Here is a 42,184-nt window from a genome sequence, read left to right as displayed (position 1 = left end):
CTTGCAAGATCTTTTTATAAAAAAATTTAAAAAAATCGATCAATCGATACTTTTTTAATCTAGTCGTTTATTTTCAGTTCTTTTTTTGCATAATCTATCAACGCGATTAACTCCGTTTTTCCTTTATTTGACAGAACTTTATTATCTGCAAGAATTTGTTCGGCACGCGCAACGATAAATTTAAGATAATCTTGATTGTTTGTCGCTTCATATTGTTGTTTAGCAAAATACATATCGGCAAAATCTTTGTTAATTTGCGAAATCAGTAATTTTTGCCCGAATAATACGATTAACGCAGCAACCAACGCAATCACCGTACCATAACCATCCGTCGGATAATATAAAATCCCACCAACAATAAAAAGTGCGGTCACTAAAATCGAACTATTTTTAATATAACCGTCTGCCGGCGGTGCTTTAATCAAGTCTTTAAGTTTCATATTGTTCCTTTAAAAAAATCGGGCGACAAAAATGTCGCCCGAAATCATACCATTAAACCTTAAGCAAGCACACCAAAGTGATAGCCAAGGATACCTACACCGAATAACGCAAAGATAATGTACATTGCATTGACTTTTTTACGCAATAAATACATACAGAAGAACGTTAAACCTAACGCAGCAAGACCCGGCAACAAATCGTTTAACACGCTTTGGACGGTTGTGACGACTTCATCGCCCGCTTGATTAGTATAACGGGATAACTCCAACGGAATATTGATGCTTGTCCATTTCGACACCAGCGAGCCCATTACAAAGAGACCCAGGATTGATGCGCCTTGAGTCAGTTTTTGCAAGCGACCGCCACCCATATCTTGAACGATTTCCGTACCTTTTGCATAACCGTATTTGAAACCATACCAACGGGTTAATGCGCGGAAAATATTGATACCGATAAAGAATAACAATGGACCTAATAAGCTGCCGCTGATAGCAAGACCTGCACCTAATGCAGCAAGAACAGGACGTAATGTACCCCAGAAAATCGGGTCGCCCACACCGGCCAACGGTCCCATAAGACCGACTTTCACACCACTGATTGCCGCATCATCAATATCGGTCGCCCCGTTCGCACGTTCTTGTTCCATTGCTGCGGTTACACCGATAATGGATGAAGCCACCCAAGGTTGGGTATTAAAGAATTCAAGATGACGTTTTAACGCCGCCGCTTGATCTTCTTTCTTGCTATATAACCGTTTAATCGCCGGAATCATTGACACGCAAAAACCCATTGCTTGCATACGTTCAAAGTTGAATGAACCCAAAAGAAACGTTGAACGCCAGTAAGTGCTACGAATATCCGCCGCAGTTAATTGTTTTTTCTCAGACATAATAAAATTCCTTCTTAATCTTATAGACCTTCAAGTTCATCATCAGCAAGTTCTTTTTTGCTTGCCACGGGCAACGTCGCTTGGTTAAAACGCGGATTTAATTGGATATAAATTAACGCTAAACACGCACCTAAGAAACCTAAACCGACCAAGTTGTAATCTGAGAATGACGCAATCACAAAGCCGAGGAAGAAGAACGGCATTAACGCACCGGCACGCATCATATTAATCACCATCGCATAACCGACGACCACGATAAAGCCACCGGCAATTTGCAAGCCGCGGGTAACCACTTCAGGAATAGCGTTCAATGCTTCGGTAACTGTATCCGTACCCGCAACTAAAGCAACGAAGAATGTTGGAATCGCCACGCGCAACGCTTGCAAGCTAAGACCTGCAAAGTGACAAAATTCGATACCGCGGAAATTCGCATTCTTGGCAAAATCATCCGCCTTGTGTTGCAAGAAAATCGTCAATGTACGCACAAAGATTGTTAATACTTGACCAGCTGCAGCAACCGGAATTGCAATCGCAATCGCAGTACCTTTATCTTGACCGCCTTTGATAACTAAAATGGCTGCGATAACAGAGGCTAATGCCGCATCCGGCGCCATTGCTGCGCCCACGTTCATCCAGCCTAGCGCCAGCATTTCCAACATACCGCCGACAATAATCCCCGTTGTTAAATCACCCAACACCAAACCGATTAGCGTACAAGCCACTAACGGACGGTGGGTTTGACGTTCATCAAGTACGCTACCCATACCGCAAATTGCGGCAACAAGGGTAACTAAAATAATTTCCATCGAAGTCATAATGTTGTCCTTTATAAAAAATTAAAATTGAATATCGTTAAGTTTTTTCAGTGTCAGTTCAACTTTCGGATTGCTTGCCACTTTCTGCATAGATAAGTCCACGCCTAATTCAAGCAGTTTTTTGAAGGCTTCCACATCTGCTTTACCAACGGTAACCGCATCAGACAATAATTTATTGCCGTCTTTATAGGTCATACCGCCCACATTGATTTTATCAATTTTGACGCCACCTTCGATTAAACGCAACGCATCGGCTGGCTTAGTAACTAACCATAAAATATTTTTACCGGCATATTTCGGATTGTGATAAACCTTAATCGCTTTATCTACGGTAATCACATAACCTTTTAAACCTTCCGGCACGATTTGCAATAACAACTCACGACGTAAATCATCATTAGCCACTTCATCGCTAATAGCAAAAATCGCTTCACATTTCACCGCTTTCGCCCAAGAGGTTGCCACTTGACCGTGAATTAAACGGTCATCAATACGCAATAATGAAATATTCATATTGCCACTAAGTGCGGTCGGTTTTGCCGCAGTTTTTTCTTCGACAACCGCTTTCGGTGCCGCCGGTTTCACTGCTTCTTTCGGTTGACGGAAAGATTTTACCGCCGCCACACCGACTTCTTTTGCCGTTTCAACTAACTCAGGCAAGCTTGCATCATCTTTTGCATCTAATACTTCGAGCAACATCGGCAAACTGACACCGGTCACAATATCGGTATTTTCACCTCGCTCCGTTGCAACGCGACTTGCCGCGTTATACGGGCTTCCGCCGAACAAATCGACTAAAAATAAAACCGGCTCGTTTTCAGGTAACGTCGCAATAATCGCCTTGTACTTCTCGACTAAATGCTCGCCGCCCTCACCGGGTAAAAAAGTAACAACGTGGGTATTCTCATCTTCGCCATATACCATTGCGGCGGAATTGACGAGTTCTTCCGAGAATTTACCGTGCGTTGCAACGATAAGATGAGTCATAGCACCTCCAAATAAAGTTAATAAAAAAGAAAAATCGATTCAGCAGCCTTTCCTAAATAAAAGCAACCGTTTGCCTAAAAATTAGGTTAATTCTAATCCTAAGTTTTACTTAATCAAACAAAATTTATGAAATATGGGATCAAGATCACAATAAAAATAACTAAATTTTCCACTTAATGTCTCATCGTTCACGCAAAATGATAGATAAACCCACACTTTTTTAACGATTTTTAAGCAAAAAAATTAAATTTTTACGATGAGATTCACAAAAAGATAAGCATATTGCTAATAATTTTTTATTAGAAAATAATCGCGTGCTATAAATTTATTCGGCTTTTATTTGTAACCTAAAGGACCGCATAATGAAAATTACAGAAAAAAATACAAAGGAAATTAGACACACATTAAACGAACTTATCGGCAACGTCACCGCAAGAAATTTATTCACCGGTTACGGATTATTTCATCAAGACATAATGTTCGGACTTTACCAAAGCGGCATTTTCTATCTTAAAGCGGAAAACGAATTGGCAACCCATTTAGAAAACCAAGGCGCCGTTTCTTATTTAACCTCTTCACGCAGCCCGCCGCTAAATATCGGACATTATTACCGACTTCCTCAAGCCGTGATACAAGACAAAGCAGTGTTCAAAAGACTAGTGATTCTTTCCATTCAACAAATTCGCGCCAAAAAGTTGGCCGAAGCGTTAGCCAAGAAAAATCGCATAAAAGAACTGCCAAATCTTTCAATAAAACACGAAAGACTGTTGGCTAAAATCAACATTCAAGACATTGCAACCTTCAAAACCGTCGGCGCAGCAAACTGCTTCGTCAGATTAAAAAAAGAAGGTGTTTCCGTCAACTTATTGCTATTTTGGAACTTAACCGCCGCATTATTGAATAAAAACGTCAATTTGCTGACGGAAAAAGAACGAACAAACGCATTAAACAGACTCAACACCGCCTTAGTCAATGCCGGATTCAGAAAAATCAAACTACCGGATCAAGCTTAACTAAGGTTACAAAAAAAACCACCTAGCCTCTTGTTAACCAAGGGGTTGGGTGGTTATTTGTATAAAATATTTATGATGATTAAAACCAAAAAAATTTTGCTATTCAACAACCTAAACCTCAACAAAGAACTGCTCCTTGGCTACCCAAGTCATCTGTTACAACTTCGTGAAGTTGCTCAGGATAATATCTTAAAATCAAGATGACGCTAATTCTCAAATATGATTTAATAAATTCAATCATTGTCTTTATTCGGAGGTAACTATGACAAGCTACAAAGCGGTGTTTAGCGATATTGACGGTACGTTATTAAATAGCCGGCATCAAATCACTCAGGATACCGTGCGCGCTATTCGGCGTATTATTCAAAAAGGTATTCCGTTTATTCCCGTTTCTGCTCGCCCGCCTTATGCCATAACACCTTACACCGATCAACTGAAAACCGATCAAGCGATTATTTGTTATAGCGGCGCGTTGATTTTGGATAAAAATTTGACCGCACTTTATAGCGTAACCTTAGAAAATCAAGATCTACACGCGCTTGAACAGCGGCTACAAGACTCGCCGCATCTTTCCATCAGCTATTATTCCGGATTGGATTGGTTTACCGATAATCCCGATAATCCTTGGATAAAACAAGAAGGCGAGATCACCGGACTTTCGGCGAAAATTAAGCCGCAAGAGTTAACCGATGTGCATAAAATTTTAATAATGAGTGACGCCAAATATATCGCGCCGTTGGAAAAACAGCTGCAACAGCAATTTCCGCACCTTTCGATTCACCGTTCGAAAGGCGAATATTTGGAAATAATGAATAACGCCGCCACCAAATCCGCCGCCATTCGTTTTATGGAAAAACATTTATCGCTTTGCGCCGATGAAGTGATTGCATTCGGTGACAATTTTAACGATTTGGATATGTTGCAATACGCCGGTTTAAGCGTGGCAATGGGAAATGCGCCGGACGAAATAAAAAATGCGGCGAAAGAAGTGACCGCCGATCACAATCACGACGGCATCGCATTGGTGTTAAATCGGGTATTTAAGTAAGAGAATCGATTTATGTTGAATGATCATTTGAAACTTTCCGTATATAAATTCACGCGTAAAGATAAAGAAACGGACGAGCGCGCCATTGAAACCGCCAAAAAGAAATTAACCTCCGGTATTCTAAATCAAATAACCTCGAAAGAATCTGAAATTATCGTCGAAAAAACCGAGCATAATTTTCGTGGCATTTGGAAAATCAATGCAAAACGCTGTGTGGAATATAGTCAGTCTGACGGGCGTTACTCACGCCCGTAATTTTTAAGCGAGTAAATTTTCCAATTCTTCCTGTAAACTCAGCCATTGCATTTCCGCGTCGTCTAAACTTCTTTTACATTCCGTTTGTTTGCTTAAAAGTGCGGTCAATTTTTCTCTATTTTCTGCGCGATATAATTCGGTATCGGCGAGTTGATGTTCGATTTCGCTAAGGCGGGCGGAAAATTTATTCATCATTTCTTCAAATTGCGCGATTTTTTTCCGCAACGGGGCGGTTTTTTGACGCAATTCGGCTTCCGCGCGTTTTTGTTCTTTTCGATTGGCGGCGGTGTTTTCTTTTTCAATGCCGTTATCTTTCGAATCGGCGGAGGATTGATTATTAACTTCCGCCAGCCATTTTTGATAATCGTCCAAATCGCCTTTAAATGCTTCCACTTGTTTATCGTGAACCAAATAAAATTCTTCCACGGTATTGCGTAGCAAATGTCTGTCGTGCGAAACCACCACCAAGGATCCTTGATAATCCACCAAGGCTTCGGTTAAAGCTTGACGCATATCCAAATCCAAATGGTTGGTCGGTTCGTCCAATAACAATAAATTCGGGCGATTCCAAACGATTAACGCCAACACCAAGCGCGCTTTTTCGCCGCCGGAAAAAGATTGCACCGCTTGATTAACTTTGTCGCCGTGAAAGGCAAAGCTGCCTAAATAATCGCGCAGTTGTTGCTCCGTTTGTTGCGGCGCGATTTTTTGTAAATGCCACAAGGCGCTTTCCTCGGCGCGTAAGGTGTCTAATTGATGTTGCGCGAAATAACCGAGTTGTACGCCTTTGGCTAACTGAACGTTGCCGGAAAGTGCGGTCAATTCGCCGGCTAATAATTTGATTAAGGTGGATTTACCCGCGCCGTTTTTACCTAATAAACCGATACGCGAACCGGGCACCAAATTAAGTTTAATTTTTTGCAAAATTTCCACCGCACTTTCGCCGCTACCGTAGCCGGCGCTGGCTTTTTCGATGGAAACCAGCGGATTCGGTAAAGAAAGCGGTTCGCGAAAGTGAAAGGTGAACGGGTTATCCGCATAGGCGGGCGCGATCAATTCCATTCTTTCCAAGGCTTTAATTCGGCTTTGCGCTTGTTTGGCTTTGCTCGCTTTGGCTTTAAAGCGGTCGATATATTTTTGTAAATGTGAGATTTTTTGTTGCTGTTGGCGATAAAGTGCGGTCTGTTGCGCCAATTTTTCCGCACGTTGAATCTCAAAAGAAGAATAATCGCCGGTATATTCGTTCAGTTTTTGATTTTCGATGTGCAAAATTTTATTCACGATCGGATCAAGAAAATCCCTGTCGTGCGAAATCAAAATCAGTGTGCCGGAATATTGCGCGAGCCAACGTTCCAGCCAAATCACGGCATCCAAATCCAAGTGGTTGGTCGGTTCGTCCAACAATAACAAATCGGAACGACACAATAAGGCTTGTGCCAAATTCAACCTCATTCGCCAGCCACCGGAAAAAGATTTCACCGGCTGTTGCAATTCTTGTTGAGTAAATCCCAATCCGTGTAGTAAGGCGGAGGCGCGAGCTTGGATTGTCCACGCATCGATCGTATCAAGCCGCGCGTGAATTTCCGCGATCAAATTCCCGTTATTTTCATCGTTCGCTTGGGTTAATTGTTGTTGCAAACGGCAATATTCGCGATCACCTTCAATTACATAATCCAGCGCCGCAATGTCTAATGCGGGCGTTTCTTGATTCACCCAAGACACCGCCCAATTCGACGGAAAAGAGACTTCGCCGCCTTCGGCGCTCATTTCTTTCTTTAATAAAGCAAACAGCGAAGATTTCCCACAGCCATTTTTGCCGACTAAGCCGACTTTTTGACCGGGATTAACGGAGGCAGCGGCATTTTCCAATAAAAGAGATTGTCCGCGTTTTAGTGTTAAATTTGTGAAAAAAATCATTATTTATGTTAATGTTGTTATAAGATATTAATTGTTAATTTTTTCTATTTTCCACTTTTTTATCGGGGTTGCCAATGTTTGATTCACTGATTGTTCAATTTGTCGTGTTATGGGCGGTAATCGATCCTATCGGTTCCGTTCCGGTTTATTTAACCAAAACCGTCGGATTATCTATCGAGGATAGACGCAAAATCGCGTTAAAAGCGACGCTCATCGCTACCGGCATTTTGATGTTTTTCTTGATTTTAGGTCAGGGTTTATTAGAAGCGATGCAAATTCCGCTTACGGCGTTCCAAATTGCCGGTGGGTTGGTTTTGTTACTTTTTGCCTTGACAATGATTTTCGGCGAAGGAAAACCGGAACAGGAAATGAAAATGTCCGCCAGTTTAAGCGAATTGGCGGTATATCCGCTTGCGGTGCCGTCCATCGCCTCACCCGGCGCGATGATGGCGATTGTGTTATTAACCGATAACCACCGTTTCAGCTTTTTTGATCAGGTGTTAACAACCTTTATTATGCTCGCCGTGTTATTTATTACGTACTTGCTATTTTTAGCGGCAAACCGAATTCAACGTATCATCGGCAATACCGGTGCGGCGGTGATCAGTCGGGTAATGGGACTGATTTTGGCGGCGGTAGCAATTAACAATATGCTGGTCGGTATCCGCGATTTCTTTACTCAAGTCGTTTAATCTTTTCTTCTTTCCTAAAGTGCGGTTAAAAATCACGCGATAAATAACCGCACTTTCTTTATACAAACAACTCTGTGATCCAGTTCAAATATTTTTAACTTAAAAAAAGTTATGATGACCGATGTTATTTTTCATTTACAGAGGTATAAAATGACGAATGCAGAACTGATGCAGGAAGGTATCAACCTGATGTTTGCGGGAATGGGTTTCGTATTGGTTTTTTTATGGTTGCTCATTGTCGCAATCGGACTGATGTCGAAACTCATCAATCGCTTTTTTCCCGAACCCTTAGCGGTTCAAGCGCCCGCCCAATCGATTCAAACGGCGGCAACGGATGACCTAGCGCGTTTACGCCCGGTTATTATTGCCGCAATCGCCCACCACCGTCGCCAACAAGGACTTAAATAATTTATTCGGAGAAGAAATACAATGGCTACACAAACTAAAAAAATTGCAATTACCGATGTGGTTTTACGCGACGCGCATCAATCTCTTTTCGCAACGCGTTTACGTCTTGATGATATGTTGCCGATCGCGGCGGAATTGGATAAGGTCGGATATTGGTCGTTGGAAGCTTGGGGCGGCGCAACCTTTGATTCCTGCATTCGTTTTTTAGGCGAAGATCCTTGGGTGCGTTTACGCGAATTGAAAAAAGCGATTCCGAATACGCCGTTGCAAATGTTATTGCGCGGACAAAATTTATTAGGCTATCGCCATTATGCGGACGATGTGGTGGATCGCTTCGTCGAGCGCGCCGTAACCAATGGAATGAGTGTGTTCCGCGTGTTTGATGCGATGAACGATCCGCGCAATATGCAACAAGCGCTTAAAGCCGTGCGCAAAAACGGCGGTCACGCACAAGGTACGCTGAGCTATACCACAAGTCCGGTACATACCTTAGAAACTTGGTTGGATTTAACCGAACAATTATTAGAAATCGGCGTGGACTCGTTGGTGATTAAAGATATGTCCGGTATTTTAACTCCGGGCGAAGCCTATAATTTAGTCAGCGAAATCAAAAAACGTTACGACGTTCAACTTCATTTACATTGCCACGCTACTACAGGTATGGCAGAAATGGCGTTGTTAAAAGCAGTGGAAGCCGGTATCGACGGAATTGATACTGCAATATCCTCAATGAGCGGCACTTATGGTCATCCGGCAACCGAAGCCTTAGTGGCAACCTTGCAAGGCACACAATACGACACCGGTTTGGATATTCCGCAAATCGAACGCATTGCGGCATATTTCCGCGACGTGCGTAAAAAATACCACAAATTCGAAGGTCAATTAAAAGGCGTGGACAGCCGAATTTTAGTGGCGCAAGTGCCGGGCGGAATGTTAACCAACTTGGAAAGCCAGTTAAAACAACAAAACGCGTCCGATAAATTGGATTTGGTGTTACAAGAAATTCCTCGCGTTCGCCAAGATTTAGGCTATATTCCGCTAGTCACGCCGACCTCGCAAATAGTGGGAACGCAAGCGGTAATTAACGTATTAATGGGAGAACGCTACAAAACCATCGCCAAAGAAACCGCCGGTATTTTGAAAGGCGAATACGGTCGCACGCCGGCGCCGGTGAATGCGCAATTACAAGCAAAAGTGTTGGAAGGCGCACAACCGATCACCGACCGTCCAGCGGATCATATTGCGGCGGAAATGGATAAACTCACCCAAGAAGTGAAACAACTTGCACAAGAAAAAGGCATTAAATTGGCGGAAAATGAAGTTGACGATGTGCTTATCGTCGCGCTGTTCCCGCAAATCGGTTTGAAATTCTTGGAAAACCGCGGCAATCCGGATGCCTTCGAACCTGCTCCGACAGCAGAAAGTGCGGTACAAAAAACGGCGGAAAAACCGACCGCACCTGTTGCACAAAATAAAGGCGGTAGCGCGGTTTATACCGTGGAATTAGAAGGCAAAGCCTTTGTGGTGAAAGTCAGCGAAGGCGGCGAAATCAGCAATATTGCGCCGGCGGCAGCGCCTGCACCGACACCTACCGCCGCACCGGCACCAAGCGCACCGACAGGCGGCGTACCGGTAACGGCGCCAATGGCGGGAAATATTTGGAAAGTGGTTGCGACGGAAGGTCAACAAGTGGCGGAAGGAGACGTATTGTTGATTTTAGAAGCAATGAAAATGGAAACGGAAATTCGTGCATCACAAGCAGGCACGGTTCGCGCTATTAGCGTAAAAGCCGGTGACGCTGTGGGTGTCGGCGATACGCTAATGACTTTAGCATAGAGGTAACGATGGAAAGTATATTAGCCTTAATTCGCGGTATGGGCATAATGAATATGGAAATCGGTCAAGCGATAATGCTTGCCGTCAGTCTGTTGTTATTATGGCTGGCTATCGCACGAAAATTCGAACCGCTGTTACTGTTACCGATAGGTTTCGGCGGATTATTATCGAACATTCCCGAAGCGGGCTTGGCGATGACCGCTTTGGATAACTTATTGCATAGCGGTTCCGCCCAACAGCTTGCCGTGATTGCGGCGAAATTAAATACGGTTGCCGATCCTGCGGCGATTAAGACCGCACTTAACAGCGCGTTACCTTCCGTGGTGAACGAACTGGAAACCTTAGCGGGCGATATGGGTTATACCGCGGGCGTATTGGCGTTGTTTTATAAGGTCGCTATCGGTTATGGCGTCGCGCCTTTAATTATCTTTATGGGTGTCGGCGCGATGACGGATTTCGGCCCGCTGCTCGCTAATCCACGCACATTATTACTTGGTGCGGCGGCGCAATTCGGTATTTTCGCCACCGTCCTCGGTGCATTGGGCTTGAACTGGTTGGGCGTGATCGATTTCACCTTACCGCAAGCGGCGGCGATTGGTATTATCGGCGGTGCGGACGGTCCGACAGCGATTTACCTAGCCAGTAAATTAGCGCCGGAATTATTAGGCGCCATCGCAGTGGCAGCATATTCTTATATGGCATTGGTTCCGTTGATTCAACCGCCGATTATGAAAGCGCTCACTACGCAACAAGAACGTAAAATCCGAATGGTGCAAATGCGTAATGTCAGCAACCGTGAGAAAATTTTGTTCCCAATAGTGTTGTTAGTGTTAGTGGCGTTGTTATTGCCAGATGCTGCACCGTTGCTCGGTATGTTCTGTTTCGGTAATTTAATGCGCGTCAGCGGTGTGGTGGAACGTTTAAACGACACCGCACAAAATGCCTTAATCAATATCGTGACCATTTTCCTCGGATTATCCGTCGGTGCGAAATTAGTGGCGGATAAATTCCTACAACCACAAACATTAGGTATTTTGGTCTTGGGAATGATCGCTTTCGGTATCGGTACGGCAAGTGGTGTATTAATGGCGAAATTAATGAATCGCTTTACGAAAAATCCAATTAATCCGCTAATCGGTGCGGCTGGGGTTTCCGCCGTACCAATGGCGGCACGGGTGGCGAACAAAGTCGGTTTGGAAGCCGATCATCAAAACTTCCTATTAATGCACGCAATGGGCCCGAACGTTGCCGGTGTTATCGGCTCGGCGATTGCGGCAGGGGTAATGTTGAAATATATTTCAGCAATGATGTAATCACCATCGTTCAATAAAAACCAAACCTTGCCGAAATAAATTAACTCGGCAAGGTTTTTTTATGGGAGCAAATTATGCAACACGTTCAATTAACACCGACACTTCGTTTCAGCCGAATCATTCAAGGATTTTGGCGCTTAAAAAATTGGCAAAAAACGCCGCAAGAATTACTCACTTTCGTCAAACAAGGATTGGAATACGGTATCGATACCTTAGATCACGCCGCGTGTTACGACGGATTTAAATCGGAAGCCGAATTCGGTCGCGCTTTGGCATTGGATAAATCGCTGCGCGAACAACTGACCTTAATCACAAAGTGCGGTATTTTATATCCGAATTCCGAATTGCCCGACATTCAAAGTCATTATTATGATAACAGTTATCAACATATTATTTGGTCGGCGGAACGATCCTTACAAAAACTCCAATGCGAATATTTGGACGTGTTATTGATTCACCGTTTGTCGCCTTGTGCCGATCCGGAACAAATTGCATTAGCATTCGAACACTTACATCAAGCGGGAAAAGTGCGTCACTTCGGTGTATCCAATTACACGGCGGCAAAATTTTCAATGTTGCAATCCTATGTAAATCAACCTTTAATCACAAATCAAATCGAAATTTCACCGTTACATTTAACGCCTTTTGACAACGGCACTTTGGATTTTTTATTAGAAAAACGTATTAAACCGATGGCGTGGTCACCGCTGGCAGGTGGGAAACTGTTTGCTGAAAACGGGCATCGCGTTGCCGAAATTTTACGAAAAATCGGCGAGAAAAAAGGCGAAACACGTTTAGATACCTTAGCTTATGCTTGGCTGCTTTCTCATCCGGCAAAAATAATGCCGATTGTGGGTTCCGGTCAAATCGAACGGGTAAAAAGTGCGGTCGATGCGCTAACTATTTCTTTTAGCGAAGAAGAATGGATTGCGGTTTATGTCGCTTCTCAAGGGCACGATATTCCTTAATATAATTAGAAAATCTCGCGAAAAAACACCGCACTTTTTGCGAAATCTCACAAACTTAATAAACTATTTGCATTGAACGGTTCTTATAAAAAGATTCGTTATTTTGCTAAATTATACAGAAATAAAAAAGCCTATCTTAATCAATTCGGATAGGCTTTTTTTCGATCAAGTTTGATCAAAGTGCGGTCAAATTAACGTTTGTTTTTTACCAATTTCTCGGTAAGTTCATACGCGCGTAATTTCGCCAATTCTTTTGAAAGTTTAGATGCCAATAATTCATAATTCGCATCTTTCGCACCGGATACAATATTTTGTTCCGCACGGCGTTTCGCTTCCAAAATACGATTACCGTCAAGTTCTTTTCCTCGAATCGCAACGTCTGCGAGTACGGTCACAACGTTCGGTTGAACTTCTAAAAATCCGCCGGAAACGTAGATGACTTCTTCATTACCGCTTTCCAAGGTTATTTTTACGATACCCGGTTTAATCGCGGTTAATAATGGGGTGTGTCCGGGCAAAATACCCAACTCACCCTCGGTACCCGTGGCTTGAATACTTTTAACGTCGCCGTTAAAAATACTTTCTTCCGCACTGACTACGGTTAGTTTAAATGTTGCCATATTCCTCTCCTTCAAGTTTGCTGTTAATCAGTCTTGAAGTGATTACATATTTTTGGCTTTTTCTAGCACTTCTTCGATTGAACCGACCATATAGAACGCTTGTTCCGGAATATGATCGTATTCACCGTCTAAAATACCTTTGAAACCGCGAATCGTATCTTTCAACGAGACATATTTACCCGGTGAACCGGTAAAGACTTCGGCAACGAAGAACGGTTGTGATAAGAAACGTTCGATTTTACGCGCGCGTGCCACCACAAGTTTGTCGTCTTCGGAAAGTTCGTCCATACCAAGAATCGCGATAATATCTTTCAATTCTTTATAACGTTGTAAGATACCTTGTACGCCGCGTGCGACGTCATAATGCTCTTGACCCACGACAAGCGGATCTAATTGACGCGAGGTGGAATCCAACGGGTCAACCGCAGGATAAATACCTAACGACGCAATTTGACGGCTTAATACGACCGTTGAGTCTAAGTGCGCAAAGGTAGTTGCCGGAGACGGGTCTGTTAAGTCATCCGCAGGAACGTAAACCGCTTGAACAGATGTGATAGAACCTGTTTTAGTGGAAGTAATACGTTCTTGAAGTACACCCATTTCTTCTGCAAGAGTCGGTTGGTAACCTACCGCAGACGGCATACGACCTAATAACGCGGATACTTCGGTACCGGCAAGGGTATAACGATAAATATTATCCACGAAGAATAAAACGTCACGACCTTCGTCACGGAATTTTTCCGCCATTGTCAAACCGGTCAACGCAACGCGTAAACGGTTACCCGGCGGCTCATTCATTTGACCGTAAACCAGAGATACTTTATCCAATACGTTGGATTCCGTCATTTCGTGATAGAAGTCGTTACCTTCACGAGTACGTTCGCCTACACCGGCGAATACGGAATAACCTGAGTGCTCAATCGCAATATTACGGATTAATTCCATCATATTTACGGTTTTACCTACACCCGCACCACCGAATAAACCGACTTTACCCCCTTTTGCAAACGGGCAAATTAAGTCGATAACTTTAATACCGGTTTCCAATAGTTCCGTACTGTTCGATTGATCTTCGTAACTTGGCGCCGCACGGTGAATAGACCAGTTTTCTTCCGCACCGATTGGGCCGCGTTCGTCGATAGGTTCCCCTAATACGTTCATAATACGTCCTAGGGTTTTTGTTCCCACCGGAACGGAAATCGGTTTGCCCGTATTGGTTACGGTTAAACCGCGTTTTAAACCGTCCGATGAACCCATTGCGATACAACGAACGACACCGCCACCTAATTGTTGTTGAACTTCAAGCACTAAACCCGTTTCAACATTAAGGGCATCATATACTTTTGGTACTGCATCTTGTGGAAATTCAACGTCAATAACCGCACCGATGATTTGTACAATTTTTCCAGTTGCCATTACCGATCCTCTACTTTTTACTAAATTGCAGCCGCACCGGCGACAATTTCATTTAATTCATTTGTAATACTTGTTTGACGAGCTTTGTTATATACCAACTGCAAGTCTTTAATTAAATTACCTGCGTTGTCAGTCGCCGCTTTCATCGCCACCATTCGAGCCGCTTGCTCGGAAGCCAAGTTTTCAACTACCGCTTGATAAACTTGCGATTCCAAATAACGAACCAATAAATTATCCAATAAAATTTTCGGATCCGGTTCGTAAAGGTAATCCCAAGATTGTTTTACTTCGCCCAAATTATCGTTTGTTAATTCCGGCAACGGAACGAGTTTTTCTAACGTCGGTTTTTGCGACATCGTATTAACGAATTTATTATAAGCAATATAGATCGCATCCAATTTGCCTTCTTTATAACCTTCGAACATACGGTTTGCAATACCAATCAATTCTTCGACGGAAGGATTATCTCCCATCCCCGAATGTTGGGCTTTGATCTCCAGACCGAGAGAATGGAAAAAACCGATTCCTTTCGCACCGATTAAACCGAGTGCAACGTCAATTTTTTGTTCTTTCCAATTCTTCGTTTCGTTAAGTACGGTTTTAAATAAATTAATATTTAATCCGCCGCATAATCCGCGGTCTGTCGAAACAACTAAAATACCGATTCGTTTGATATCCCGTTCCACTAAAAACGGATGTTTATAACCGATACTGGCTTTTGAAACGTGGCTAATTACGCTGCGTATCGCATTAGAATACGGACGCGAAGAAGACATCCGATCTTGCGTTTTACGCATTTTCGATGCGGCAACCATTTCCATTGCTTTCGTAATTTTTTGCGTACTTTGAACACTGGAAATTTTGGTTCTTATCTCTTTTGCACCAGCCATTTAATTTCTCCGTTAATTACCAAGTACTGTTAGCTTTGAAACTATCCAAAATACCTTTCAATGTGTCTTTGATTTCATCATTGTAATTACCGGTTTTGGTTAATTCGGCTAAAAATTCACCGTTATTATGGCTCGCATATTCTAAAAGCGCAGATTCGAAAGAACCGATACGATCTAATTCGACGTCATCCAAATAACCGAATTCTACGGCAAATAACACTAACGCTTGTTGACCGACGCTTAACGGAGAATATTGTTTCTGTTTCAATAATTCCGTTACTTTTTGACCGTGCGAAAGTTGTTTACGCGTTGCATCGTCAAGGTCGGAAGCAAACTGAGCGAACGCCGCCAATTCACGATATTGCGCAAGTGCGGTACGAATACCACCGGCTAATTTTTTCACCACTTTAGTTTGCGCCGCACCACCTACACGAGAAACCGAAATACCAGGGTTAACCGCCGGACGAATACCGGAGTTAAACAAGTTGGATTCCAAGAAGATCTGACCGTCGGTAATAGAAATTACGTTGGTCGGAACGAACGCGGAAACGTCCCCCGCTTGAGTTTCGATAATCGGAAGTGCGGTTAAAGAACCGGTTTTTCCTTTTACTTCGCCTTTCGTAAAACGTTCGACATATTCGCTGTTTACGCGAGATGCACGTTCAAGTAAACGAGAGTGTAAATAGAATACGTCTCCCGGGAATGCTTCACGACCCGGCGGACGACGTAATAATAATGAAATTTGACGATAAGCAACCGCTTGTTTAGATAAATCATCATAAACGATTAAGGCGTCTTCACCGCGATCACGGAAATATTCGCCCATCGCACAACCGGAATAAGGCGCAAGATATTGCAATGCCGCAGATTCGGAAGCAGAAGCCACGACCACGATAGTATTTTGTAATGCGCCGTGTTCTTCTAATTTGCGTACGACGTTCGCGATAGTGGAGGCTTTTTGACCGATTGCCACATAGATACACTTAATACCGGAATCGCGTTGGTTGATAATCGCGTCAATCGCCAATGCGGTTTTACCGGTTTGACGGTCACCGATAATCAATTCGCGTTGACCACGACCAATCGGCACCATTGAGTCAACGGCTTTATAACCGGTTTGAACAGGTTGATCAACGGATTTACGATCGATAACGCCGGGCGCAATCACTTCGACCGGAGAGAAACCGTCGTTTTCGATTTCACCTTTACCGTCAATCGGTTGACCTAAAGTATTAACCACACGACCTAATAATCCGCGACCGACCGGCACTTCAAGAATACGGCCGGTACATTGAACTTCCATACCTTCGGCAAGATCCGCGTAAGGTCCCATAACTACCGCACCGACCGAATCACGTTCTAAGTTAAGTGCCATAGCGTAACGGTTTCCCGGTAATGCAATCATTTCACCTTGCATTACGTCGCTCAAACCGTGGATACGAATAATACCGTCGCTGACGGAAACGATGGTTCCCGTATTGCGCGCTTCGCTGACCACTTCGAATTGAGCAATCCGTTTTTTAATCAATTCACTAATTTCTGTAGAATTTAGTTGCATCTTTTATTCCTCTTATAATTGCAACTCGCTTGCAAGACGGTTAAGTTGTCCGCGGCTACTGCCGTCAATGACAAAATCGTCCGTACGAATAATAGCGCCGGCAATCAGCGTACTATCGGTGCTGCAATTTAATTTAACTTTACGAGCAAGTCTTTTTTCCATTGCGGTAATAATTTTTTTCCGTTGCGCTTCGCTTAACGGTTGAGCAGATACCACATCGACTTCGGCCGTCGCTTGATGTTCTTCAACATAAGATTGAAATTCGCTCAATACTGCCGGAAGTACAGTTAAACGCTTATTTTCAGCCATTAACCGAATAAGATTTTGCCCATATTGATTAAGTTGTTCGCCACAAATGGAAATTACAGTATCCGCAAGTTTATTTGCCGATAACGAACTTGTTAATAATTCTTTCATCGCATCGTCTTTTACGACTTCCGCAGCGAAATTTAACATTTCCGTCCATTTTTCCACCGCACTTTTATCCGTAGCGGCTTGTTCGACTGCAAAATCAAATGCTGCTTTAGCATAAGGGCGAGCTATCGTAGTTAATTCTGACATAAGCTCAACCTTCTTATAGTTCCGCAACTAATTTATCAATAATGTCATTGTTAGCCGCTTCGTCAACCGTACGACCCACAATTTTCTCCGCACCGGCAACGGCAAGCGACGCCACTTTAATGCGCAATTCTTCTTGAACACGTTTACGCTCGGATTCGATTTCCGCGTGACCTTGTTCAATAATTCTTGCTTTCAGCGCTTCAGCTTCAACTTTAACTTCTTCTAAAATTTCATTGCGGCGTTTATTGGCTAAATCCACAATTTCCTGAGCCTGAATTTTTGCCTGATTAATTTCTTGTTCGGCCAAAACCTTGTTATCGGCTTGTTCTTTTTTCGCCGCTTCCGCCGAGGCTAAAGCATTCGCAATAGCGCTTTGACGTTCTTCGATGGCTTTAATAATCGGCGGCCATACATATTTCATACAAAACCATACGAATATGATAAACGCGATTGTTTGACCGATTAATGTTGCGTTGATATTCACAACGGCACCTCCTTTAAAGTTGGTTAGTTACTCGATTAAGAGTAGTCCGTCTTAGAATTAACCCAACAATGAAGCAAACGGATTGGCGAATGCAAAGTATAAACCGATACCTACAGCGATCATCGCGATAGCATCCAATAAACCCGCTACGATAAACATTTTAGTTAACAAAGAGTTAGCTAATTCCGGTTGACGTGCGGCGGATTCAAGGTATTTACCACCAAGAATACCAAAGCCGATACCGGTACCTAACGCAGCAAAAGCAAGCATAATAGCCGATGCGATGATAGTTGCACTGATTACAGTTTCCATATTTTTCTCCAGTTTGTTAAATGAGGCTTTTCAGCCGCTTGTTGTTTAAATAAAAGTTAAAATTAATGCGCTTCGGATTTATTGTAAGCAATGCCTAAATAAACCACCGTAAGCATCATAAAGACGAATGCTTGTAATACCACAATCAGAATATGGAAAATAGCCCAAGCTAATTGTAACGGCAAACCTAACGCCGCCACCGCCATATTCGCACTGTACATTACTGCAATTAAAATAAAGATTAATTCACCCGCATACATATTACCGAACAAACGCAGCGCCAATGAAATCGGTTTAGACACTAAAGTGACGGTTTCAAGCAATAAGTTGACCGGAATAAATACCGGATGATTGAAAGGATGCATCGTGTATTCTTTGACTAATCCGCCGAACCCTTTCGATTTGACGGTATAAAATAAAATCAAACAGAATACGCCGATAGACAGACTGAACGTAATATTCATATCCGCGGAAGGCACCGCGCGTAAATAATGAATACCGAGCATTTGCGCGACTTGCGGCAAATAATCTACCGGTACCAAGTCGATTAAGTTCATTAAAAAGACCCACACGAAAATCGTTAACGCCAACGGTGCGACTAACGTCCGATTACCGGTAAAGTTTTCTTTTACCACGCCGTCAATCCATTCCACTAACATTTCAACGACGCATTGCAATTTTCCAGGTACGCCGGTGGTCATTTTTTTACCTACACGATAAAAAATCGCGAGGAAAATAATGCCGGTAAGTAAGGTAAAGAAAAGCGAATCAAGATTGAAAGACCAAAATCCGTCACTTGAAGTTAAAAAAGTCAAGTGGTGTTGGATATATTCAATAGAAGTTTGAGATGCACCTTCAGCAGACATATTATCATCCTACGAATTGTTAATAAATTCTCATCACCAAGCGTTTCGACCGGTTCGCTCGAAACGTCAACAGGTTACTTGCGGGTTGATGTTATATTGAAAAAAACAGGTAGCAGGTTATTAAGCAAAATTACGATGAAATAACCTGAAAAAAGGCCTGCAAAATCCGGCTTAAAACCAGCAAAAACCAATATAAACAACCCCACAGTCAACGCTAATTTTAAGCCTTCGCTTTGATAAAGCACTTTGGCTTTGTTTTCTATCGGTGCATTCCCTTTAATGATCAATGCATAACCGATAAAAACAATTTGGGGCAAAAACGCAATTAATGATCCTAATAAAAAGGGCAAAAATTGTTCTGTAAACAAAAAGTAAACAAAAAGACTCAAAATTATGATAAAAAATATTTCTGTGACAAAAACCTTTTTATATAATTTTTTTGTGTTATCAAACACTAACGACATTCTATTTCGACTACTTTTCAAAAACTTACAGAATACTAAATTATACGGATAACTTTGCGTAATGCAACATAATCCCCACCTCAAAAGTGTTAACTAGTTAACATTTCCGGAAAAAATTTAACATTTTTATAAAATTTTAACTATTTCATTTTCCTTTAATCGTTAAATTCAACGGATTTAACTAAAACCAAATGTCTTTCGCCGATTAATTCCGGCACATTTAACCGAATAACATTCTCTATAACGAATCGAGCCTTTAGTTCATCCGCTTCTTGTTGATGAAATTGCCCTTTTAGCGCATAAAACAATCCGTTTTTTTCCACTAAATGCGCGCACCAATCGGTCATATCTTTCAAAGAGGCGAATGCGCGACTCAACACGCCGTCGAATTGATGATCGGGTTGAAAATATTCCACCCGACTTAACACCGGTTCGACGTTAGTCAGTCCTAATTCGCGCACCGTATGACGAATAAAACTGATACGTTTGCCTAAACTATCCAACAGGAAAAATCGTTTATTCGGGTTAATGATCGCCAACGGCAAACCGGGCAAGCCCGGCCCCGTACCGACATCGATAAAACGTTCGCCTTGTAAATAAGGGCTAACCACCAAACTATCCAGAATATGTTTAACCAACATTTCCGACGGATCCCGCACGGAGGTTAAGTTATACGCCTTATTCCATTTATGCAAAAGCAACACCAGCTTAACTAACTGATTTTTTTGCTGATCGGTTATCGAAAGTGCGGTGCTTTTTAGCAAAGTATTTAATTTTTCCGCTAATTGCCGTTCTAAGTCAGTCATTATTCACCACGTTTTAACATACCTTGCTTTTTCAAATTCACTAGCAAAATGGAAATCGCTGCCGGCGTAATACCGGAAATTCGGCTCGCTTGTCCGATGGAAACCGGACGATGTTGTTCCAATTTCAACCGCACTTCGTTCGATAAACCAGCGACGCTCGAATAATCGAAATGTTCCGGAATCACCGTATTTTCGTGGCGTTTGTGTCGTTCGATTTCTTCTTGTTGATGAACGATATATCCTTCGTATTTAATCGCGATTTCCACTTGTTCCACCGCTTCTTTGTCCGCCATCGGCGGCGCAAACGGCGTAAGTGCGGTCAAAATTTGATAATTTATTTCCGGACGACGTAATAAATCTTCGCCGCTAGCTTCTCGAACCAAAGGACTTCCCAACACTTTATTGGTTTCCGCCAAATATTCCAAACGCGGATGAATCCAAATTTGACGCAAGCGCTGTCTTTCCTGTTCGATATTTTCCATTTTTTGATTAAAGCGCGCCCAACGTTTTTCATCGATTAAACCGAGCTCGTGCGCAATCGGCGTTAATCGACTGTCCGCATTGTCTTCGCGCAGTAATAAACGATATTCGGCGCGCGATGTAAAGACGCGATAAGGTTCTTTGGTTCCCAAGGTGCAAAGATCATCCACCAACACGCCCACATAAGCCTGATCGCGACGCGGATACCAAGGATCTTTCTCTTGAACGAATAAACCGGCGTTAATGCCGGCTAACAAGCCTTGTGCCGCCGCTTCTTCATAACCGGTGGTACCGTTAATTTGTCCGGCGAAAAATAATCCGCGGATTGCCTTGGTTTCTAACGTCGGTTTAAGATCTCTCGGATCGAAATAATCGTATTCGATCGCATAACCCGGTTTTACGATACGCGCATTTTCCAGCCCTTTCATTGAATTGACGATGCCCATTTGCACATCGAACGGCAAACTGGTGGAAATGCCGTTAGGGTAAATTTCGTTACTGGTTAAACCTTCCGGTTCCAAATAAATTTGATGAGAATTACGTTCGGCAAATCGCATTACTTTGTCTTCGATGGACGGACAATAACGCGGGCCGATCCCTTCGATGATCCCTGCATACATCGGACTGCGATCCAAATTTGCTCGAATCAGATCGTGAGTTTGTTCCGTCGTGTGAGTGATATAACAAGGGATCTGACGCGGATGTTGGGAAACGGATCCCATAAAAGAGAAAACCGGTAATTGCTCATCGCCGTGTTGTTTCGCCAATACGTCAAAATTGATCGTGCGCGCATCAATACGCGGCGGCGTACCGGTTTTTAAACGCGCAACGCGCAAATTCAAATCGCGTAAACGTTGTGCAAGGGTGACGGAAGCCGGATCGCCGGCACGACCGCCGGTATAATTTTCTAAACCGATATGGATCTTACCGGCTAAAAATGTGCCTGCCGTTAAAATGACTGCTTTGGATCTGAATTTCAGACCCATTTTCGTTTCCACGCCGGCAATACGATCCTGCTCTAAAATAATATCCGTAACTTCTTGTTGGAAAATATCTAAATTCGGTTGATTTTCCAATGCGATCCGCACAGCTTGACGATATAACACGCGATCCGCTTGGGCTCGCGTAGCGCGCACCGCCGGGCCTTTGCTTGCATTTAAGGTGCGAAATTGAATACCCGCCTGATCCGCGGCGGTTGCCATTAAACCGCCCATTGCGTCTACTTCTTTCACCAAATGCCCTTTGCCGATCCCGCCGATCGCCGGATTACAAGACATTTGTCCTAAAGTATCCACATTGTGCGTTAATAAAAGCGTCTTTAATCCCATTCTTGCCGGCGCTAAAGCCGCTTCGGTACCTGCGTGACCGCCGCCGATGACGATCACATCATAACTTTCCGTATAAAACATATTAACCTTTTCGTGATAAATTTATTTTTTGATCTATTATTCGAACGTAACGATCCATTTTACCTCAAATAAGACAAAGCATAAAAGGAAGATTTCGGATTCTTGATAAAAGATCGAGGGTTTGATGATCTGCTAATTAATATAAGATCTTTATTTATATATAAAGATCTTATTATGATAATTATAAGGATCGCCGATCCTTGTGAGTAGATCGAAATTTCATTGTTAAATGAATGAGTTAGATCTTTATTATATTGTTAGGATCCGGATCGGTTAAGATAAAATTTCTTGTGAATAACTGCTTGAGTTATCCACAAGTGATTTCGGATTAAATTTTATTCTAAGAATAATAACAAAATTCTTACAGTTTTTATCAATGTTATCCACAGCTTGAAATCGAATAAACCGAAGAATTTTTATGCTAATCCTTGAATAAATTGAGGCAGCCAGTTTTCGGCATATTGTTCGTTATCTTCAACGGTTAAGGTATCAATTTTTAAACAAGGGCAAATTTCCACCGCACTTTTTTCCGTTAACACCGATTGCACCGTATCCGCCGCAAAACAAAAGGTGTCGTAATCGGAATTACCCAAACATACCACAGCAAAACGTAGATCGGTTAAATTCGGATTTTGTTGTCGAATTTGTTTAAACAGCGGCTTTAAATTATCCGGTAATTCGCCTGCGCCGTGGGTGGAGGTGACGATTAACCAAATTTTATACTCGATAATGTCGTCCAAATGTGCGCCGTGAATCAACGTGGTGGCAAAATCTTGCTGTAATAAATCGTTTAAATGTTCCGCGACATATTCGGCGCTGCCTAAGGTGCTGCCGCTGACAACGGCGATAGTTTCTTTCATCAAAATATCCTTTGTAATCAAAAGCTTCTACTAAAAAATAAGGCTTAGATAATCTAAGCCTTAAATCCTTATTTCAATCGATTAAACGTTATTTTCAATGGAACCCAACATTGAACGGATACGCTCCAACACATTGTTGTATTCCACTTTCAGTTGATCATTTTCGTTGCGCAAACCGTCGTAAGCTTGTTGAACCTGATTATTTTTCTCTTTTAATTCTTCAACTTCTAATTGAAGTAACTCGACGGTTTCAACGGCTTGTTTAATTTTTTGTTCTAATTGATCTAAGATTTCTAATGACATAATGGCTTCCTCTAAAAAATGTGTTCATTAATACGGACTATTCTACCTTAGTTAAGCTGAATTGTTAAAGGGAAGAATATTCGACACACAGAATTTCATAACCGCGAGGTGTGATGTGTCGCCTGAATTGGAAAATAATCCCTCCGCTTATAAGATTATCCGCCATAAACAGCGGGCTTTCAACCGATTAGGCGGCTTAAGATCAAATTTATCTTTTATTCATTGCTGTGTAAAATTTTTTATATTTCATTACGCAACCGTTTGCCAGAATGGTAGAATAGCCGAAATCTGTCAATTAAGTAATAAAGGGTAACGAAATGAATAGAGCATTAGCCATTGAATTTTCAAGAGTAACGGAAGCGGCGGCGTTAGCCGGATTCGCGTGGTTGGGTCGCGGCGATAAAAATGCGGCGGACGATGCGGCGGTACAAGCGATGCGTTTGATGTTAAATCAAATCGATATGGCGGGTGAAATTGTTATCGGCGAAGGTGAAATTGACGAAGCGCCGATGTTATATATCGGTGAAAAGATCGGCACGGGCAAAGGCGAAGAAGTGTCTATCGCCGTCGATCCTATCGAAGGTACGCGAATGACCGCAATGGGACAACCGAACGCCCTTTCCGTTTTGGCTGCCGGCGGTAAAGATACATTTTTGCGTGCACCGGATATGTATATGGAAAAATTAGTCGTCGGGCCGGAAGCGAAAGGAATGGTGGATTTAAATTTACCCCTTGAACAAAATTTGCGTCGCGTCGCGTCGAAAATGGGTAAATTATTATCGCAATTAACTGTGATTACCTTAGACAAACCGCGCCACAGCGAAGTGATCAAAAAAATGCAACAACTTGGTGTGAAAGTGTTGGCGATTCCGGACGGCGATGTGGCGGCATCGATTTTATGTTGTTTGCCGGACGGCGGTGCAGATATGTTATACGGTATCGGCGGCGCACCGGAAGGCGTAGTTGCCGCAGCGGCGATTCGCGCTTTGGGCGGTGAAATGCAGGCGAGATTGATTCCGCGTCATCAAGTGAAAGGCAGCTCGCCGGAAAATCAAGCTATTGCCGCCGATGAAATTCGCCGTTGCAAAGAAATGGGCATTGAAGTGAATGTTGTGCTGAAATTGGAAGATTTAGTGCGCGACGATAATTTGGTTTTCTCCGCAACAGGTATTACGAACGGTGATTTATTGCGTGGTATTCACCGTCGCGGTAATTTGGCGACAACGGAAACCTTGTTGATTCGCGGTCGCTCGCGAACTATTCGCCGAATTCAATCGACTCACTATTTAGATCGAAAAGATACCGCACTTTATCGTTTGATCGGCGCATAAGTTGCCGGTTAAAGTGCGGTGAAAAATTCGGATTTTTTTCATTGAAATATGATAAGGGCGAATTTTCGCCCTTGTTACATTTACACATAAAGCTATTTAACAATCTTCTTTTATTATGAAAAGAAAGTAATGTTTTTTGTTTCTTTTTTCTGGTCGGACCTTCCTGATTAATCTTTTTCTTTTTAACAAAGAACAGCCTTTATTTTTCTATTTTCTTTATTTATATCAATTAATTAGTTATTTGTTTCAATAAAAAAGATAACCATCTTTTATTTGTTATTTATTTCGTAACTAAATTTTCATCGAAAAATTTTTATTGCAGTTTCTTTTTTTTTGTTAAAAAATAACCGCCCTTTTACACTTCAAAATATATTAAAAAACGATAAAAAACTTTTTAAAGGGGAATATAATGAAAAATAATCAATTTAATCAATCGGTTATTTGTTTATCCGTTAGTTTGTTGCTCGGCACGGCTTACGGACAAAATTCATCGGCTTATCTTGCGAATCCGTATAAACTTGTCGGCTTAACTCAACAAATCAGTGAAACCTATTCGGGTAAAGGGATTAAACTCGGTGTAGTGGACAGCGGATTTATGCTGGATCACCCGTTAATGAATCGCGATAAATTACATCCGATTATTCTCGAATTGGATGATGACGGAGAAAAAATTGTCATTGATCCGTCGAATTATGATATTGACACCGAAAAAGACGAGCAAGGAAAAGAATTCAAAGTCTATTCGATGCACGGCGGTCAAGTCACCGGCATTATCAATTCGAAAGCCTTGGCTGCGTATAATTATCCCGGCGGAATTGCAAAAGAAAGCGAAGTTTATGTTGCACAAACGGATTTCAACAAAACCACCGATGACGGCAAAGCTTTAGGCAAAAAATCTGATGAAGAAGATGAATCTTTTCTAATCGGAAACGGCAATGATGCCCAAGTTCAACGGAGCCTATTATCGCTCGGTATTCAGAAAATTGCGGAACAAAAACCGCTAGCGATTAATAATAGCTGGAATGAAGATCCGGCAGGTGATTTTGCTAAAGACGCGGATGCAAAATATAAACAAGCGTTATTAGCTCAAGCTCCAACGAATGAATTGATCACAACCTTAAAACAAACGGTTAAAAATGATATTTTAATTGTATTTGCTGCGGGGAATGAAAGTAAAAAACAACCGGGCATTATGGCTGCTTTGCCGCATTATTTCCCTGAATTAACTTCGCATTATATTTCCGTGATTGCGGTGGATAAAGATAAAAACTTAACGCCTTATTCGAATTATTGCGGTGTTAGTCGTTATTGGTGTATTGCCGCACCCGGCGATTTGAACGTGCTGGCCACTGCCGGTGCGGAAGAAGGTAAAAAAATCCCAAGTTTGCAAAAACAATCCGGTACATCATTTGCTGCACCGGTCGTGACCGGCTCCTTAGCACTGTTGAAACAACGATTCGGTTATTTCACACCGACCCAATTACGCGACACCTTATTCACCACTGCAACGGATTTGGGTGAAAAAGGTGTGGACGATAAATACGGTTGGGGCTTGGTAAATTTAACCGACGCCGTTTTAGGGCCGCGCGGATTATTGCGCGACGAAACCTATCGTGTTAATCAAAATGACCTATGGTCTAACAAACTTGAAACAGAATTTGCTTTAACCAAAGCCGGTGACGCCGAATTAACCTTAACGGCAAAAAATAATCGCATTAAAACCCTTAATGTGAATGAAGGAAAATTGGTGTTACGTGATACCACTTCTGCGGATACAGTAAACAATAGTGCAGCCTTGTCTTTATCCGACTTAATTGTCAATCAACATTATGTTTCCGCGCCGAATGCGCAGTTAGTATTATTATCTGCCCAAGGCATTACTGCGAACGGAAAATCCGCAACGGTCAATTTGGCGGGCAGTTTATCCGCAGCGGAAAGTTTAAATGAAAAAGCTCAAGCGGGTGACACAATCGCACGCGTTGTAACCTTAAAAAACGGGGCGTCTTATCAAGGTGGCTTTAATCAGCTTGTGAAAAGTGCGGTGCTTTTTAACAAAGGATTGCGCCAAGACTTATATTTCAGCGCCGATGGTGTGGAACTAAAAGCTAACAAAGCAGAAAAAATCACTGATCACAATGCCGATATTAACGGACAAAACGGTTTGCTCGTATTAAATGTGCTACGGGATATGCCGATTGCGTGGAAAAAAGGCCTCTATAACGATTGGTTGCAACAAGCGATTGAAAAGCAAAATTTGCAAAACTTACATTATGCGATTGGTAACGGTATTTATGCGGAAAGTCTGACATTTTTAAGCAAACATTTTGCTACCCGTTTAAGTGCGGCGGAAAATGATCTATTTCGTTATCGTGATTTAGCGGAAAAAACTCTGAATGTTTGGTTGGATGGTAACAGTGAAAAATATCATTCTAATGCATCACAAGGCAGCAGAACGGATTTTCACACGCATCGAAACGGTGTCGGCATCGCTTATAAAACCGATAATCATCAACTTATTCGCGCTAATTTCAATTATCTTAAAACGGAAGTTGATCAAGCCAATGCTCAAGCAACAATCAAGCAATTTGAAGCCGGTGCGGCATTACGCTATATGCCGTCTAAAGAATGGTTTGTGGATTATGCCGGCAGCCTTGCGCGCATTGATTATAAACAACAACGTAGTTTTAACGGCAAATCCTTAGGCGAAGGAAAAAACAAAGGTTGGCTAATGGGCGCCGAATTGCGCGGTGGGTTATTTTTTAATCCGCAAAATTGGTTGATCGAACCGACGTTCGGTGCGCAATGGGTACGGTTAGAAATGAACGAACTGAACGAACAAGGCGAATTTTCTCTTTCCAGTGCTAAATTCACTCAAAACGATATTAACTTAGTTTCTGGCTTACGCGTAAAAAAAGCCTTTGACGGCGAATACGGCACGATTACGCCGAATGTCGCGCTGGATTATTTATATCGACTTAATCATTCCGATACAAAAGTTCGTAGCTCGTTGCAAGGTATTTCTTTTGATAATCAATCCGTTGCCTTTAGTCGAGGTTGGGCGGAATTAAGCGGCGGTGTGACCTTTGAACGAAATAATTGGTTTATGGCGGCGGAACTTAAACGCGAGTTATCCGCCAACGGCAAAGGAACCCGTTGGATGACAAAATTGGGATTACGCTTTTAATTAAGCTCTAATTTAATTAATCCCTAAAAAGTGCGGTGAAAATTTTTTATTTTTTCACCGCACTTTTATCATTTTTTCTTTTCGACGTGAACTAATCGATAAAAAAAGCGACAAAGCTTATATCAATTAACCTCACAATATAAGGAACTATTTATGGATTTTAACAGCATTTTGAATCAAGTTTTAGACGTTGCAAAAGATCAAATCGGCAAAACGATGGAAAGCAATTCCACTGTTGATAAAATTACTAAAGCGGGCGGCGGTGCGGCGGCGATCGGTATTTTGTCGATGATTTTAGGTCGTAACGGCGGCGCGGGATTAACTAAATTAGGTTCATTAGCCGCGTTAGGCAGCCTTGCTTATCAGGCTTACCAACAATATCAACAAAGCCAAAGTGCCGGTACATCATTAAGCAAAGAACATTTTATGGCGACGGAACAAAATACCGATGCCGACAAATTATTGTTGCAAGTAATGATTGCGGCAGCGAACGCCGATGGTGCGATTACCGATGACGAAAAACAAGCAATCGTAATGGAAGCGGGCAATAATCCGGAAGTTTATCAATGGTTGCAACAAGAAGTGAATAACCCGATTTCCATTGCGGAAATCGCAAAACAAGTGAATAACAATCCGGCATTAGCGGCACAAGTTTATTTAGCGGCGCGTGTGGCTTGCGCGGAATTGGATCGCAAAGAAATCGTTTTCTTAGCCAACCTTGCCCAAGCGTTGAATTTAGATGATCAGTTGATTGAACAATTAGAAAAACAAGCCGGTTATTAATTGCTTGTGAAATAGAAAAAAGAGGCGAAAAAATTCGCCTCTTTTCGTTTATTTATGCGGAATTTCCGCCAGCACATCGGTTAATAAACGCCAATAAGTTTGCACTGCCGGAATATGTACTTTTTCGTCCGGCGAGTGTGCGTTGCGGATGGTCGGGCCGATAGAAACCACATCTAAATTCGGATAGATTTTTTTCAATAATCCGCATTCCAATCCGGCGTGAATCACTTTAATTTCCGGCGCATAACCCAAAATATTGCCGTAAACCTTTTCGGTTAATTGTAAGATTTCACTGTCGCGTTGTGGCACCCAGCCCGGATAATCACCGGAAAACGTCACTTTCGCCTCGGCGAGATCGGCAAGAGATTGCAATAGGCTTTCCACATATCGTCTGCCGCTTTCGATCAGCGAACGTAATAAAATCGTGCCTCTCACGGTATTATTTTCCGTTTTCAATACACCGATACTTAATGAGGTTTCAACCACACCGTTGATTACATCGCTGTTGCGGATTACGCCGTTCGGCACTAAGTTGAATAAATTAATCACTGCGTCACTGCTTGACTGTTCAAACACTTCCGTCGGTTTGTCGCAAGGTTGTAAAAATAAGCTGAGAGAAGGTTCGCTTAAGGCTAATTCTTCTTGCAATAAAACGTCGAAATTTTGCACCGCACTTTGTAAAGCGTTCGGATCGCCGTTAAAACAAAGCGTCGCGAAAGCTTCGCGCGGAATGGCATTGCGCACCGAACCGCCGCGAATATCGCTTAATGCAAACTCAACGTCGCTTGCTTTCAGTTGAGCTAAAAAGCGCACTAAGGTTTTGATTGCATTGGCGCGTCCGGTATGAATGTCACAGCCGGAATGTCCGCCGCGCAAGCCTTTTAAGCTTAATAGACGGCAATGTTCGAAGGTATTCGGCGTTGTGTTAATCGAAAGGGCTAAATCGGCATTTTCGCCGCCGGCGCAACCGATATAAATTTCACCGTTTTCTTCCGTATCGGTGTTAATCATAATTTTGCTTTGAACCCAATCGGCACGCAAGCCTAATGCGCCTTCCATTCCTTGTTCTTCGGTCATTGTTAGTAAAACTTCTAATTCCGGATGCGCGATATCTTGACTGTCGAGAACGGCAAGTGCCGATGCCATTCCGATACCGTTATCCGCGCCTAAGGTCGTGCCTTTCGCCGTAACCCATTCGCCGTCGATATAAGGCAAAATCGGATCGACGGAAAAATCGTGTCGAGTATCTTCGTTCGCTTGCGGCACCATATCCAAATGCGCTTGAAGCACCACGGATTTCCGGTTTTCCATTCCAACACTTGCCGGTTTACGAATCAGAATATTGCCCGTTTCGTCACGTTCGGCGAAAAAGCCTTTATTTTTTGCCCATTGTAGAATAAATTCGGCTAATTTTTCTTCGTGATAAGACGGATGCGGAATCGCACAAATTTGATCAAACCATTGCCATAATAATTGTGGTTGTAGCTGTCGGATTTCAGACATATATTCTCTCCTTTAATGAAAAAGTTTCTTAAAATAATAGCATAAAATCGTTTTTCAGGTTATCCTAACCCAATTTTATTTATTGGGTAGCATTTTACCCGCCAATATTATTTAAGGTGAGTTATGAGCGAAAAATATGTTGTCACTTGGGATATGTTCCAAATGCACGCTAGAAAATTAGCCGAGCAATTACTGCCGGCGGCACAATGGAAAGGTATCATTGCGGTAAGTCGCGGCGGTTTGTTTCCGGCAGCGGTTTTAGCGCGTGAATTAGGCATTCGTCACATTGAAACCGTGTGTATTTCAAGTTATGACCATAATAAACAAGGCGAATTAAACGTATTACACGCCGCGCAAGTGGATAATGGCGGCGAAGGATTTATCGTGGTGGACGATTTGGTCGATACCGGTAATACCGCTCGCGCTATTCGTGAACTTTACCCGAACGCGCGTTTCGTGACTGTATTTGCAAAACCGGCAGGCGCGGCGTTGGTGGACGATTATATTGTGGATATTCCGCAAAATACGTGGATCGAACAACCTTGGGATATGGGCATTTGCTTTGTTCCGCCGCTTGCAAGAAAATAATCTTATTATTAAAAAACAAACGCCGCAGAAAAAGCGGCGTTTTTGTCGGTTAATTGGTTTTTAATTTATTCCAATATTTTTCATAAATATCTACGGCATCGCCCACATCACCTTGTAAAATGCCTTTTTCCACTTCTTCCGCCGGTGGGAATAACACCGGATTATCGGCGATGGACGGATCCAATAACGCTTTCACGCCTTCATTCGGCATCGAGAATCCCATTCGTTCCACAACCACTTTGGCGCTTTCCGGACGAAGGAGGAAATCAATGAATTTATAGGCATTTGCGACATTTTTCGCGGTTTTCGGAATGGCGTAATTATCCATCCAGAAAATAGCGCCTTCCTTCGGATAAACAAATCGAATATGGTTATTTTCTTTATTGCCCAAATAAGCGGAACCGTTCCAAATCATCCCTAAAGACACTTCGCCTTGCACATAAGGCACTTCCGGCGAATCGGAGTTAAACACCGACACATTCGGTAGTAAGGCTAACAAACGTTCGTAAGCCGCTTTGATCTCCGCTTCATCGGTAGTATTCGGCGATTTTCCGTTTAATAATAACGCGATGTGGAACACTTCGCGCGCATCGCTGGTGAGCAACACTTTTCCTTTGTATTGCGGGTTCCATAAATCCGCCCAGCCGGTGATATTTTGTAATGGAATTTCTTCCGCATTTACGCCGATACCGGTTAAACCGTAAACATAAGGCAAAGAATAACGATTATTCGGATCGAATTCTTTATTCAATAAATGTTGCGGAATTTGTTTAAAATTGGACAGTTTATTATGATCAAGCGGTTGCAACATACCTTCTTTCACCATTTTTCCCACATAATAACTGGATGGAAAAACCAGATCATAGCCGGTATTTTGCGAAAGTAATTTTAATTTGGCATACATTTCTTCGTTGCTTTCAAAAGTCGAATAAATGACTTCAATGCCGGTTTCTTTGGTAAATTCGGCGATTAAACTTGAAGGAATATAATCGGTCCAGTTGTAAACATAGAGTTTTTCTTTGGCGAAACTTAGGTTACTGAAAAGAGATAAGGTAATAAAGAAAAGAGAAGTGATTGCGCGAGCAATGATTTTTTTCAATTTTTCGTCCTCCGAAGTCGATGTTATAAATACGACGTAAGATTAAAGTGCGGTTAAAAATAAATTTGTTTTATTGAATAAAACGAAACTTTTAAGAAAAAAGTTGAACGAAGTATAACAGATATTCGTCTATTTTATAGCGAAAAGTTTGACATATCTTCTTATGAGAGTAATATCTGCGAAAAATTTTCTTATTTATCGGGTTTTATGCTACTTACCTATTCACACCAAGATCATATTCAATCCTATTATTCAGACACTTGCAATCTTCACCTTGAATGTCCGCCGTTATTAAAAAGACAATCCGCCGACGTTTGTGTTATCGGCGCCGGTTTTCTCGGTTTATCCACCGCACTTGAATTAGCGGAACAAGGAAAAAAAGTCATTGTACTGGAAGGCGCACGAATCGGCTTCGGCGCTTCCGGTCGTAGCGGAGGTCAAGCGATTAACGGGTTTGAGGACGGCATTGACGAATACATTAAGCAAGTGGGATTTGACGTTGCGAATAAACTCTGGAAAATGTCCCTCGAAGCCATTGATATTATTGATGAACGGATTAAAAAATATCAGATCCAATGCGATTGGCGCAAAGGCTACGCAACCCTCGCGCTCAACCAACGTCGTCTGGATGATCTGATCGCGATCGAAAAAGCCAGCCGAGAAATCTTCGGCTATGAAAAAATGCAACTTTGGGATAAAGCGCAACTGGAACGTCATCTCGGCAGCAAAATTTATCAAGGCGCCTTGTTCGACAGCAATTCCGGTCATCTACATCCGCTTAATTATTGTTTGGGTCTAGCCAAAGCTTGCCTTGATCTCGGCGTGGAAATTTACGAACAATCGCCGGTGATCGATTTACGCATCGGCAAATCGAAAGTCAAAGTAAAAACCGACGTTTCTTCCGTGATTGCAAAAGACGTCGTCTTAGCCACAAACGCTTATATCGCCGCGTTACCGAAAACCATTCACCACGGCATCGCAAAAAAAATTCTGCCGGTGGAAAGTTTCATCATCGCAACGGAACCCTTAGATCAACAAACGGCGGACAGCGTCATCAACAACGGAATGTCCGTCTGCGACAACAACTATTTATTGGATTATTACCGCTTAAGCGCGGACAATCGCCTATTATTCGGCAGCGATTCCAGCTCCGAACATAATATGATCGAAGTAATGCGCAAAAATATGCTCGCCGTATTCCCTCAACTGGAAAACGTCAAAATCGATTACGGTTGGGGTGGACCGATTGATATGACCATCAACGCCAACCCGCACTTCGGACGCATCGCACCGAACATTTACTTCGCCCAAGGCTATTCCGGCCACGGCGTCGCCTTAACCGGCTTGGCAGGGCGAATTATCGCCGAAGCCATTTTAGGCAACGACGAACGCCTTTCCACCTTCGAAGTGCTAAAAGTCCCTTCTATTCGCGGCGGCCGCCTCGCCAAAAAAGCCGCGCTGTTTATCGGAACGAATTATTATCGGTTTTTGGATAGGTATAGGTAGGAACTTTAAATCTAGAAAATGATTATTTATAATCAAAAAGATTTTATTTATTCATTTTTGTGATATTCATCACGGTTTCATAATGATTTTTTTCATATACTTTTCGTGCATAAAACGGAAAGGAAATAAATTTTATGAAATTGTTTGTGATTGCCGACGACTTTACCGGAGCTAACGATACCGGCGTTCAATTTAGCCTACAAGGGCTATCTGTGGACGTAATGGTAGATTTTTCGCAATCATATGATGATTCGGCAGATGTCATTGTGGTGAACACCGATTCACGAGCAATGACGATTGAAAACGCTCAAAAATCTGTTTATCAAGTCATTTCTTCACAACCTATTTCGGCTTGTATTTATAAAAAAATCGACTCGACACTGCGCGGTAATATCGGTGCGGAAATAGAAAGTTGCTTACAAGCAGCACAACGTAAGCTCGCTCTTTTTTGTCCGGCGCTTCCTAAAGCGGGTAGAACGATTAAAAACGGCATATGCTATGTACATAATCAACCGTTAATCGAAACCGAGTTCGCCACCGATCCAAAAACACCGATTATTTCTTCAGACGTACGGCAGATTATCGCCGCGCAAACGGCGATTCCGCAGCTTCGTATTCATTTGGATTTATTAAGACAATCGGATTGTTTAAGTATTATTAAAGAAAATTGCTCACAAAATTCTTCTTTAATCGTTTGTTTTGATGCAGAAAACGAACAAGATTTACAACGTATTAATCAAATCGCCGCTCAACTTAACGAACCGCATATTTTGGTGGGTTCATCCGGTTTAGCGCAGTCGATTTTCAGTGAAAAAAGACCGCACTTTGACGTGCAATCCGCATTACCGATTTTCTTTGTTATCGGATCAATGAGTGAGAAAACCCGCCGACAAGCGGAATATGTCGCACAGCATTCTCATTTAACACCAATCGTTATACCGACGGAAAGCCTGCTTCGCCGCGATAGCAATCTTGAACGGATAAAACAAAAAGTTATTCATCGCTTGCGTGAAAAACATCACGTTTTATTACAAACCGACAATTCCCTTGCCGCACGAGAAAACATTGACACCCTTTGCCGACAATATCAACTGGATCGCGCAACTTTGGGCGAAATGATTTGCCAAGAATTATCGAAATTAAGTGCGGCAATTTTAACGGAAATTCATTTCAATATCGGCGGATTATTTTTAACCGGCGGTGATATTGCCGTCGGTGTGGCGAAAAAATTAGGCGGTAAACGTTATCGAATCGGCGGAGAAATCGAAAGCGGCGTGCCTTTCGGTTATTTCCCTTCGACGCCTTTTTCCCACATTCCGATTATTACGAAAGCCGGCGGTTTTGGTTCCGAAACGGTTTTATGGAAAACCATCGATTTTATACAGAATAAGGTCAACAGACCCTAGAAATAAGGAGTAAAAAATGAAACCTATTTTAGGCATCACAATGGGTGATGCGGCGGGCATCGGTCCGGAAGTGATTATTAAAGCCTTGGAAGATAAACGTATTTACGAATTGGCACATCCCATTGTAATTGGTGATAAAAAAATTATGCAACGCGCATTGCCGATTGTAAATTCTAAACTGACCCTAAGAGCGGTGGAAAATTTGGATAATTTTACCGGCGAATTCGGCTATATCGATATTTTGGATTTAGATAACTTGCCGGCGGATTTACCTTTTGCTCAAGTGGATCCGCGCGCCGGCAGAGCTGCGTATGAGTTTATCGAAAAAGCCGTGCAGCTCACATTAGACGGAAAAATTCACGCCATTGTCACCGCACCTTTAAATAAAGAAGCCTTACACGCCGGCGGCAAAATGTTTCCCGGACACACGGAAATTCTTGCCACATTAAGTCACACAAAAGATTATTCAATGATGCTGACCAGTGAAAAGCTTAATGTTATTCACGTCACAACACACGTTCAACTACGCAAAGCTTGCGATTTAGTTACCAAAGAACGCGTAGCGACGGTCATTGATTTGGCGGAAGAAAACGCAAGAATGCTCGGTTTCGCCAACCCGCGCATTGCCGTTGCCGGACTAAATCCGCATTCCGGCGAAAACGGAATGTTCGGAGATGAAGACGAAAAAGAAATCGTACCGGCAATCAAAGCTGCACAAGCCAAAGGCTTTAATGTCACCGGCCCAGTTCCACCGGACACCCTTTTCCACCGCGCTGCAAACTTAAACGAATTCGATATGGTGGTCGTGATGTACCACGACCAAGGACATATCCCAATCAAACTCTTAGGGTTTGATACCGGTGTGAATGTTACCGTCGGCTTACCGTTTATCCGCACTTCAGTGGATCACGGAACCGCATTCCCAATCGCCGGAAAAGGCATCGCAGACAGCCGCAGTATGACCGAAGCCCTCTATCTAGGCGCCAAAATGGCAAATATTAAATACGCAAACCAATAAATAACGCGAGGAAAATAATTATGTTTAAACCAGAAGGTATTGTTACACCAATCTTAACAGCTCTTGATGATAATCAACGTTTTAATGCAGGCGCATACCGTGATTTTATTGATTATTTGATTAATGCGGGCGTGCACGGCATTTTTACTTTGGGTACTAATGGTGAGTTTTATGCCTTTGACCGAGCAGAAAAATTAGAAATTATTAAAGAAACGGTAAAACACGTAAATGGTCGCGTGCCTGTGTATGCGGGTACGGGCGGTATTACGACTAAAGAAACTATTGAATTTTCTAAAGAAGTTCAAGATCTTGGAGTTGATTTGCTTTCAGTAATTTCTCCTTATTTTATTCAAGTATCACAAGATGATCTTTATCGTCATTTTAGCCAAGTAGCCGAAGCAGTAAATTTACCAATTTTAATGTACAACATTCCGGCTCGTACAGGGAATAACATTGATTACACAACGGTGAAAAAGTTAGCTAAATACGAAAACATTATTGGTATAAAAGATAGTAGTGGAAATTTCGATAATTCATTGAAATATATTGAAAATACCGATCCGCGTTTAAGTGTTATGGCTGGTAATGATTCGCTAATTTTATGGACATTGTTAGCCGGTGGTACCGGTGCAATTAGCGGATGCTCCAATGTTTTCCCTGAATTAATGGTAGAAATTTACGAACAATGGAAACAAGGCAATTTTGAAAAAGCTAACGAAGCCCAGAAAAAAATTCGTGCGTTCCGTAATGTAATGGCAAAAGGTAATCCTAATTCCGTGGTAAAACGGGCGGCCCAATTAAGAGGTCATAATGTTGGTATTGCAAAAGAGCCGTCCAACTGCGCCAATAATCCGGCAATAGATCAAGCATTGCTGGAAGTTTTTGAATACTACAAATAACAAAGCTAAAAAGTGCGGTTGGTTTTTTCAAAACTTTTCTAAAAAAGGCCGCACTTTTATTTCTTACTATTGATTCTTGTGGAGAATGAAATGAAAAAAGTAGTAATTTCACATCGTTTACACGATGACGGAATGGAGGTTCTGGAGAAAGCCGGCGCAAATATTGCGATTACTAATGACGGAAATCCTAAAGTTATGTTACCGGAGTTGCTTGATGCCGACGGTTTAATTATCCGTATCGGTTCTATTGACAGAGAAACGTTATTGCAAGCTAAGAATCTTAAAGTAATAGGTAGACCGGGTGTTGGAGTTGATGATGTTGATGTTAAAACTGCCACCGAATTAGGTATTCCTGTTGTTATTGCTCCCGGTGCCAATACACGATCCGTTGCGGAACACGCATTTGCATTAATGTTTGCTTGCGCCAAAGATTTAGTTCGTTCGGATAAGGAAATGCGAAACGGAAATTTTGCTATCAGAAGTAGCTATAAGGCTTATGAACTAAACGGCAAGACACTGGGATTAGTCGGATATGGTCGAATCGGGTCAATTCTGGCTCAAATGTCTAAAGCGATTGGAATGAACATTAAAATTTATGATCCCTTTGTTGATAAGAAAGTAATTGAAAATGAAGGTTATATTTATTGTTCAACCTTAGAAGATGTCATTAAAGATTCTCACGTTATTTCTATTCACACACCGTTAACTGAGGCAACCAGAAACCTAATTGGTGAAGAACAATTAAATTTAATGAATCCACATACAATTTTAATTAATTGCGCTAGAGGAGAAGTTGTTGATGAAGTTGCATTAACCAAAGCACTTGAGCAAAAACGAATCCATACTGCAGGCTTAGATGTCTTTGCCAATGAGCCTGTTGATATTAACTCACCATTATTTGAATTAGATAACGTAACTGTTTCACCGCATATGGCGGGTCAAACTAAAGAAGCAGCGTCGGGTGTCGCAACTATGGCGGCACAAGGGGTTTTAGCTGTAATTAATGGTGAAAAGTGGTCTTATGTTTGCAATCCGGAAGTATATCAACATCCTAAATGGAATAAATCGGAGTAATATCAAATGAATAATTATTCTTTATTTCACACCAACAAAATCATTGGCGGAGCAGGTTGTATCGGTCAAATCGTCGATGTAGTGAATGAATACGGTGCCAAAAATGTATTAATTATTACGGATCAAGGCGTATTTAATACCGGCTTGATTAATCAGCCTAAAGAACTGTTAGAAAAATCAGGGATTAGCGTAAATATCATTAACGATACACCGCCTGAGCCACCTATCGACAAAGTGAATGATATTTATCTTGCTGCAAAAAATATGAATTCGCAAGTCATTATCGGTATCGGCGGCGGTTCGGCAATGGATACGGCAAAATTAGTGGCTATTTTGTTGAATAATGACGTCAGTTTACAGGATGTGGCTGACGGCAAAGCAAAATTTAAACGTCGCGGACTGCCGACTATTATGGTGCCGACCACATCCGGAACCGGTTCGGAAGCAACACAAAATTCAATCGTATTAATTCCTGAACGTGAGTTAAAAGTCGGAATTGTGGATGAAAAAATGTTGCCGAATTGCGTCATTCTCGATCCGGTAATGACGATTGGTCTGCCGCCGCATATTACGGCAAATACCGGTATTGACGCGTTCTGCCACGCATTAGAATGTTATATTTCCAAAAAATCCAGCCCGTTTAGCGATACTTTTGCCTTAAAAGCGATCGAATTAATTTCCGCTAATATTCGCACCGCTTATCAAGACGGCAAAAATCTGCAAGCCCGTGAAAATATGCTGTTGGGCTCTTATTTCGGCGGTGCTTGTATCGCAACTTCCAGTACCGTGGCGATTCACGCTTTATCCTACCCGTTGGGTGGTAAATATCATATTCCTCACGGATTAGCGAACTCAATTTTATTACCTGACGTAATGAAATTTAATCTTGATGCTTGTGAAGAAAAATTTGCCAAAGTTGCTCAAGTAATGGGATTGGATGTGGCGGGTTGTTCGCAACGTGAAGCCGCCGAGAAAATGATTGATGAGCTTTACGCATTAATTCGTGATCTTGACATTAAATGTGATTTAAGAGCGGTCGGAATTTCGGAAAATGTGTTGGATGAATTAGTTGATTCCGCATTTACGGTAAGACGTTTGCTTGATAATAATCCGAAAGAAATGTCAAAAGCGGATATTCGGGCGATTTACGAGAAAATTATTTAAAGACTGTGGGGTTATTTCAATGATAAATAGCCCAATACTAAATGGAGGTTGTTGTATGAAAAAGTATTTCTTTGATAAAAACTTTTTAGCAGGATTTATCTTTTTTCTTGTTGCATTATTTTATCTAACCAATGCTTTTCTAATTGAGACAAAAGATTTAGTCAGTGTTGAAGCGGATTTTATGCCAAAAATTTACGGTTCATTTTTATTGATTACTTCTTTGATTTTACTGATTACATCAGCAAATAAGATTAAGAAAGTGACTCAAAATATAGAAAACAAGGAAACGGATTGGAAAAGAATTTTTGCAGTTATTGTTTTGATTTTCGTCTATGTATTATTAATGCAATATATAGGCTTTATTATCACATCAATCCCTTTCTTGTTTGGTTTATCCATTCTCCTTACTCCGCAATATATTCATAAAAAATATTGGGTTTATGCAGTCTTTTCAGTCGTATTACCGGTAATAGCGTACTTTATATTTAGTTATTATCTCAATCTAACAATGCCTTCGGGAATATTATTTTAGGGAGAAAAATATGTTTGAATTATTTGCTCAAGGAATATCTTCCTTATTTACAATGACCGGTATGTTATGTCTGTTAGGTGGTGTATTTGTCGGTATTATTTTTGGTTCTGTTCCGGGATTATCCGCCACAATGGCGCTGGCATTATTTTTGCCGATAACCTATGCATTAGATCCTAATATGGCGGTTATTTTGCTTATTGCATTATATATCGGTGGTATTTCAGGCGGTTTGATTACTGCAATTTTAACCGGTATTCCGGGAACACCCTCATCTATTGCGACTTGTTTCGACGGTTATCCGATGACTAAAAGAAATCAGGCATTTAAAGCGTTGGGTGTCGGTGTAACTTTTTCTTTTTTAGGTACGATTTTTTCTACGATAGTCCTTGTTTTTTTGTCACCGGTGCTTGCCAAAATCGCTATTAAATTTGGTGCCTATGAATACTTTGCCGTGGCGCTATTTTCATTAAGTATGTTAGTCGGATTATCCGGCGATAATATTTGGAAAGGGCTTATTTCCGGATTAATGGGATGTATGTTTGCAACTGTCGGTATGGATAGTATTGCTTCGGTTAATCGTTTTACCTTTGGATCAGAAGAAATTGCCTATGGCTTTGATGTATTACCCGTGCTAATCGGTTTATTTGCGATTAATGAAATTATTGCTAAAGCGGATACGGTAAAAGCAGAAAGACAAAATGCGCAAGTAATTACTGCGATTAGAATGGAAAAAGGGTTAGGATTTTCTCTTAAAGAATTTTTTGGGCAAACTAAGAATTTCATTGTTTCGTCATCCTTAGGTACTGGAATTGGTATTTTACCCGGTATAGGCGGCGGTGCGGCTAATGTAATGGCATATACGGTTTCTAAATCAACATCCAAATATCCGGAAAAATACGGAACGGGAATTATGGATGGAATTGTTGCATCGGAAGCTTCAAATAATGCGGCTATCGGCGGTGCTTTAGTTCCTTTATTAGCTCTTGGTATTCCGGGCGATACGGTGACGGCGATTTTATTAGGCGGATTAACATTACACGGCATTATTCCGGGACCGTTAATGTTTACTGAAAACGTCAGTACTGTTTATGCGATTTTCTCCGCAATGTTTTTTGGTGCGATAGTAATGTTTGTAATGGAATTTTATGGATTAAGAATCTTTACTAAGATTTTAGCCATTCCAAAACATTTTTTACTTCCTGCTATTTTTTTATTCTGTGTAATCGGTGCATTCGGTGTCAGAAACAATTTCTTTGATGTTTGGGCGACAGTATTATTCGGGGTAATAGGGTTTAGTTTTTACAAACTTTCCATTCCTGCTGCACCATTTATCTTAGGATTTATTATCGGTCCGTTAGCTGAGCTAAATTTAAGACGCGGTTTAATGTTTTCACGTGGCGATTTCACCGAGTTTTTTAAAGCGCCTATCGCAGTAACTTTCTTTATTCTTACCGCACTTGTTATTGTGTTTGCAGTAAGAAATCAACTTAAAAAGAAACAATCAATTAAATAAGGAGTTTTCTATGAAAAAATTATTAAGTGTTTTATGTGCCGGTATTTTGGGTGTAAGCCTGACGGCTTGCGATAAGAAAACAGAAAATATTTCCGTTCAAGTGGAAAATAATTGGCCACAAAAAACTATCACATTAATTGTACCTTTTGGTGCGGGCGGCGATACGGATTTTCACGCACGTAATTTAGCGAATCATTTAGAAAAAGAATTAGGAGCGAGAATTATTGTGAATAATGTTTCCGGTGCAAATGGAAATGCCGGAATGAAACAAGTAGCCAGTGCGAAACCGGACGGTTATACGGCATTATTTTTTCACGAATCTATGTTAACGAATAAGGTTGTCGGATTATCAAATCAAGCTCACGAAGCATTAGATCCTGTTGCCGCAACAATCGTTGATGATTCTTATGTGATAGCGGTTAATGCTAAAAGCGGACTGAAAAATCTAAATGATTTAGTGGATGCGGCGAAAAAACGTCCGGGCGAACTTGTTTATGCATCATCAGTCGGCGGATATTCATATTTCTTAGGGCGTGTTTTAGAAACTCAGACAGGGATTGACTTTAATATTGTTGATGCCGGTGGCGGTAGTGATAGAAATGCTGCTTTATTAGCCGGTAAAATCGACACTAATGTAAATCCTTACGGTGTAATGAAATCCTATTTTGATTCCGGTGATTTTTTACCTTTAGCTGTTATCAGTGATCACAGAAATAAATTATTTCCTAATGTTCCGACTGCTAAAGAGCAAGGTTTCGATTGGACTGCTCAACGATATTATTTCTTAAGTTTCCCGAAAGGCACGGATCAAAAGATTATTGAAAAAATGGAAAAAGCTATTCAGGCTGTAACGGAAAAAGAGGAATTCCGCAAAAAAACCGAAGAAGCTTATAGCGTATCTCCTACATTTGTCGGTTCCAAAGCACTTATTGAACATTTAAATAATACGTTAAAAATGTTTGAAGACAATAAA

General features: G+C 41.8%; 41 protein-coding genes (1 of these 41 running past the window's edge). 21 read left to right on the top strand and 20 right to left on the bottom strand.

The features are described 5' to 3' along the window. Positions 1-59 precede the first annotated feature (59 nt). Genes CVP04_RS09410 through CVP04_RS09395 form a run of 4 tightly spaced genes read right to left on the bottom strand, consistent with a single transcriptional unit; the run spans position 60 to position 3,132 of the window. A complete protein-coding gene (locus CVP04_RS09410; protein ID WP_100297254.1) occupies positions 60-440 on the bottom strand; it encodes a hypothetical protein in 381 nt (126 codons plus the stop codon). Positions 441-499: 59 nt separating this feature from the next. Next, positions 500-1,330 carry a PTS mannose transporter subunit IID gene (gene manZ / locus CVP04_RS09405; protein ID WP_100297253.1) on the bottom strand — a complete coding sequence of 277 codons (831 nt, stop codon included), beginning with the start codon at positions 1,328-1,330 and terminating at the stop codon, positions 500-502. 20 nt (positions 1,331-1,350) lie between these two features. Then, positions 1,351-2,145, bottom strand: a complete 795-nt coding sequence (locus CVP04_RS09400) for a PTS mannose/fructose/sorbose transporter subunit IIC (RefSeq protein ID WP_100297252.1) — start codon at positions 2,143-2,145, stop codon at positions 1,351-1,353. 21 nt (positions 2,146-2,166) lie between these two features. Further along, positions 2,167-3,132 (bottom strand): mannose/fructose/sorbose PTS transporter subunit IIA, encoded by a 966-nt coding sequence (locus CVP04_RS09395; RefSeq protein ID WP_100297251.1) that lies wholly within the window; start codon positions 3,130-3,132, stop codon positions 2,167-2,169. Positions 3,133-3,494: 362 nt separating this feature from the next. Between CVP04_RS09395 and CVP04_RS09390 the strand changes: the two genes are divergently transcribed. The 3 genes from CVP04_RS09390 (at position 3,495) to CVP04_RS09380 (ending at position 5,448) form a co-directional block, all read left to right on the top strand. After that, positions 3,495-4,145 carry a TfoX/Sxy family DNA transformation protein gene (locus CVP04_RS09390; RefSeq protein ID WP_100297250.1) on the top strand — a complete coding sequence of 217 codons (651 nt, stop codon included), beginning with the start codon at positions 3,495-3,497 and terminating at the stop codon, positions 4,143-4,145. A 262-nt stretch (positions 4,146-4,407) separates the two neighbouring features. Then, positions 4,408-5,193: a Cof-type HAD-IIB family hydrolase gene (locus CVP04_RS09385; protein WP_100297249.1), complete on the top strand. Its 786-nt coding sequence runs from the start codon at positions 4,408-4,410 to the stop codon at positions 5,191-5,193. 12 nt (positions 5,194-5,205) lie between these two features. Then, positions 5,206-5,448, top strand: coding sequence for a hypothetical protein (locus CVP04_RS09380; protein ID WP_100297248.1), 243 nt, complete (start codon positions 5,206-5,208; stop codon positions 5,446-5,448). A 3-nt stretch (positions 5,449-5,451) separates the two neighbouring features. Here the strand turns inward: CVP04_RS09380 and CVP04_RS09375 are convergent, their stop codons facing one another. Next, the gene (locus tag CVP04_RS09375; protein ID WP_100297247.1) at positions 5,452-7,365 is read right to left on the bottom strand and encodes an ABC transporter ATP-binding protein; all 1,914 of its coding nucleotides are present in this window, start codon (positions 7,363-7,365) and stop codon (positions 5,452-5,454) included. Positions 7,366-7,439: 74 nt separating this feature from the next. Between CVP04_RS09375 and CVP04_RS09370 the strand changes: the two genes are divergently transcribed. The 5 genes from CVP04_RS09370 (at position 7,440) to CVP04_RS09350 (ending at position 12,582) form a co-directional block, all read left to right on the top strand. Next, positions 7,440-8,057: a MarC family protein gene (locus CVP04_RS09370; protein ID WP_100297246.1), complete on the top strand. Its 618-nt coding sequence runs from the start codon at positions 7,440-7,442 to the stop codon at positions 8,055-8,057. 150 nt (positions 8,058-8,207) lie between these two features. Continuing rightward, a complete protein-coding gene (locus CVP04_RS09365) occupies positions 8,208-8,465 on the top strand; it encodes an oxaloacetate decarboxylase subunit gamma (protein ID WP_100297245.1) in 258 nt (85 codons plus the stop codon). Between the two features lie 21 nt (positions 8,466-8,486). Beyond that, a complete protein-coding gene (gene oadA / locus CVP04_RS09360; protein WP_100297244.1) occupies positions 8,487-10,301 on the top strand; it encodes a sodium-extruding oxaloacetate decarboxylase subunit alpha in 1,815 nt (604 codons plus the stop codon). An 8-nt stretch (positions 10,302-10,309) separates the two neighbouring features. Continuing rightward, positions 10,310-11,614, top strand: coding sequence for a sodium ion-translocating decarboxylase subunit beta (locus CVP04_RS09355; RefSeq protein ID WP_100297243.1), 1,305 nt, complete (start codon positions 10,310-10,312; stop codon positions 11,612-11,614). A gap of 74 nt (positions 11,615-11,688) precedes the next feature. Then, positions 11,689-12,582 carry an aldo/keto reductase gene (locus tag CVP04_RS09350; RefSeq protein WP_100297242.1) on the top strand — a complete coding sequence of 298 codons (894 nt, stop codon included), beginning with the start codon at positions 11,689-11,691 and terminating at the stop codon, positions 12,580-12,582. A 191-nt stretch (positions 12,583-12,773) separates the two neighbouring features. Here the strand turns inward: CVP04_RS09350 and CVP04_RS09345 are convergent, their stop codons facing one another. The 13 genes from CVP04_RS09345 to CVP04_RS09285 form a co-directional block, all read right to left on the bottom strand. Next, the gene (locus tag CVP04_RS09345; RefSeq protein WP_100297241.1) at positions 12,774-13,202 is read right to left on the bottom strand and encodes a F0F1 ATP synthase subunit epsilon; all 429 of its coding nucleotides are present in this window, start codon (positions 13,200-13,202) and stop codon (positions 12,774-12,776) included. 42 nt (positions 13,203-13,244) lie between these two features. Continuing rightward, positions 13,245-14,618, bottom strand: coding sequence for a F0F1 ATP synthase subunit beta (gene atpD, locus CVP04_RS09340; protein ID WP_100297240.1), 1,374 nt, complete (start codon positions 14,616-14,618; stop codon positions 13,245-13,247). Between the two features lie 20 nt (positions 14,619-14,638). Then, entirely contained in the window at positions 14,639-15,508 is an 870-nt protein-coding gene (gene atpG / locus CVP04_RS09335; protein ID WP_100297239.1) for a F0F1 ATP synthase subunit gamma, read from the bottom strand. 16 nt (positions 15,509-15,524) lie between these two features. Further along, positions 15,525-17,066, bottom strand: coding sequence for a F0F1 ATP synthase subunit alpha (gene atpA / locus CVP04_RS09330; RefSeq protein WP_100297238.1), 1,542 nt, complete (start codon positions 17,064-17,066; stop codon positions 15,525-15,527). A 12-nt stretch (positions 17,067-17,078) separates the two neighbouring features. Next, a complete protein-coding gene (gene atpH, locus CVP04_RS09325) occupies positions 17,079-17,627 on the bottom strand; it encodes a F0F1 ATP synthase subunit delta (protein ID WP_100297237.1) in 549 nt (182 codons plus the stop codon). Between the two features lie 13 nt (positions 17,628-17,640). Then, positions 17,641-18,111, bottom strand: a complete 471-nt coding sequence (gene atpF / locus CVP04_RS09320) for a F0F1 ATP synthase subunit B (RefSeq protein ID WP_100297236.1) — start codon at positions 18,109-18,111, stop codon at positions 17,641-17,643. 57 nt (positions 18,112-18,168) lie between these two features. Further along, on the bottom strand, positions 18,169-18,423 hold the full coding sequence (gene atpE / locus CVP04_RS09315) for a F0F1 ATP synthase subunit C (RefSeq protein WP_005760745.1): 255 nt from the start codon (positions 18,421-18,423) through the stop codon (positions 18,169-18,171). Between the two features lie 62 nt (positions 18,424-18,485). After that, positions 18,486-19,289, bottom strand: a complete 804-nt coding sequence (gene atpB, locus CVP04_RS09310; protein WP_100297235.1) for a F0F1 ATP synthase subunit A — start codon at positions 19,287-19,289, stop codon at positions 18,486-18,488. A 74-nt stretch (positions 19,290-19,363) separates the two neighbouring features. Further along, positions 19,364-19,753 (bottom strand): ATP synthase subunit I, encoded by a 390-nt coding sequence (locus CVP04_RS09305; protein ID WP_100297234.1) that lies wholly within the window; start codon positions 19,751-19,753, stop codon positions 19,364-19,366. Positions 19,754-19,908: 155 nt separating this feature from the next. Next, positions 19,909-20,559 (bottom strand): 16S rRNA (guanine(527)-N(7))-methyltransferase RsmG, encoded by a 651-nt coding sequence (rsmG, locus tag CVP04_RS09300; protein ID WP_100297233.1) that lies wholly within the window; start codon positions 20,557-20,559, stop codon positions 19,909-19,911. Then, complete coding sequence (gene mnmG / locus CVP04_RS09295; protein ID WP_100297232.1) at positions 20,559-22,448, bottom strand: tRNA uridine-5-carboxymethylaminomethyl(34) synthesis enzyme MnmG; 1,890 nt, start codon at positions 22,446-22,448, stop codon at positions 20,559-20,561. The genes rsmG and mnmG overlap by 1 nt, the downstream gene beginning before the upstream one ends. A gap of 416 nt (positions 22,449-22,864) precedes the next feature. Next, entirely contained in the window at positions 22,865-23,308 is a 444-nt protein-coding gene (gene mioC / locus CVP04_RS09290) for an FMN-binding protein MioC (RefSeq protein WP_100297231.1), read from the bottom strand. 81 nt (positions 23,309-23,389) lie between these two features. Continuing rightward, a complete protein-coding gene (locus CVP04_RS09285) occupies positions 23,390-23,611 on the bottom strand; it encodes a cell division protein ZapB (protein ID WP_100297230.1) in 222 nt (73 codons plus the stop codon). Positions 23,612-23,928: 317 nt separating this feature from the next. On the opposite strand from CVP04_RS09285, the gene glpX reads away from it, so the two are divergent. The 3 genes from glpX (at position 23,929) to CVP04_RS09270 (ending at position 28,909) form a co-directional block, all read left to right on the top strand. After that, positions 23,929-24,942 carry a class II fructose-bisphosphatase gene (gene glpX, locus CVP04_RS09280; RefSeq protein WP_100297229.1) on the top strand — a complete coding sequence of 338 codons (1,014 nt, stop codon included), beginning with the start codon at positions 23,929-23,931 and terminating at the stop codon, positions 24,940-24,942. 409 nt (positions 24,943-25,351) lie between these two features. Then, on the top strand, positions 25,352-28,126 hold the full coding sequence (locus tag CVP04_RS09275) for a S8 family peptidase (protein ID WP_100297228.1): 2,775 nt from the start codon (positions 25,352-25,354) through the stop codon (positions 28,124-28,126). Between the two features lie 153 nt (positions 28,127-28,279). Then, a complete protein-coding gene (locus CVP04_RS09270) occupies positions 28,280-28,909 on the top strand; it encodes a tellurite resistance TerB family protein (protein ID WP_100297227.1) in 630 nt (209 codons plus the stop codon). A 48-nt stretch (positions 28,910-28,957) separates the two neighbouring features. On the opposite strand, the gene CVP04_RS09265 is transcribed toward CVP04_RS09270, so the two are convergent. Then, positions 28,958-30,412 carry an aminoacyl-histidine dipeptidase gene (locus tag CVP04_RS09265; RefSeq protein ID WP_100297226.1) on the bottom strand — a complete coding sequence of 485 codons (1,455 nt, stop codon included), beginning with the start codon at positions 30,410-30,412 and terminating at the stop codon, positions 28,958-28,960. A 123-nt stretch (positions 30,413-30,535) separates the two neighbouring features. Here CVP04_RS09265 and gpt point away from each other — a divergent pair, with 123 nt between their 5' ends. Next, entirely contained in the window at positions 30,536-31,000 is a 465-nt protein-coding gene (gene gpt / locus CVP04_RS09260; RefSeq protein WP_100297225.1) for a xanthine phosphoribosyltransferase, read from the top strand. A gap of 49 nt (positions 31,001-31,049) precedes the next feature. Here the strand turns inward: gpt and CVP04_RS09255 are convergent, their stop codons facing one another. After that, positions 31,050-32,099 carry an extracellular solute-binding protein gene (locus CVP04_RS09255; protein WP_100297224.1) on the bottom strand — a complete coding sequence of 350 codons (1,050 nt, stop codon included), beginning with the start codon at positions 32,097-32,099 and terminating at the stop codon, positions 31,050-31,052. A gap of 207 nt (positions 32,100-32,306) precedes the next feature. On the opposite strand from CVP04_RS09255, the gene CVP04_RS09250 reads away from it, so the two are divergent. The 9 genes from CVP04_RS09250 to CVP04_RS09210 form a co-directional block, all read left to right on the top strand. Next, complete coding sequence (locus CVP04_RS09250; RefSeq protein WP_100297223.1) at positions 32,307-33,605, top strand: NAD(P)/FAD-dependent oxidoreductase; 1,299 nt, start codon at positions 32,307-32,309, stop codon at positions 33,603-33,605. A gap of 134 nt (positions 33,606-33,739) precedes the next feature. Further along, positions 33,740-35,011, top strand: a complete 1,272-nt coding sequence (dtnK, locus tag CVP04_RS09245; RefSeq protein WP_100297222.1) for a D-threonate kinase — start codon at positions 33,740-33,742, stop codon at positions 35,009-35,011. Between the two features lie 16 nt (positions 35,012-35,027). Next, positions 35,028-36,029, top strand: a complete 1,002-nt coding sequence (pdxA, locus tag CVP04_RS09240) for a 4-hydroxythreonine-4-phosphate dehydrogenase PdxA (protein ID WP_100297221.1) — start codon at positions 35,028-35,030, stop codon at positions 36,027-36,029. A gap of 20 nt (positions 36,030-36,049) precedes the next feature. Further along, positions 36,050-36,928 (top strand): 4-hydroxy-tetrahydrodipicolinate synthase, encoded by an 879-nt coding sequence (gene dapA / locus CVP04_RS09235; protein ID WP_100297220.1) that lies wholly within the window; start codon positions 36,050-36,052, stop codon positions 36,926-36,928. 90 nt (positions 36,929-37,018) lie between these two features. Next, entirely contained in the window at positions 37,019-38,002 is a 984-nt protein-coding gene (locus CVP04_RS09230; RefSeq protein WP_100297219.1) for a hydroxyacid dehydrogenase, read from the top strand. 6 nt (positions 38,003-38,008) lie between these two features. Further along, entirely contained in the window at positions 38,009-39,166 is a 1,158-nt protein-coding gene (locus tag CVP04_RS09225; RefSeq protein ID WP_100297218.1) for an iron-containing alcohol dehydrogenase, read from the top strand. 55 nt (positions 39,167-39,221) lie between these two features. Then, positions 39,222-39,698 carry a tripartite tricarboxylate transporter TctB family protein gene (locus tag CVP04_RS09220; protein WP_100297217.1) on the top strand — a complete coding sequence of 159 codons (477 nt, stop codon included), beginning with the start codon at positions 39,222-39,224 and terminating at the stop codon, positions 39,696-39,698. 10 nt (positions 39,699-39,708) lie between these two features. Next, positions 39,709-41,211, top strand: coding sequence for a tripartite tricarboxylate transporter permease (locus CVP04_RS09215; RefSeq protein ID WP_100297216.1), 1,503 nt, complete (start codon positions 39,709-39,711; stop codon positions 41,209-41,211). Between the two features lie 10 nt (positions 41,212-41,221). Next, positions 41,222-42,184, top strand: partial view of a tripartite tricarboxylate transporter substrate binding protein gene (locus CVP04_RS09210; RefSeq protein ID WP_100297215.1) — the 5' portion only. 18 nt of this gene lie beyond the right edge of the window; only the first 963 of its 981 coding nucleotides appear in the window; the start codon lies at positions 41,222-41,224; its stop codon lies beyond the right edge, outside the window.

It is taken from the genome of Caviibacterium pharyngocola (assembly GCF_002795405.1).
Classification (GTDB): Bacteria; Pseudomonadota; Gammaproteobacteria; order Enterobacterales; family Pasteurellaceae; genus Caviibacterium; species Caviibacterium pharyngocola.
This window is presented reverse-complemented; position numbering and strand designations above follow the sequence as displayed.

Bases quoted from the DNA above. Each gene is read 5' to 3' on its own strand.
- glpX (WP_100297229.1), top strand. From the start codon at position 23,929: ATGAATAGAGCATTAGCCATTGAATTTTCAAGAGTAACGGAAGCGGCG.
- atpH (WP_100297237.1), bottom strand. From the start codon at position 17,627: ATGTCAGAATTAACTACGATAGCTCGCCCTTATGCTAAAGCAGCATTT.
- CVP04_RS09375 (WP_100297247.1), bottom strand. From the start codon at position 7,365: ATGATTTTTTTCACAAATTTAACACTAAAACGCGGACAATCTCTTTTA.
- CVP04_RS09390 (WP_100297250.1), top strand. From the start codon at position 3,495: ATGAAAATTACAGAAAAAAATACAAAGGAAATTAGACACACATTAAAC.
- atpA (WP_100297238.1), bottom strand. From the start codon at position 17,066: ATGCAACTAAATTCTACAGAAATTAGTGAATTGATTAAAAAACGGATT.
- CVP04_RS09395 (WP_100297251.1), bottom strand. From the start codon at position 3,132: ATGACTCATCTTATCGTTGCAACGCACGGTAAATTCTCGGAAGAACTC.
- pdxA (WP_100297221.1), top strand. From the start codon at position 35,028: ATGAAACCTATTTTAGGCATCACAATGGGTGATGCGGCGGGCATCGGT.
- CVP04_RS09370 (WP_100297246.1), top strand. From the start codon at position 7,440: ATGTTTGATTCACTGATTGTTCAATTTGTCGTGTTATGGGCGGTAATC.
- dtnK (WP_100297222.1), top strand. From the start codon at position 33,740: ATGAAATTGTTTGTGATTGCCGACGACTTTACCGGAGCTAACGATACC.
- CVP04_RS09355 (WP_100297243.1), top strand. From the start codon at position 10,310: ATGGAAAGTATATTAGCCTTAATTCGCGGTATGGGCATAATGAATATG.
- CVP04_RS09380 (WP_100297248.1), top strand. From the start codon at position 5,206: ATGTTGAATGATCATTTGAAACTTTCCGTATATAAATTCACGCGTAAA.
- manZ (WP_100297253.1), bottom strand. From the start codon at position 1,330: ATGTCTGAGAAAAAACAATTAACTGCGGCGGATATTCGTAGCACTTAC.
- dapA (WP_100297220.1), top strand. From the start codon at position 36,050: ATGTTTAAACCAGAAGGTATTGTTACACCAATCTTAACAGCTCTTGAT.
- CVP04_RS09350 (WP_100297242.1), top strand. From the start codon at position 11,689: ATGCAACACGTTCAATTAACACCGACACTTCGTTTCAGCCGAATCATT.
- CVP04_RS09215 (WP_100297216.1), top strand. From the start codon at position 39,709: ATGTTTGAATTATTTGCTCAAGGAATATCTTCCTTATTTACAATGACC.
- CVP04_RS09400 (WP_100297252.1), bottom strand. From the start codon at position 2,145: ATGACTTCGATGGAAATTATTTTAGTTACCCTTGTTGCCGCAATTTGC.
- CVP04_RS09305 (WP_100297234.1), bottom strand. From the start codon at position 19,753: ATGTCGTTAGTGTTTGATAACACAAAAAAATTATATAAAAAGGTTTTT.
- CVP04_RS09410 (WP_100297254.1), bottom strand. From the start codon at position 440: ATGAAACTTAAAGACTTGATTAAAGCACCGCCGGCAGACGGTTATATT.
- CVP04_RS09385 (WP_100297249.1), top strand. From the start codon at position 4,408: ATGACAAGCTACAAAGCGGTGTTTAGCGATATTGACGGTACGTTATTA.
- CVP04_RS09230 (WP_100297219.1), top strand. From the start codon at position 37,019: ATGAAAAAAGTAGTAATTTCACATCGTTTACACGATGACGGAATGGAG.
- CVP04_RS09220 (WP_100297217.1), top strand. From the start codon at position 39,222: ATGAAAAAGTATTTCTTTGATAAAAACTTTTTAGCAGGATTTATCTTT.
- CVP04_RS09275 (WP_100297228.1), top strand. From the start codon at position 25,352: ATGAAAAATAATCAATTTAATCAATCGGTTATTTGTTTATCCGTTAGT.
- CVP04_RS09225 (WP_100297218.1), top strand. From the start codon at position 38,009: ATGAATAATTATTCTTTATTTCACACCAACAAAATCATTGGCGGAGCA.
- CVP04_RS09285 (WP_100297230.1), bottom strand. From the start codon at position 23,611: ATGTCATTAGAAATCTTAGATCAATTAGAACAAAAAATTAAACAAGCC.
- atpD (WP_100297240.1), bottom strand. From the start codon at position 14,618: ATGGCAACTGGAAAAATTGTACAAATCATCGGTGCGGTTATTGACGTT.
- oadA (WP_100297244.1), top strand. From the start codon at position 8,487: ATGGCTACACAAACTAAAAAAATTGCAATTACCGATGTGGTTTTACGC.
- CVP04_RS09265 (WP_100297226.1), bottom strand. From the start codon at position 30,412: ATGTCTGAAATCCGACAGCTACAACCACAATTATTATGGCAATGGTTT.
- atpG (WP_100297239.1), bottom strand. From the start codon at position 15,508: ATGGCTGGTGCAAAAGAGATAAGAACCAAAATTTCCAGTGTTCAAAGT.
- CVP04_RS09365 (WP_100297245.1), top strand. From the start codon at position 8,208: ATGACGAATGCAGAACTGATGCAGGAAGGTATCAACCTGATGTTTGCG.
- CVP04_RS09270 (WP_100297227.1), top strand. From the start codon at position 28,280: ATGGATTTTAACAGCATTTTGAATCAAGTTTTAGACGTTGCAAAAGAT.
- gpt (WP_100297225.1), top strand. From the start codon at position 30,536: ATGAGCGAAAAATATGTTGTCACTTGGGATATGTTCCAAATGCACGCT.
- rsmG (WP_100297233.1), bottom strand. From the start codon at position 20,559: ATGACTGACTTAGAACGGCAATTAGCGGAAAAATTAAATACTTTGCTA.
- mioC (WP_100297231.1), bottom strand. From the start codon at position 23,308: ATGAAAGAAACTATCGCCGTTGTCAGCGGCAGCACCTTAGGCAGCGCC.
- atpE (WP_005760745.1), bottom strand. From the start codon at position 18,423: ATGGAAACTGTAATCAGTGCAACTATCATCGCATCGGCTATTATGCTT.
- CVP04_RS09250 (WP_100297223.1), top strand. From the start codon at position 32,307: ATGCTACTTACCTATTCACACCAAGATCATATTCAATCCTATTATTCA.
- mnmG (WP_100297232.1), bottom strand. From the start codon at position 22,448: ATGTTTTATACGGAAAGTTATGATGTGATCGTCATCGGCGGCGGTCAC.
- atpB (WP_100297235.1), bottom strand. From the start codon at position 19,289: ATGTCTGCTGAAGGTGCATCTCAAACTTCTATTGAATATATCCAACAC.
- CVP04_RS09345 (WP_100297241.1), bottom strand. From the start codon at position 13,202: ATGGCAACATTTAAACTAACCGTAGTCAGTGCGGAAGAAAGTATTTTT.